The following is a 57,671-nucleotide window of genomic DNA, read 5'->3' on the forward strand; positions in this document are numbered from 1 at the left end:
CTAATAACCATTGCTCTAGGTTTTACAATTTTCAGCAAGCTCGATTCATGTGTTCAATCTTATTGTTTTTCAATGGTCACATGTTGCTCGCTAATAACCATTGCTCTAGGTTTTACAATTTTCAGCAAGCTCGATACATGTATTCAATCTTATTGTTTTTCAATGGTCACATGTTGCTGGTCGGTAATCGTTCTATTAGAACTTAAAATTTTTTTGGCCTGCCTGTACTGTGTTGTTTTGAAAAGTTTAGCAAATATAAGGATTATTGTAATTTACAAAAGTAGAAGTTGTTTATTTCCACCTTAAGGTTTCCATGATGTGCTTAATATCTTTTTTTAAATAATCAGCTGCTGGTAAAATCGAATCGAAATTTGGTTTGGCGTAAAAATAGAGTGAGCCATTCAAGAAGTGATTCACACTATCTGTAACGTAAAACTGCGATTGTGAGGCTGCATTGCCACCCACTTCGTAAAACATTCCGTAAACTTTGTGCTCCTTATTGGAGTATAAATTGCTTTCTATAACATCTGCTTTTTGAGTGTGCTCCTGAGTCAGGTTTTGAGAATCTCTAATTAGCGGGATCAGATTGTCTTCAGTCACTTTAATATAGGTCAAATAAATGGTGCCTTTTAAGGTAGGATAATTGAGGTCTATCCCGAAAGTTTCATTTTTAGAATCTACTTTGATGTTTTTGATGCGTTCCGCAAGGAGGTTTTTCTCAAATGTGAACGGCAAATTGAGATCAGTGTCTTCATATTCAGCCGGAGGATAGTCTAATCGCAAAAATCCTTTTGGTTTTGGGATAGGATCTTCTCCACAGGAAAAAAAGAGCGCAAGAAGTAGGGTAAGACTATAAAGTTTAATTTTTATCATTTTAAAATGGTAAATTTTACTTGTTTAATGCGCTTCTTGTCTAAAGTTTCAATCGTAAACAGGTAATTTTTAAAATTTATTTTACTGCCGCGCCTCGGGAAAATTCCAGAGATTTCTAAAACGAAACCTGCAATCGTTTCGGCTTCACCTTTGTGATTTTCAAAATCGGCGTCAGAATCGAGATTCACAATCTTATAAAAATCCTTTAACGGCGTTTTGCCATCAAACGAATAATTATTGTCGTCTAGTTTGGTGTAGATCAAGTCGTCATCATCAAATTCATCACTGATATCTCCAACAATTTCTTCGATGACATCTTCTAAGGATACCAATCCGGAAGTGCCGCCATATTCATCAACCACCACCGCTAAATGGACTTTTTTCTCTTGAAATTCCGCCATCAAATCATCGAGCTTTTTATTTTCAGGAACGAAAAAGGGCTCCCGTAACAATGCTGTCCAATCAAATTGCTTCCGATCAATATAAGGCAGTAAGTCTTTAACGTATAAAATACCCACCACGGTATCAATAGTGTCTTTATATACGGGGATTCTTGAATAGCCATTCTTGATAATTTCCGGGATGATCTCCGAATATTTCAAATCTGTATGCAAGGCGAAAATGTCAATACGCGGGCGCATGACCTGTTTGGTGTCCGTGTTTCCGAAAGAGACGATGCCTTGTAGTATGCGGTGTTCTTCCATGGTGGTCTCATGCTCCCCAGTTAATTCCAATGCCTGAGACAACTGATCGACACTCAAATTTGATTTCTGTTTTCCTAAACGATCGTGAATACTAATAGTAATGGAGCGCATGGGTAAACTGATTGGGGAAAAGATGATGTCTAAAAAACGCACCGGTTGGGCCATGAACATGGCAAATTTATTACGGTTTCTGTTGGCGTAAATTTTTGGGATAATCTCTCCGAAAAGTAAAATAAGGAAGGTAACCATGACCACTTCCAGCAAGAATTTTAACCAGGTGATGCCAATCTGGTGGAAAACAAATTCTCCCAGGTAGGCAAAGAGGATGACGATGGCAATGTTGATAAAATTATTGGCGACCAAAATGGTGGCTAACAATTTTTTAGGACGTTCCAGGAGTTTTGAGATGGTTTGAAATGCCGTAGCGTTTTCTTGCAATCCGTTATCAATGTCTGAACGGGTTAAGGAGAAAAAAGCGACTTCTGCACCAGAAATCATGGCTGAACACGCAAGCAAAACAAATAATAAGACCACACCAATAATTAGGGAGATGTTGTCAGAAGACTGAAGGATAAGGAGTTGTATGGGTTCAGGGTCCAAAGGAAATGAAGTTAGTTGAATTTTTAAAATGGTAAATCGTCAGTCTGTTCAGGCTCTGCCGTGTCTTTATTAGGGTTTGACGCTGGCGAAGGCTGATTGGATTGGTTTGATTGATTTGAAGAATGTTCCTGACTGTCTTTTTTAGTACTTAAAAATGTAAAGTCAGTGCATTGAATTTCAGTTGAATAGCGTTCAATGCCCTTGTCGTCATTCCATTTTCTTGTTTTAATACGGCCTTCAATATAGACCTTATCACCTTTGCTTAAATATTTTTCACATATTTCCGCCGCTTTATTGCGTACCACTATATTGTGCCACTCCGTATTACTAATACGCTCATTGGTCTGTTTACTTGTATAAGTCTCATTAGTAGCCAGAGGGAAACGTCCAACGCAGTTTTTATCATCAAAATAATGCATTTTCACATCATCACCTAAGTGACCAATCAACATGACTTTATTTAAAGTTCCAGACATAATCGTTTAAGAATTTAAATGCAAAATTAACCAATTGCACGGACTTTATTAAAAGTAATAAAAAAATGTGAGTTAATATTTATAGTGCCCACAATTTGTGACATTAGTAGGCTACTATGAAGTAACTTTTAAAAACTAAGAGATGCATATCATTATAGGTGTTGTCTAGTTTTCTACATTATATAAGTTGTATTCCGACGAACACTACCTTACGTGAGTCTTACCATCAATACAAACAAAACTTAGTTACCGAAGAATTCGTCAATAAAATTACTGATCAGAATGGGTGTCGGATGGTGTTTAATTTCCGCAACGGGCATCCCTTGCTGCGGTAATTGATCGATTTCTATTATCCAAAATTTGGTATGCAAATGTTGATGCGAAAGTTTATGAACGATGTCTATATTATTATAGAGACTAAACTCATAGGGCGCATCACCTAGATAGGTTTGGATAAACGGATGTGTTTTAAAATCGGCTATCTGAAGTTTCTGATCCGTTTCTAGTAAAGGGAATTGATATAGATTTTGCCAGATGCCTTTTTTTGCTCTTTTTTGGAATAAGGTTTTTTTATCCGTGGAGAGTAGGACTAAGAAATTGAAATATTTGGTGCTGACTTTAGTTTTTTTAAGTTTAACAGGGAGTTGATCAATTAGGTTTTTCTGCAACGCTACGCAGCTATCATTTAAAGGACAGGTTTGACAATTTGGATTTTTTGGTTTGCATTGCACGGCACCAAACTCCATTATGGCCTGATTATAATCTGACGGATGGTCATGATCCATTAAAGAGGTAGCGAGCGCTTTAAATTCTTTAATGCCTACTGTAGAATTTATTGGGGTGGCTATGCCAAAATAACGCGACAATACTCTGTAAACGTTACCGTCAACTACAGCGGTAGGTTCGCCAAAGCAGATGGATGCTATGGCGCTGGCAGTATAATCACCAACACCTTTCAGTTTTAAGAGCTCTTTATAGGTGTTAGGGAAAACGCCATTAAGCTCTGTGGCAATGTATTTTGCAGTGGTGTATAAATTGCGTGCTCTAGAGTAGTAACCCAAGCCCTGCCAAAGTTTTAAAACCTCAGTTTCTTGGGCATTAGCAAGATCAAAAACTGAAGGGTATTTGGTAACAAATGCCTCGTAATAAGGTTGTCCTTGCGCTATTTGGGTCTGTTGTAAAATTATTTCCGATAACCAGATGTAATAGGGGTTTTTAGTTCTTCGCCAAGGGAGGTCACGCTTATGTTCTGAATACCAAATAGTTAAAGTCTTGTTAAAATCCATTTAAATTTTTTAATCTGCGCAAACATAATCCTTTACAAGCTTAAATTTTAATTAATTAGGCTTGAAATATTGAAATTAAAATCCCTATATTTGCATCCCTTATAATTAATAGATAAACCCTAAAATTAATAACAATGACAAAAGCTGATATAGTAGCTAAAATTTCTGAGAAGTTAGGAATTGAAAAAGGAGATGTTCAAGCGACCGTTGAAACCTTTATGGAGGAAGTTAAAACATCTTTAGAGAGTGGAGATAATGTGTATTTAAGAGGTTTCGGTAGCTTTATCGTTAAAACAAGAGCTGAGAAAACAGGAAGAAATATTTCTAAAAACACGACAATTAAAATACCAGCACACAACATTCCAGCATTTAAGCCTGCAAAAGTTTTTGTAGAAGGCGTTAAATCTAATGTTGAAGTATAGTAAAAGATATAAAACGAAACATTAATTTAAAAAAGACTTGATTTATGCCAAGTGGTAAAAAAAGAAAAAGACATAAGGTAGCGACGCATAAGCGTAAGAAACGTAGACGCGCTAACCGTCACAAGAAAAAATAAATTGAAAAAGTAGTTTTTAACTACTTTTTCGGTTTTACAGTAACGTTCTTTGATATAAAATTTGGGTGTGACCGCTGGTTGTGGTCCGCTTTAAATTTACCGGAATTATCCCGATGTACAATCGGGAATCCTGTGTCAAAAAATTTAGTATAATCCATCTGTTCTGATGTATTTCAGGACGGATTTAAATTAACAACATGGATAAGGAATTAATTATTCGTTCAAGTTCAGACTTTGTTGATTTTGCCTTATTAAAAGATGGAAAACTTATTGAATTACATAAAGATGAAGAGGATAACAACTTTGCGGTTGGTGATGTGTTTATTGCCAAAATCCGTAAAGCCGTTCCTGGACTAAATGCTGCATTTGTAAATGTAGGTTTTGAAAAAGATGCATTTTTGCACTATCATGATTTAGGTCCAAAATTACCTTCACTTTTAAAATTCGTAAAACGTGTAAGCACAGGGAAACACACAGATTTTCTGCTCAAAAACTTTCAGTTTGAAAAAGATATTGATAAAGATGGCAGCATTGCTGACGTCTTAAAATCCAATCAATCGCTATTAGTTCAAATTGTAAAAGAACCTATTTCAACAAAAGGACCTCGCATTAGTAGCGAGTTGTCAATTGCCGGAAGGTATATTGTTTTAGTACCCTTTTCAGATCGGATTTCTATCTCTCAAAAGATAGAATCCAAAGAAGAAAAAGATCGTTTAAAACGATTGGTCAAAAGCATTACCCCTAAAGGATTTGGCGTTATTGTCCGCACCGTTGCTGAAGGTAAAAAAGTGGCTGAGTTAGACACTGATTTGCAGAACCTTTTAAGCCGTTGGACAGCAATGTGCAAGAAGCTTAATAAGGCCCCTCACCCAAGTAAAGTACTTGGAGAGATGAACAAAGCATCTTCAATTTTGAGGGACATCTTCAACGATTCTTTCTCAAGTATTGTTGTAGATGATGAAGAGTTATATATGCAAATCAAAGATTACGTGCATCAAATAGCACCGAAAAAGGAATCTATTGTAAAACATTATCAAAATGGCGTGCCCATTTTTGAGAAACATGGTATTGAGAGGCAAATAAAAACCTCTTTCGGGCGTACAGTCTCTATGGCTAAAGGTGCGTATATTGTGATAGAACACACCGAAGCACTTCATGTTATTGATGTGAACAGTGGCAATAGATCCAATAAAGAAAAAAATCAAGAGGATACTGCTTTAGAAGTTAACATGATTTCAGCTACTGAAATTGCCAGACAATTGCGTTTACGTGATATGGGTGGTATTATTGTAGTCGATTTTATTGATATGGGCAATGCAGAGAATCGAAAAAAACTGTACAATCATCTTCGTGACGAAATGAAAGATGATAAAGCAAAACATAAGATATTACCTCCTAGCAAATTCGGTCTGATACAAATTACCAGACAACGCGTGCGCCCAGAAAGGAATATTGAGACAAGAGAAGAGAACCCAAATGTTGGCGGAGAAGATATTGAAGCACCAATCAAGGTGGTACAACGCATCCAACAGGACATGGAACGAATTTTCAAAAAAGACTACAAGAAGGTGACCTTAAACACACATCCTTTTATAGCAGCCTTTTTGACCAAAGGATTCCCTTCCATCAGGTCGAAATGGTTTTTAGAACATAAAAAATGGGTAAAAGTATTACCCAGAGATGCTTACACATATCTTGAATACCATTTTTACGATAAAAATGGTGACAAAATCGATTAAATCATAAACCCCTTAGTTCTTCGGAAGTAAGGGGTTTTTTTATGGACTTATTTTAAAAGTTAAGCCAAATTGGTAATCAGTTTTCTATGGTAAGTTTATCTAACCTTGTTTGGTCTTATGATCAGATGTTGGTGAAAACACCAACAATGGCTAAAAAATAATTCTAAAGTTTCGTCTTAATTTCAATTTTTCCATTAGTTGCTTTATAAGGTTCAAATATGATAATTCTATTGCCCTCGTCATAATAGTCTGTATACCATCTTTCATCTATATCTCCTGATAATCTTAAAATGGGTTCACTATCTTGTGAATGGAGCTTTATTAATATTGTATCATTACTATAGCCCTTTATCCAAACATTCATCATGGAATATGGATAGTTTTTGTAGGGTTCTAGTACAATTTCTTTAGAAACAGTAAAGTCTTCGATGAACAAGCTTTTTTCATCCTTATTGCAGGAGGATAATAGTATTAAAAAAAACCATGTCAGAGAATTAATTTTTTTCATTTTCTAATTATTTGTAGGGGTTAACTGGGATGCATCAGTTGCTCGCCAAAAATCAAAAATTAATTCTAGATGGTTAAGTTATTGTGCCATTGTCTAATACATATAATTTCTCTCTTTTTGAATTACGATTCTTCCATAAAATTAATAAGGTAAAATCTTGGTATCTTAGCTGTCACAAGATTCTATGTCTAAAATTATAAAAAAATTTTGTGGGTCTAAAAATTTCTTTCTTATCCAAAGCCTTCCCGTCCATCAGATCTAAAAGGTTTTTAGAACATAAAAAATGGGTAAAAGTATTACCCAGAGATGCTTACACATATCTTGAATACCATTTTTATGATAAAAATGGCGACAAAATCGATTAAATCATAAACCCCTTAGTTCTTCGGAAGTAAGGGGTTTTTTTATGTCTCATCTTTTATGGGATGCATTTTAGGGTTTAGAAATCCCATAATTGATCTCTGATTGAAGCGTATCGCAACTTTTTTTTACAGATTATAGTGGTTGAGCCCTCGTATGCTACTAGTGCTCAGCTGTTCACACTGCTCTCTCGATTTCTTCAATTATTTATGCACTTTGCAAGCAACCTTTTGCAGTTTCAGACATCTTGTAAATGAACTTAAAATCTACAAAAAAATGAAAAAAATGAATGTATTGATGAAATCCTTATTAGTGTGTACGGCACTTTTTATGATGGGCTGTAATACTGATGATGGCATTTCCTGTCCTGAACCAATTACCGGCGAACTGACTGCTGAAGAAACTGATTTTACAGGGTCTTGGGTATTGACTGGCATGGAAGCTAATGACGAATTGGATATCACCGATGACAATAAAGATAATCCGAGTAAGGATGTTTTTGCGCAATATTCAGAATGTCAACGTGACTTGGTCTACGAGTTTTTGAACAGTAGAAGTTATGCTTTTAAACAAGGCACCATCTCTACAGACTGTGAGAATAAGCAAAGTGTTACCGGAACATGGAGTCTTAATGCTAAGGTTTTGACCTTAGTGTCGAGTTGTGCAACGCAAAACATCACCATCGCATTTAATGAAGAAGAGGACAAGTTTACCTATTTCGCGGTGGTGAACATCCGCGAGGTAAATGGATTGGTAAGAAGTACTAAAATTACTTTTACGTTCTCCAAAATTCAAGCCTAATCAGTCCAATTGGAATGGTATAGAAAAAGCGGATGATACATCCGCTTTTTCTATTCTATTTAACTGGTTTTACGATCAGGCCGCAGGGTTTGGAATGATCTTGTGAACATCTTCAATAGCCTCTAAAACCTCATCGGATAAATTTAAATTGATGCTTTCAATATTTTCCTTTAGCTGAGACATTGTCGTGGCTCCAATAATGTTGCTGGTTACAAAAGGTTGTTGAGTGACAAAAGCAAGCGCCATTTGAGAAAGTTTTAATTGATGTGCTTCAGCAATGGAGAGATATTTTTTGGTAGCGTCTGTACAGGATGCGCTGCTGTAACGTGCAAACCTAGTGAATAGATTTAGTCGCGAGTTTTTAGAGTCTTCACCTTTAATGTATTTCCCTGATAACACACCGCAACCCAATGGAGAGTAAGCTAAAAGCCCTATATCTTCGCGCATGGCAATTTCAGCCATATCACCTTCAAATAGCCGATTAAGTAACGAGTACGCATTTTGTACGGTCAGCATTCTTGGTAAATCATGTTTTTTAGACTCTTCCAGATACCGCATAGTGCCCCAGGCTTTTTCATTGGAAATTCCGATGTGTCTTACTTTCCCTGATTTCATAATCCCATCAAAGGTGTGTAGAATCTCGTTGAAATTATCATCCCATGCTTCGTCCTCATGTTTATAATCGCGAATGCCCAAAGTATTGGTGATGCGCTCCGGCCAATGCAGTTGATACAAGTCTATATAATCCGTTTTTAAACGCTCCAGACTCTTGTTTACCGCGTCCTTTATAGCCTCCGGACTAAAGCCGTTGGTTCTGATATGGGCCGTGTACTCTCCTGGGCCTGCAATTTTAGAGGCTAAGACTACCTTATCTCTATTGCCAGTTTTTTGAAACCATTGGCCAATGATACGTTCTGTATCGGCATAGGTTTTTGCCTCTGAAGGTACAGGATAGAGTTCTGCGGTATCAAAAAAGTTGATGCCTTGGTCTAAGGCATAATCCATTTGTTCAAAACCTTCAGCTTGGGTGTTTTGGAGGCCCCAAGTCATGGTGCCTAAGCACAATTTGCTAACTTTAATATCGGTTTGTGGTAGTGTGGTGTAGGTCATAGTGCTATGCTTTCTAATTTTGATGTGTATATGTTCAAAGATAAAAAAAACCTTTCAGCTCTTGTGGAACGGAAAGGTTTGTTGTTTACATGTATTTTGAATTAACATGAGTTTTTTTTATTGAGGTTTCGACTGCGCTCAACCTGACAACGACTGCGCTCAACCTGACATAGACAGCGCTCAACCTAACACTTTTGTTGCTTTAATTTAATATTCGAAATATTATCTAAAAGGGTTTCGACTGCGCTCAACCTGACATCGACTGCGCTCAATCTGACAATTGTTATTACTCGTTTAATAATTTAGAAATCTCATCCAATTTTGGGGTTAATATCACCTCAATGCGTCGGTTTTTTGCTTTGCCTTCATTGGTGTCATTACTCGCTATTGGGGCATATTCTCCGCGACCTGCTGCCGTCAGGTTTTCAGGATTAATTGCGGAGTTTTCTTTTAAAATCTGCACAATTGCTGTAGCGCGTTTTGTAGATAAATCCCAATTGCTGTTGATGACGCCAGTTCCGGTGTAAGGATCATTATCAGTATGACCTTCAATTAAAATGGCTATTTCAGGATTTTCTGCTAATACTGCTCCCAATTGGTTCACGGCCTGTTTCCCGTTGGCGCCCACTGCCCAACTTCCGGATTGGAATAACAATTTGTTTTCCATAGACACATAAACCTTTCCATCGCGTTGCTCTACGGTCAAACCTTTGCCTTCAAAGTTGGTCAATGCTTTCGAAATGGCATTTTTAAGTTTGTTCATGGCGGCATCTTTAGAAGCGATCATACTTTCAAGTTCCGCAATCCGTTGTGAACGCGCTTCCATATCCTCTTTTAATTTTTGTAAACGGCCATTTTCAGTTGCCAATGCCTGTTCTTTAGCCTCCAACTGCGCCAATAGCTCCCGATTCTTTTTAGAGTTTTGGGCAATAGCTGAGGAACTGTTTTGTTCTAAAGCTTCGTAAGACGTCTGTAAATTATCGAGATTTGTTTTTGCGGCATCGTAGTCTCTTTGGAGTTGGTTACGCTTGGCAGTGGTATCATCATAATCTCTCTGTAATTGGAGCAATCGGTTTTGAGAAAGCAGCAAATCTTTTTTTAGAGACCCATTTTCATCAGATAGTTTCCGATTATCTTTTCTGAGCGTGGCATATTTACTTTCTAAATCAGTGTAGATTTTTTTGGATACACAAGAGGTCGCCAACATCAGTGTCAAAACAATAAGGGACAGTTTTTTAATCATGGTTATAAAAGTTTAGTGATAGGTAAATGTGGTTTTATTATATCGTAAATCGTAAATCAAAAATCAAAGCAACAATCGTAACTCAACAATCAACAATCGCAAATCAACAATCAACAATCGAAAATCAGCAATCAACAATCAACAATCGACAATCTTCAATTCTCAATCTTCAATTTCCAGCAAGATAGGACAATGGTCACTATGCACCGCATCTGATAAGATAACGCTGCGTTTCAGTTTTTCTTGTAAAGGCGCGTTGACTAAGGCATAATCCAAACGCCAGCCCTTATTGCGGGCTCGAGAATTCGCTCTATAACTCCACCAGGTATAATGGTCGGGCTCTTTGTTAAAGTGTCTGAAAGAGTCTATAAAACCAGTGTTTATAAAATTTCCAATCCATTCACGTTCCACCGGTAGAAATCCGGAAACATTGGAAAGTCCTTTGGGATTGTGAATGTCTATTGCTTCGTGACAAATATTATAATCGCCCAAAATGATAAGATTCGGGACCGCTATTTTTAAAGTATCAATATACGCCTGAAACATGTCCATATAGTCAAACTTGTGTTGTAACCGTGCATCATTGGTGCCTGAAGGCAGGTACAAACTCATTACGGAAACCCCTTCTTGGCCAGGGGAAGTGGGCGCGAAATCGGCCCGGATATTTCGTCCTTCAAAATCCATTGACGGAATTCCTGTACCGTATTCCACATGAACGGGTTCAATTTTACTCAAAATGGCGACGCCACTGTAACCTTTTTTTTCTGCGCTAAACCAATAGTGGTACTTATATCCCGCATCCTCAAAAAGTTTAACGTCTACTTGCGCTCTCATGGCTTTAATTTCTTGCAAACAAACGACATCGGGGTTGGCGCTTTTTAACCAATCGATAAAACCTTTATTAAGTGCAGCGCGAATACCATTGACATTGTAAGAGATAATTTTCATTAGGGTAAGATTATAATTTTAGGGGCGCAAGGTTCATTAAGGTAGTGAACCGTCTTTGCGTTAATACGTATTGCTGATTTCGCGCTAAATTAAATAATACTGTACTTTTATACGGTAATTTTAAAGGCATTTTAACGATTGATTTTGGTTGCTGTCTTTAGAAGTGAAACCATCCAATGAAGATTGCTGCTGCTCTTGTGTTTTTTTTCGCTAGCTGTTGTGCGTATGCACAGCAACCTCCTTCCAATTTCCGGACGAAAACGATGGCAGTAAAAGCAGTGATCCAAATAGATTCCGTCAGTATCAACTCGAGTCTTTTTAATTTGACCACTAAAGAAGGGGTGCCAATTGATAGCACAAATTACATCATCGATTTTCCTAAAGCCCTACTGACCTTTAAAAAGCCAATTTCTTCAGATTCCGTCATCGTTAATTATTTACGGTACCCGAACTTCATTACTCGAAAATACGTTCAGCTTGATGCTAAAATAATTGTGGATAATACGGCAAATATACAGCAATTGTACCGGTTACAACAATCCACTTTGACTAGAGATTTCACGCCCTTTGAGGGCTTGACTACTTCAGGGAGTATTTCGAGAGGTGTAACCCTGGGTAACAATCAGAATTCCGTTTTAAACAGTGAGTTGGATTTGCAAATCTCCGGTAAATTAAGTGATAAAGTAGCGCTAAGGGCCTCCATTCAGGATGCTAACATTCCTTTGCAGGAAAGCGGATATTCCCAGCGATTGGATGAGTTTGATCAGGTCTTTATTGAATTGTTAAGCGACGATTGGCGAATTAGGGCGGGAGATATAGATTTGGTGAACACCAACTCTTATTTTGCCAGATTTAGCAAACGCGTTCAAGGCTTGCTTGTCGATGTCAATTTAGATGATGAGGACGCCACAACCAATCTTTTTGCAGCAGGAGCATTGGTTCGAGGTCAATTTACCACCAGCCAATTTACGGCGCAAGAAGGCAATCAGGGCCCGTATAAATTACGAGGTCCCAACAACGAATTGTACGTTCTGGTGGTTTCGGGGAGTGAAACTGTTTACGTTAATGGCACCCCGATACGACGTGGGGAATCACAAGATTACATCATCGACTATAATGCGGGAGAAATTATTTTCAATTCCACCTTTCCCATCACTTCTGAAATGCGAATTACCGTAGATTACCAATTTAGTGAACGTAACTTTTCAAGATTTACGGCCTTTGGCGGTGGCGGTTATAACACTGAGAAATTAAAAATTGGCGCTTCGGTTTATTCGGAAATCGACTCCAAAAATCAACCCTTGCAGCAAAATCTTTCTCCAGAACAGGTGCAAATATTAGCGCTTGCCGGGGATGATTCAACCGTAATGGTGGCGCCTTCAGGTGTTCGGGAAACCTATAATGAAAATCGGATTTTATATCGAAAAATCATATTGGACGGGAAGGAAGTTTTTGAGTTTTCTAACACTCCAGAGGATGAGCTGTACAGTGTAAAGTTTCGATTGGTAGCTGATAATCAAGGAGACTATGTGCTTGTCAATACTAATTCGGTTTCTAATATTTATGAGTATGTGGCGCCAATATCTGGGGTTTCACAAGGCAACTATGCGCCCATTGTGAAGTTGATTGCGCCTACAAAAGTACAAGTTGCCGTGGTGAACGGAACGTATCATCCAACTGATCGAACCGAAATCTATTTTGAAGCTGCAGGAAGCAAGAACGATTTGAATCTATTTTCTGATTTAGATGATGCCAATAATGATGGCTTTGCCGGAAAACTCCGGGTCAGACAACAGCTTATAAAATCAGACAGTTTATGGAATCTTTCTGTATTGCTAGATGCGGACATCATTCAAGAAGACTTTAAAACCATTCAACGGTTGTATCAGGCCGAATTTAGCAGAGATTGGAACTTGGATGCACCGTTAGGGAATCAAAATTTATTGACTGCAGGTGTCGAGCTGTACAATCCTAAAAACGGTTTTGCTTCTTATACATTTGAGCATTTAAAGTATTCTGAGAATTTTAATGGCCAACGGCATAAAGTCTATGCGAGTGTGAAATTTGACAACTGGCAGCTGTTTACCAATACCAGTGGGCTAACGAGTAAGAGCCATAGTTCTGAATCCACATTTTTGAGAACATTTAATAGCGCTATCTACCATTTAAAAAAGCAGTGGGTGGGTACAAAAATAGCTGCTGAGGATAATGAACAACGCGAAATCCAAAGTAATCGACTGACCAACCTGAGTCAGCGTTTTAAATCGGCAGAAGTGTTTTACGGTAGGGGCGATAGCACTAAAGTGTTCGCTGAAGTGGGCTATAAGTTTCGGGTTAATGACAGTTTAAAAAACGCTATTCTACAAAAAGTGAGCAGCTCAAATACCTATTATTTAAAATCTAAACTCATCCAAAATACCACGACTGATTTTGGGGTGTACATCAATTTTCGCAGCTTAAAACCAAAAGACAAAGGCCTTAAAGACGAACACTCCTTAAATTCAAGAGTAACCTTCAACAAGCAATGGTTTGATCAAATGGTTCAATGGAACAGCGTTTTTGAAACCAATGCCGGTACTCTGCCTCAGCAAGATTTCACATACGTAAACGTGGAGACTGGTCAAGGTGTTTACACTTGGATTGACTATAATAACAACGGCATACAGGAGCTTAATGAGTTTGAAATTGCACAATTTCAGGATGAAGGAGAATATATTCGGGTGCTCTTGCCCAATCAGATTTATGTAAAAACACACCAAAATAGATTGAGCCAGACGGTGACTATAAATCCGCATCAATGGGTGGTAAGTGAAGCTGGCGCCAAGAAATTTTGGTCGCATTTTTATAGCCAAACGTCCTATCTGATTGATCGGAAAATAAACAGAGAAGAACAACCTTTTGATCTTAACCCTTTTGATGCTGTTGCAGACAAGCAATTGGCATTGCACAAAAGCGTTAGGAATGTGTTGTTTTTTAACCGTGGCCAACAACGCTTTACCACCTCTTATACCTTTCTAAACAACACGTCAAGAACTTTGCTTTCAATAGGATTTCAGGAAAATAGGCTAAAAAGCCATCAACTCAATTTTAATCATAAATTTGAGGAGAGTTGGTTTTTAAGTATAAAAGGGAGCTTAGAGGAACATATGAGTTTAAGTGAGAATTTTACCTCTAGGAATTATCAAATTGATGAGACGCGCATAAAACCAAAGGTGTCCTATTTATTTAACGAAAATGCTCGTTTTGATGTATTTTATCAATATACGTCCAAAGATAATACCATAGGGAATAGGGAAAATTTGCTTCAAAATAATTTTGGTTTTGCATTCACCTACAACAATGCTCAAAAAGTTGCGCTGAATGGGGAGGTCAATTTTTTTAACAATGCTTTTACTGGAAAAGCAAATACCCCCGTGTCCTATCAGATTTTAGAAGGTTTGCAAACGGGTAGAAACTTCACCTGGTCCTTATTGGCCCAAAAGAAATTAACAGCATTTTTAGATTTAAATTTTAATTATTTCGGACGCAAATCGCAATCCTCCCAAACCATTCATACGGGTACGGTGCAATTAAAGGCATATTTTTAGAACCTGAGATTTATCACGGCGACCCTATTTAATTTTTTGTAGCTTTGTAGAATCATGTCTAAGCTGCTCGCCATATTTTATGCCTCCTTGATTCTTTTTCAAAGTTTGAATATCAGCTTTGAAGATGTGTCAAAGCTGAGTGCGCTATTAGAACATGCAACTTATCATCAAGAGACTTATGGCGACTCATTCGCGCAATTTATTTCTGAACATTATGGTGCTTCGTTAGTGCAACATGAAAATGAGCATTCAGAACACGACAATCTTCCTTTTAAGCATGACGGTCATAATAGCTGTCAAGTTGCTACAAATTTCACACTACTACATTTCGATATTTTAAAGTCTTACGAGACGTTTACTGAAATCCCTTTTAACTTCTTCTACAAGGAAAGCACGTCTTTATTTGAGAAACCATCTGTGTTTCAACCGCCACAAATGGCATAATTGCTATGATTTTAAGTTATTATAAATAAGCCGTTTCTCTATGGCTTAAAACACTTTACGCATACATTATGTTAGAAAACATTATTAAATTTAGTTTAAGGAATAAGCTTATTATTCTACTATTTATGGGAGTTGTAGTGGGCTTCGGAATTTACTCATTAACAAAAATCTCCATTGGTGCCGTTCCTGATATCACCAATAACCAAGTGCAGGTCATCACCACCTCGCGCAATTTATCCACTCAAGACGTTGAACAATTTATCAGTTATCCGATTGAATTAGAAATGGCGAATTTGCCCGGTGTTGTGGAGATTCGATCCATTTCAAAATTTGGACTTTCAGTGGTGACCATCGTTTTTGAAGATGATATGGGTACTTACCTACCACGACAATTGATTGCCGAAAAAATAAAAACCGCATCCGAGAAAATACCTGAAGGCTTTGGAACACCAGAAATGGGGCCGATTACTACAGGACTAGGCGAAATTTATCAATATATCTTAGATGTAAAACCAGGCTATGAAGACCGGTATAGTATTACAGAATTGCGGACAATTCAAGATTGGATTGTCAAACGGCAACTGTCTGGAATTCCGGGGGTCGTGGAGGTTAATACCTGGGGAGGCTTTTTAAAGCAATATGAAGTGGCCATCAATCCGCAGCAATTGACAGCCATGAACATTTCAATCTCCGAACTATACGAGGCGCTCGAAAAAAACAACAGTGTCGCGGGTGGCGGGTATATAGAAAAGACCAATCAGGCGTTCTTTATCCGTGGTGAAGGCTTGATCAGTTCTTTAGAAGATATCGAAAATATTGTGGTCAAAAACGATGGTGTGCCCACCTTGATAAAAGATGTAGCTACCGTTGGTTTTGGCAGTGCAACGCGCTTTGGGGCTATTACGGGAAATGGTGAAGGCGAAAAAGTTTTAGGCCAGATCATGATGATTAAGGATGGCGACTCTAAAAAAATCATTGAAGCGGTAAAGGAGCGGGTGGCGTCTATTGAAGAAACTTTACCTGAAGGCGTCTATATCAATGCGTTTCTAGAACGTACGGAACTTATTGACAAAACCACATTTACCGTAGCGGAAAACTTAATTCTAGGGTCTCTCATTGTTATTTTCGTAGTGGTCCTATTATTGGGAAATTGGCGTTCAGGTTTGGTCGTCGCCTCAGTGATTCCGTTAAGTTTGCTATTCGCCATTTCCCTAATGAACGTCTTTGGCGTTGATGCCAATTTAATGAGTCTTGGTGCCATTGATTTCGGAATTATCATTGATGGATCGGTGATTATTGTAGAATTTATTGCCTTTCAGATTGCCAGTCAAAGTGCCAAAATAAAAGGACTCACTAAAATTGATCAACAGGCCGAAATTGATAAGATCACCCTAAAAAGTGCCTCTAAAATGATGAACTCCGCCATATTTGGACAACTCATCATTCTAATCGTGTTTATCCCTATCCTGTCTTTAGATGGGGTGGAAGGTAAAATGTTTAAGCCAATGGCCATGACCTTCAGTTTTGCCTTGATAGGTGCCATGATTTTTTGTCTTACCTATGTTCCCGTAGTATCCTCAATATTTTTAAAAGCTACAAAACAGAACGAAAAGAATGTTTCTGCGCGCTTAATGCGTTTTTTAAACAGACAATATAGACCCGTAATCCATTGGGCATTGTTTAACACACGTATTGTTATAGGAGTGTCTGTGGTGTTGTTAGTGTTAAGTGGCTGGATTTTTAGTAGGATGGGAGGCGAGTTTGTACCCACCCTCGACGAAGGCGATTTTGTGATTCAACCCGTTTTAAAAACGGGAACCTCGTTGAGTAAAACGATTGAGATTACCACAAAAATCGAACAAATATTACTGAAAAAATTTCCTGAAGTGGAGCAGGTGGTCACGCGTATTGGTGCAGCCGAAGTCCCTACTGACCCAATGTCTATGGAAGAAAGTGATGTGATCATCAAATTAAAACCAAAAAGCGAATGGGTATCGGCGAGTTCTAAAAATGAATTGGCCGATAAATTCAAGGAAGCCCTTCTGGTTATCCCAGGAATGGACGTTGAGTTTACCCAGCCTATAGAAATGCGTTTTAATGAGTTGATTACGGGAGTGCGAGCAGATGTGGCGATTAAGATTTTTGGTGAAGACCTATCAGTTTTAGCGCGCAAGGCCGAGGAAATTAGTGGGCTGATTCAAGACGTGGAAGGTGCTTCAGATATCATTGTAGAAAAAGTAGAAGGTTTACCTCAAATGAGTGTCAACTTTAATCGGGCCAAAATTGCACGTTATGGACTCAATATTGCCGATCTCAATCAACTTATTTCTGCTGGGTTTGCTGGCGGCATTGTGGGCAGTGTGTTTGAAGGCGAAAAACGATTTGATTTGGTGGTAAGGCTCGAAGCCTCCAAACGGAAAAATTTGGAAAGTCTTCAGAATCTGTATGTAGATACGCCTAATGGCGGGAAGATTCCGTTGAGTGAATTGGCCGAAATTAGTTACACCACTGGTCCTGCTAAAATATCGAGAGATGATACCAAGCGTCGTATTGTGGTTGGTGTCAATGTGAGAAACAGAGATTTACAGTCCGTTGTTGATGAGGTTCAAACGCTTATTGACACCAATATCAAACTCCCTTCTGGGTACAGCATCACCTATGGAGGGCAGTTTGAGAACTTACAAAGTGCCAAGGCCAGGTTATTAATAGCGGTTCCAGTTGCCTTGCTATTAATTTTTATTCTGTTGTATTTTGCCTTCCATTCCGTTAAAGATGCCTTATTGATTTATACTGCAATTCCACTGTCAGCAGTTGGGGGCATTTTGTTTTTATGGCTGCGCGATTTACCGTTTAGTATTTCAGCAGGTGTCGGGTTTATTGCGCTTTTCGGAATTGCAGTACTTAACGGCATTGTGTTAATAGAACATTTTAAAGAACTCAAAAGTGAAGGCATGACCAATATTGAAGAACGGATCAAAAGAGGGACGCAAGAACGGTTAAGACCGGTATTGTTGACCGCGTCAGCGGCGGCACTGGGGTTTTTGCCTATGGCTATTTCTACCAATGCTGGGGCCGAGGTGCAACGTCCGTTAGCAACCGTCGTAATTGGTGGTTTGATTAGTGCAACCATTCTAACTCTAGTTGTATTGCCGGTACTGTACGCTTGGGTGGAGAAGAAAAAAGATCTGAAAATGAAAAAATCAGGATTGCTAACCCTAATGGTGCTGATGTTGACTTTCAATATGAACGCTCAAGAACAACCGATGACTATTGAAGAAACGATGAGTATCGCCATTGTAAATAACGCCGGCCTCAAAGCCTCCGCCTTGCAAATTGAGGAAACTGATGCTTTGGTTGGAAGTGCTTTCAGCTTCGATAAAACTGAAATATTTTATAAAAATGAAAATGATGGTGGCGCCATTGAAACTTTAAAAGTGTTCGGGGTTTCTCAATATTTTAAGTTTCCTACCGTCTATTTTGCCGATCGAAACGTTAACAGGTCTAGGGTTGGCTTGCAAGAATCAGCACACGCTCTCAAGCTTCAAAGTTTGAAAAAAGAAGTGTATGCGGCCTATTATAATCTGAGTTACGCTAAAAACAAATCAGAATCTTACCGGTTTTTAGACAGTTTATACCAAAATTTTGCCAAGGCTGCCAAGCGCCGATTTGAATTGGGAGAAACTAATTATTTAGAAATGATCACCGCGCAGTCCAAACAAAAACAATTGGAAACGCTATATAAGCAAGCACAGCAATTGGAAGTCATTTACAATGCACGATTGCGGAAAATTGTTCAAGTGGAGGACATTACCGTCAATGACGATGCCTTAGAAAAATTGGAGCTCGACCCACGAGCGCTCAATGACAATGTTGGTCTACTGTATTATGAGGCCTCCAAAACATTTTATGAGGCCAAATTGCAACAGGAGAAGCAAAGTTTACTCCCGGATATAACCCTGGAATATCAACAAGGAGCCAATGACGGTTTTAATAATAACTTTTTGAGTTACCAAGTGGGATTAAAGATTCCGGTATTATTTTCTGGTCATGCTTCAAAAATAAAAGCGTCAAAACTTGCTCAAGAAATTGTTGCAGAACAACAACAGGATTATCAAACCAAATGGGAGGCTGAAAAAGAGGCCTTATACGCCCAATTGCAGCAGTATCGTGACGCCGTCTTGTACTATGAAACCCAAGGCAAAAGGTTGTCAGAAGAAATTATAAAAACAGCAGAACGCACACTTAAAGAGGGTGAGATTGATTTCTTCCAATACATTCAAAGTATAGAGACTTCAATGGATATTGAAATGTCCTATTTGGACAATCTTAATGCCTATAATCAAACCATAATTGCAATCAATCATCTAATTTTAAACTAATGAAACAACTATATATCTTGTTTGTGTTCACGCTTGTCATGGCTTGTGGAACCGATAAAAACGAACAAAAAACAGAAGAATCAAAAATGGCGACCAATGCATTAGTCATCACCAAAGCCCAATTTGAGGGTGAAAAAATGACTTTTGGCACTATTGCCGATTATGATTTCAATACGACTATTAAGGTAAACGGAATGATTGATGTGCCCACTCAAAACAAATCGAGCGTGAGTACTTTTATCGGTGGGTATGTGACCAAAAACCCGCTATTGGTGGGTGATGAGGTTAAGAAAGGGCAATATTTGCTCACTTTAGAAAACACGGAGATTGTGGAGATTCAGCAGGAGTATGCCGAAGTAGCGGAACAACTCAATTTTTTAAAGTCGGAGTTCACCCGTCAAAAGACGCTTTATGATGAAAACATCACCTCACAAAAAAACTTTTTAAAAGCCGAAAGCACTTATAAAAGCAGCTTAGCACATTACAATGGCTTAAAAAAGAAGTTGCAAATGATGCATATTAATCCGGCTTCAGTAGAGAAAGGAACTATTGGCTCCAGCATAAATCTATACGCTCCTATTGACGGATTTGTGACTAAGGTTAATATCAGTAATGGGACCTACGTGTCGCCGTCAGATGTCATACTGGAAATCATCGATACAGAGCATATTCATTTGGAATTATCAGTGTTTGAAAAAGATATTCTCAAAATTAAGAAGGGTCAGCCCATCGGCTTTCGAATTCCAGAAGCGTCTGATAGCATTTACAAAGCAGAAGTGCATTTGGTGGGAACCACAATTGATCCTGAAAACAGACGTGTGGTGGTGCATGGTCATATTGAAAATGACCACACCGCATTTATCGTAGGCATGTTTGCTGAAGCTTACATTGTTGTGGGTTCTTCTAAAGGCATGGCGTTGCCCAAAACCGCAGTGATTCAGCAAGACGATGATTTTTATGCACTCGTTTTAGAGCGCGAAACCGCGCAGGGCTATGAGTTTAAACAAGTAAAATTAGACTTAGGGAATGAAACTGAAGATATGGTGGAAGTGTTAAATTCAGTATCTTTAAACAATAAAAAAATTGTTACGGATGGTACCTACATGTTGCTCAATGAGTCAGATGGCGGCGGACATTCGCATTAAAATATAGTTATGGCAGAACATTCTAATGACCCCCATGATCATGCTCATGATCACGACGGTATTTTTGGCAAACGAACGGAATTGTATTTCTCACTTCTTTGCGGCGTCTTTCTCTTAATTGGCTTTTTAATTCAAACCTTCGGATCAGAAACGCAATCCATATGGTTGTATTTGATACCTTATTTTATTTCTTACGCTTCTGGTGGCTACTACATCACTATTGAAGCCTACGAGAAAATTAAAAGTGGCGGATTCGAAATTGACTTTCTAATGATTGCGGCGGCCCTCGGGGCAGCTTATATTGGGAGTTGGGCTGAAGGTGCGTTGCTGCTATTTTTATTCAGTTTAGGACATGCTTTGGAAAGCTATGCCATGAACAAGGCCAAAAAATCTATCGAAGCTTTAGGCGATTTAAGTCCGAAGACTGCTTTGGTAAAGCGTGGTGATAAAATTGAAGAAGTTCCTGTTGAAGAATTGAAAATTAACGACATTATTGTAGTTAGGCCAAATTCCAAAATTTCGGCGGACGGCGTGATTATTCAGGGCAGTAGTGCTATTAACCAGGCTGCCATTACTGGCGAAAGTATGCCTATTGACAAAACAGCTATAGCATCAATAGACAACCTTCCTAAGTTCTCAGACCTTGATGAGTCTAACGTTGTCTTTACCGGAACCATAAATGGCGATGGCAGTATTGAAGTGCTTGTTCTGAAGTTGAGCAAAGATTCCACCGTAGCGCGTCTGATTAAAATGGTTAGTGAGGTAGAAACCCAGAAGTCGCCTACCCAACGCATGACCAAAAAATTTGAAAAGTGGTATGTGCCAATTGTAATTCTGGTGGTAATTCTCTTGTGTTTTGCCTATCTAGTAGTCGATGAGCTTTTTAATGACAGTTTGTACCGCGCCATTACGGTATTGGTAGCGGCCAGTCCTTGTGCTTTGGCTATTTCAACTCCGAGTGCTGTATTGAGCGGTATTGCCAGGGCAGCTCAAAAAGGAGTATTGATAAAGGGAGGGAAAGCTTTGGAGGATTTGGGATCTATTACCACCATTGCCTTTGATAAAACAGGAACGCTGACTGAAGGCAAACCAAAACTAACCAACTTAGTGCCTTATAAATATACGGAAACGGGATTGGCGCGACTGGTCTTTGAGGTGGAGAGTATGAGTAATCATCCCTTGGCAAAGGCCATTGCTAACGATTTGAGCGCACTTTACGTAATCGATCATGATCATATGGCTACTGACGTTAATGCAATTCAAGGGAAGGGTATTAGTGCTACATTTCAAGAAAAGACGGTGTATATAGGAAATGAAAAATTAATGACGGATGAAGGGATGACCATCGCTCCCGAATTAAAGTCCGAAATGGAAAGCATGTTACAGGGCGGCCATACCGCAATGTTAGTAGCTTATGCTGGTGAGGTTATTGGTCTAGTTAGCGTGATGGATGTACCTCGAAAAACAGCTGTGGCCACCTTAAAAAGGTTAAAGGAAATTGGCATACAACGGATGGTGATGCTTACGGGCGATCATCAAAATGTAGGTAATGCCATAGCGCAACAAATAGGATTGACTGAGGCAAAAGGCGGCTTATTGCCTGAAGATAAAGTAGAAGCCATTAAAACTTTAATGCAACGTGACGGAAAGATTGCGATGGTGGGAGACGGTGTAAATGATGCGCCAGCCATGGCCTATAGCACGGTGAGTGTAGCCATGGGTGCTGCCGGTAGTGACGTAGCCTTAGAAACTGCAGATGTTGCACTGATGTCCGATAAAATTGAGATGCTGCCGTTCGTCATCGGTTTAAGTAGAGCTTCTAAACGAATCATTAAACAAAACATCTGGATCAGTATGGGCGTAGTCGCCTTATTAGTACCTGCCACAATTTTAGGTTTAACCAACATTGGTTTGGCGGTTGCTTTTCATGAAGGTTCTACTTTAGTGGTAGTGATTAATGCGTTGCGATTATTGGCCTATTCTGAAAAATAATCGGGTAAAATAGGATGTCGAGGTTTAAAAAAGTTTTTTTTGACCTACCTTTTCATATACATTGCGCTTTTAAATGATTACCCCTACCAATTAAACCGCTACTTATGAAAAATTATGTTGTTGCATTTTTAATGCTTTTTACGATTATGGATGCTCAAGCTCAAAATGACACGATCAAGAAAAATAATCTTGGTCAAAACGAAGTAAAGTTAAATGCAGTGTTTTTGCTATTTGGCAGCTTTGAACCAAGCTACGAACGCAATTTGTCCGAGCAATCTTCTGTTGGTATTTCAGCTTTTATTCCTTTTGATAATAAGAATTTTGATATGGATCTTAACTATTACATATCACCTTATTACCGAATTTTCTTCGGAAAAAAATATGCTGCAGGATTTTTTCTTGAAGGTTTCGGAATGTTAAATTCAATGGAACAGAAGTATTACACAACTTCTGTAGAGGGGCATTATAGTTATTGGGATGAAGACGTTTCTGATTTTGCTTTGGGCTTTGGTTTGGGCGGAAAATGGGTAACCTCCGGAGGTTTCGTGTTTGAAGTGAATGGCGGCATTGGTAGAAATTTCTTTAACACCAATAATGATGACTACTATGATTATTCGCCCATTGTTGGTAAATTTGGATTTAACGTCGGCTACCGATTTTAAGCGTAAAATAAAACTTAAAAGTCCAAATTCTAATAATAACCTATTAGTATTTGGACCTTTATAGTAGTGACTGTTTTATGTCAAAGCAGAATAATTATATTTTCTGCAACCAAGATTTCATATCCACTTCTTTTTTGATAATCTCGCGTAAGTCTTCTATTTTAACACGGGTTTGTTCCATTGTATCTCTATGACGAATGGTTACCGTTTGGTCTTCTAAAGTATCGTGATCAACAGTAATGCAAAACGGCGTCCCGTTGGCATCCTGACGTCTATAACGTCTACCTACCGCATCTTTTTCATCGTAAGTCACATTAAAATCCCACTTCAAATCCTCTAAAATTTGACGTGCAACTTCAGGTAAACCATCTTTTTTAACCAATGGTAAAATGGCCGCCTTAACGGGAGCCAATACGGATGGTAATTTCAATACGGTTCTTGTCGTGTTGTTTTCAAGTTCTTCTTCAACTAAAGCATTTGAAAACACGGCTAAAAACATACGGTCTAACCCAATAGAAGTTTCTAATACATATGGTGTATAGCTTTCATTGGTTTCATGATCAAAATACTGAAGTTTTTTCCCAGAAAAGGCTTCGTGTTGTTTTAAATCGAAATCGGTTCTAGAATGGATGCCTTCCAATTCCTTAAACCCGAATGGGAATTTGAATTCGATATCTGTAGCCGCGTCAGCATAGTGAGCCAATTTCTCATGATCATGAAAACGGTAATTTTCAGTACCCATGCCCAATGATAAGTGCCATTTCATGCGCGCTTCTTTCCAATGTTCAAACCATTCTTTTTGTGTACCTGGCTTAATAAAGAATTGCATTTCCATTTGTTCAAACTCGCGCATTCTGAAAATAAACTGCCTTGCTACAATTTCATTTCTAAAAGCTTTTCCAGTTTGAGCAATCCCAAACGGAATCTTCATACGACCTGTTTTTTGAACGTTCAGGAAGTTGACAAAAATACCTTGCGCTGTTTCAGGACGAAGGTATAAATCCATAGCACTTTCAGCTGAAGCACCTAATTTGGTGCCAAACATTAGGTTAAACTGTTTTACTTCCGTCCAATTGCGACTTCCCGTTAAGGGATCAGCAATTTCTAACTCCTCAATAAGCGCTTTCACGTCCGCTAAATCTTCAGATTCTAAAGATTTTGCCATACGCGAGAGAATGGTTTTAATTTTATCGTAGTAACCAACAACTCTCGGGTTGGTAGTTATAAATTCTTCTTTATTAAAAGCGTCTCCAAAGCGTTTGGCTGCTTTATCAACTTCCTTGTCAATTTTACCTTCAATTTTGGCGCAATAGTCTTCAATTAAAACATCAGCTCGGTAGCGTTTTTTGGAATCTTTATTATCTATTAAAGGATCATTAAAGGCATCAACGTGGCCTGAAGCTTTCCAAGTAGTTGGGTGCATAAAAATTGAGGAATCAATGCCCACAATATTATCGTGCATTTGTACCATGGCTTTCCACCAGTAGTCCCGTATATTTTTCTTTAATTCAGCCCCGTTTTGTGCGTAGTCATACACTGCACTTAGGCCATCGTATATTTCACTACTTTGAAATACATATCCGTATTCCTTGGCGTGAGATACAACTTTCTTAAATTGATCGTCCTGATTTGTCATAACTGCAAAAATAGAAAACCGTACCAATTAAAGGAACGGTTTCAGCAAATATATTTTAGGGTTTTAGTTTAAAACGACTTGTGTAGCACCAAGTTTTCGGTCTTTATGGAAAACGTTTACAAAATATACGCCTTTAGCAAAAGGTTTGTCATTTTCTTTAGCTACAATACTGGTGCATACCTGAATGCTTTTATTGTTGTAAGTAATGAGTTGCTTGTCGCTATAAAGGAGTAGGGATTCTCCAAATGTTATGGCGCCTTTATCGGCAATCACATTATTGAGAGGATTTAAAATTTGAATGTAAATTTCTTTGCTGCCTGGCTCAGTCAATGCGTTTTCTGCCAAAGTAAAACAGACATCTATGCGGTTGGCTTGGGAAGCTTTGCTGGTTTCAACTGAAGGTATTCCAATCTTAAAAACTGTTGCCTGAATTGAATTCGCGGTTAACTTGGATCCCGACTCAATTTTTTTGTTGAGTGTTGCATTCGTTTCTAGAAGCGATGCATTGCTTTTCTTCTCTTGATTAAGGGAAGATACGGTATTTTGATGGTCAAGTTTTAAATTATTGTGGGCCGAAGCTAAGGAGTCTATAGTTTTGAAGAGCACATTGTTACGCGATTTAAGTTCTGAAAAATCGGATTTAAAGCGTGAAAACACTGAGAAATCTCCTTCCAAAAGTCGTAGCTTTTCTAAGGCGGACTTTGTGCTGTTTTTCGCCACCATAAGTTGTTGGGAAAGGAGGTCGCTACTATCACTGATGGCATCGTACTTGTCGAGCATTTCGGACAGCTCATGTTCCACCAATTGTTGCTCTTGCTTCAAAAAGTGTTGTTGGGCTTTTTCAGATTCGTAAGTTGTAAAACTAAATACGCTTAGAGCCACAAGTGCAACAATCAATGAACCAATAATGAGTTTGTAGTTAAATAACTGAGGGTTAACTATCATTATTAATAATTAAGGGAAATAAGGATTGATTAATTAACGAAATTATATATTAAGTTTGTAGTGGTTGCTTTTATTCGATTAAATGGTCAAAAATTTGTTAAACCTATTCTTTCCGAAGATTTGTCTGACGTGCGATTGCCCTTTGGAAGATAATGAACTGCATTTGTGTACATTTTGTAGACATGAATTGCCGTTGACTGAAATTAAAAATATCGCCCAAAATGAAGTCACTAAGATTCTCTACGGAAGAGTGCAATTAAAATACGCCACCTCACTCTTATGGTTTTCAAAAAAAGGAATTGTACAACATTTGCTGCATAACCTGAAATACAAAGGTCATGAGGAAATTGGCGAATTTTTAGGAGCCTGGCTAGGTGAAGACTTACGTGCCCATGAAGGATTTAGGACTGTTGATGTTGTCGTACCGGTGCCATTGCACTCTAAAAAATTACGACAACGCGGCTACAATCAAGTGGACAAATTCGGACGGGAACTTGCAAAAGCTCTAAACTGCGAATATAATACGCGAGTGCTCCAAAAGACAAAAGCCACTACTACCCAAGTTTTTAAAGATCGATTGCGACGTTGGACCAATGATGAGACTGTTTTTACGATTACAGAATTGGAAAGTTTAAAAGGTAAACACGTTTTATTGGTAGACGATATCATTACCACAGGCGCCACTCTAGAGATTTGCGCCAATGCCTTACTGAAAATTGAAGGCCTTACAATAAGTGTGGCTACCATGGCAATTGCAGAGTAATTTTTTCGTTTCAGCTAAATATGTCGTTAATTTGCTAAAATTTGTGTCTGCTGATGTTTAAAATCTCTTATAAACTATTTCTATTTGTCGGAATTCTTGTAACCCTTGTCAATTGCGCCAATAGAGGTACACCTTCGGGAGGTGAGAAGGATACGCAGCCACCACAAATAGTACGGTCTTTACCAGAAAATTATACGACAAACTTTAAGGGCAACGAAATCAAGATTTATTTTGATGAATATATCAAGATAAAAAATGTCCAAAAGCAGCTTATTATTTCTCCTCCAATGGATCCGCAGCCCGATGTCATGCCACTCGGGAGTGCGAGCAAATACATCAGCATAAAAATTAATGACACCTTACAGGTCAACACCACTTATGCTTTTAATTTTGGGCAAAGCATCGTTGATAACAATGAAGAAAACCCATATTCCTATTACAAATACGTTTTTTCGACTGGAAGTTATATCGACTCTCTTTCTGTAAAAGGAATTATTCTTGATGCGGAAAAGCGCGAACCGGAAAAATTTGTCACGGTCATGCTTTATGAAGTTGATTCTACCTACTCAGATTCCACAATTTTTAAGAAACAACCTAAATATGTAACCAATACTTTAGATAGTGTGAGCACCTTTAGTATTGATAATATTAAAGCTGGCAAGTACCGAATAGTCGCTTTAAAAGATGAGAACAGTAATTATACCTACCAACAAAAATCGGACAAAATAGGGTTTTATGATCGTGAAATTACGGTGCCCTCAGATGACTTTTATGAATTAAAATTGTTTAAGGAAATTCCTGATTTTAGTTCAGAACGTCCGTTACAAGTGGCCAAGCAAAAAATAGAATTCGGGTTTCGCGGCGATTATAAAAATACCACTATAGAAATGATGGGCGATAAGCCGGAAGGTTTTGAATATCGGATTCTTAAAGATGTTCAGAAAGATACGCTTTACTATTGGTATAAACCAAAGGTAGAAATGGATACAACGTATTTTGTGGTCAAAAATAAAACCTATACAGATACTTTAAAACATCGGTTTAGGGATTTAAAAATTGACTCTTTAAATATCAAGCCGTCTGCTGGCAATGCGGTCAGTTTTGATAGTGATTTTGCAATCGAGGCTAATGTGCCCCTTGAGCGGTTAGACGAAAGCAAAGTGACTATCATCGATAAAGATTCGGTGAATATTACCTTTACAACAGAATTTGATACGCTCCAAAATAGATTCCGATTTAAATTTAATAAAACAGAAGCTAATGTTTATAAAATTAGGCTGTTGCCTGAAGCTGTCACTGACTTTTTTGGAAAGGTCAATGATACCTTGCGGTATGAATTAAAAACCAAGAAGTTCTCTGAGCTGTCGGATGTACGGGTATCGTTGATAGATGCGGTGTACCCGGTAATCGTGCAACTGACGGATGATAAAGGGAACGTCAAATACGAGCAGTATGCAGAGGAACCGCGCCCGTTTGATTTTAGACACATCAATCCCGGCAATTATTTTTTGAGAGTTGTTTATGATGCCAATGGCAATCGAAAATGGGATACAGGAAGTTATCTCAAGAAAATACAACCAGAACGAGTTAGTTATTACTCAGAGCCTGTAGAGGCCAGAACCGGATGGGATACTGTATATACGTTTACGTTATTGAAAATTGATCCTGATCCGATAGAAAACTAAGTTTGCTTCTATGGGTGGCGATGTCTTTTTTATGTAACGCTACCACTTCAATAGCCACTTCATTTTCGGGAATCTGGTCTAACCTGTTTCCTAACACGTCGTAAGCCACTGAATGACCTGAATAGTCGTTGTTATTAGCGTCCGTACCCACGCGGTTAACACCCACGCAATAGGTCATGTTTTCAATAGCACGCGCTCTTAATAAGGTGTCCCACGCTGTAATGCGGGATGTTGGCCAGTTGGCCACATAAATTAAAAGGTCATAATGTTCTGCGTTTCGAGACCATACCGGAAATCTTAAATCGTAGCAAATTAACGGACAAATGTTCCATCCTTTAAATTTCACGATAAGTTTTTTACTGCCTGCAGTATAGACTTTGTCTTCGCCGGCTAGGGTGAAGGTGTGGCGCTTGTCGTAATGCTCAATAGTGCCATTAGGATGGACAAACACCATGCGGTTGTAAAAATTTCCATCTTCCGTGATGACTAAACTACCGGTAATGGCAACTTGCTTTTTACTGGCTAGCGTTTTAAGCCAAAGGATGGTGTCGCCCAACATGGTCTCTGCCACCCGAGCAGGATTCATCGTAAACCCAGATGTGAACATTTCAGGGAGCACCACAAGATCTACATTATCCGATAAGCCTTCAATTTTTTTTGTAAAATCACGGCGATTTTGTGCTGGGTTTTCCCACGCAAGCTCGGATTGAATTAAAGCAATATTTAAAACCTCAGCCATTAGGTGCGCTTAAGATTTCTGGTAGCTTTCTCTAAGGTTTTAGTGTACCCGTCAAGCTTTTTAATCCATTTCACGTCGGCATTTGGAGAAAGTTTTCCTGCTGCCTTAAGCTTTTCATATTTCGCTTTGTTTTGGTCCAATCTTTTCTTGGCCTTATTAAATCTACTTTGGGCTTTTTGCTTCTCTTTTAATTGCTTCTGAGCTTTTTTATGGGATTTTTCCAGACGTTTCTGAGCTTTCTCGGCACGTTTGGCGTCTCTGGTTTGAGTCTTTAAAGTTTTAAAGATTTGGTCTTTTTCAGTTTTAAGCAACGACGTTGTAATTTCTTCGCCATCCATAAAAATTGCTTTTCCCTTAACTTCATAAACCTTACCGTTACTGATGACTTGCTGGGCATTCATGAAAGATCCCAAGCTTAAAAACAATACAATTATCCAAATTTTCATAATACAAGATTTAGGTTATTATAAATCACATCAATCGTCAAAAAAATCATCCTTTGTATGCAATTTATATCCTTGTAAAAATAGCAAATTTTAAGGTCAATTTCGAATTTTTAGCAAGTCAATGTCCAGTAGTACACAGAGCTGTGTTTTTTGTTTACAAAACCATGAAACTTCGTTTTATTAGGTGGTTAAAGGGGTTATATATATAGTGCAAAAGTCAGATTTTATTTAGGATATCCGCAGCTTGTTTTAAAGTGTCATCCGTTTTTGCCAAACAGAATCGCAGAACTTTATTATCCAAATGATGTGTGTTGAACACAGATAATGGAATAGAGGCGATTTTGTGTTCTTTGGTGAGTCGTTTTGCAAAGTCGAGATCATTTTCAGAAGTTATGGCCGAGTAATCCAAAACCTGAAAATAGGTGCCTTGAGCAGGCGTGAATTTAAATCGTGACGTTTCAATTAGGCTTAAAAATAAATCGCGCTTTTTTTGATAAAAAGAGGAAAGTCCGAGATAATGATCAGGCTCTTTTAGGTATTCGGCCAAGGCCTTTTGGATGGGATGATTCACACAAAACACATTAAACTGATGCACTTTTTGAAATTCGGCCATCAAGGCTTTCGGAGCACAGCAATAGCCCATTTTCCAACCTGTGTTATGAAATGTTTTTCCAAAAGAGGCTACCACGAAACTTCTTGCTTTTAGGTCGGGGTATAAGCAAGCACTTTGGTGCTGTTCACCATCAAAAATGATATGTTCATATACCTCATCACTTAACAAAATAATAGATGTACCTCTGAGCAAATCCTCTAATGTAGACATGTCTTCTTTAGAAAATACGGTGCCGCTAGGATTTTGCGGGGTATTAATGATAATCATTTTTGTTTTATAGGTGATGATTCTTTTTACCTCATCCCAATTTACTTTATAAGTTGGCGCTTCCAATTGTACGGAGATGACTTTACCACCGTTGAGCTCTACAGCTGGTTCATAACAATCATAAGCCGGTCTGAAAATTATCACTTCATCATCTTGCTTTATAAAAGCGGAGATGATGGTAAAAATAGCTTGGGTGGCGCCGGCGGTTACGGTAATTTCTGATTCTGGATGATAGGAGGTATTGTAGAGCTGCTCAAATTTATGGGCAATGGCCACTCGCAGCTCCATAATTCCGGCCATGGGGGCATATTGATTGTGGCCTGAATTCATGGCGCTATTCACCAAATCAATGAGCTTTTGATCACTCTCAAAATTTGGAAATCCTTGTGATAAATTCAAAGCGTGCTGGTCTTGGGCTAAGCTACTCATGACAGAAAATATTGTAGGACCCACATCTGGGAGTTTGGAGCGGTGTTGCATTTTGGTATGATTTTGAAATAAGGAGATAATATAAACAAAAAAACTTACAATCAGGAGGACGATCTGTTAGCGGTTGAATTTGGAGGTAAGCAGCAATTCATGTGTAAATAGTTTAATTTTAGTAGCGTCTTGCTTATATTTGGCTTCTTTTAAAAACCATTGTGAGATATGAAACTTTTTAAATTTTTAGTTCTTTTTATTACCCTTCAAGTTTCTGCCCAACAAGGAGGAATGTGGATTCCGTCCTTACTTCAAGGCATGAATGAAACTGAAATGCAAAGTCTAGGCAGTAAATTGTCAGCAAAAGACATTTATGATGTCAATAATTCTAGTTTAAAAGATGCGATTGGGCATTTTAATGGCGGGTGTACCAGTGAGGTTATTTCGCCAAAAGGTCTGATTTTGACCAACCATCACTGTGGTTTCGGTCAAATCCAATCACATTCATCTTTAGAGAATGACTATCTAAAAAACGGATTTTGGGCAAAAACACTCAGTGAAGAATTGCCTAATGAAGGCTTATATGTTGAGTTTATTGTCAGAATAGAAGACGTGACCAAACAAGTTTTAGAAGGGGTTACTGCGGAGATGTCAGACAGAGAGCAACAATCAAAAAGAGGCAGCAATAGCACTGCAATTGAAAAGGCAGCGAAAAAGGAAGCTTGGCAAGACACTAAAATAAAGGCGTTTTACAAAGGCAATCAATACTTCCTTTTTGTTACTGAACGTTATGAAGATGTCAGATTGGTAGGTACACCACCGTCAAGTATTGGAAAATTTGGATCTGATACTGACAATTGGGTATGGCCGCGTCATACCGGCGATTTCTCAATGTTTAGAATCTATGCTGACAAAAACAATCGTCCTGCAAAATATTCGAAAGATAACGTACCGTTTACACCAAAACACTTCTTGCCAGTTTCTTTAGACGGCATCAGTGAAGATGATTTCACCATGGTATTCGGATTTCCAGGAACTACGGACGAATATTTGCCTGCCGTTGCCGTGGCGCAAATTGTAGAAAAAATCAATCCTAATACCATTGCCATCAGAGAAGCTGCGTTAAAGGTAATTGATGCCAATATGAAAGCGGATGACCAAATCAGAATTCAGTATGCTTCTAAACAAGCACGAATTGCAAATGCTTGGAAGAAATGGATTGGTGAAAATTTAGGAATTGAAAAAAGTGGCGCCATTGCGATTAAAAAAGCGCAAGAAGCGGAATTCACAAAGCAATTAAAGGCGAAAGGACTTGAAAGTAAATACGGAACTGTTTTACCAGAACTTGAGCGTTTATATAACGAGATTGAAGAGGTTACTGTGAAGCGTCGCAGTTTTATTGAAGTCTTTTTAAGAACCAATGAGTTGACGCCAGTGTTATTTAATCTAGCACAACTAGAGGCTGCAGCGGCCAATGGCGAAGAGACGTTCGAAAAACAAAGAGATGCCAATGTTGGACGTTTGAAAGGTATCTATAAAGATTACAATGCTACTGTAGATAGAGGTGTTTTTGAAGCAGTCATGCCTTTGTATACGGTTAATGTGGATGCTACTATTTATGATAGAACAGCCTTTACCAATTTAGATAGTGCTTTGAAGGTGTTGGAAGGGACATCTACAGAGGTGTTAGAAAAATTGAATAACGATGCGGCTTTTCAATACTTAAAACCTTTTATTATGGAATTTTACACGGTGATAGAACCAAAATTCCAAGAGCTCAACCCACAAATCAATGCACTTGAGCAACAGTATATGACGGCATTAATGGAAGTGTTGCCAGAGCAGCGTTATTTCCCAGATGCTAACGGAACTTTACGCGTTACCTACGGAAAGGTTAAAGGCTATGAGCCTAGAGATGCGGTATATTATGAGCCTGTAACCTATTTAGATGGCGTTATGGAGAAATATGTTCCTGGCGATTATGAGTTTGATGTGCCTGAAAAATTACAGCAATTATATGCAGATAAAGATTTCGGTCAGTATGCAGATGCTACAGGGAAAGTACCAGTAAACTTTATAGGCACGAACCACACCACAGGAGGTAATTCTGGAAGTCCAGCTATTGATGCCCATGGCAACTTGGTCGGATTAAATTTTGACCGCGTTTGGGAAGGTACGATGAGTGATATTTATTACGATCCAGAAATTTGTAGAAACATTATGGTCGATTTACGCTATGTGTTGTTTATCGTTGATAAATATGCTGGTGCGACACATTTAATTGACGAAATGACTTTGGTGCATCCAAAGACCAATCGAAAGGCTAGCAACAGTAAAAAAGCTAAGAAGAGCAACTAAATTATGTTCTTAAATTAGGAGAAGCCCTTTCATTTTTTTGAAAGGGCTTTTTTTGTTGTCAGTTTGAGTGTGCTGAAAGCTTTGGGAATGTTTTTTTGATTGAGAATGATTATGTTGAAGCTTTCAGGATGTATCGAGAACATTTCACTAATCCATATTAGGTTTTTGCACGCTTCTCGATACTATTTTCAATCACTGCCGTGCTTGAAAATCACTCGTAGTGACAGTGAATAACGATTGTCAGTTCGAGTGTCCTGAAAGCTTTTGGGGATTTTTTTGTTTGAGAATGATTAAGTTGAAGCTTTCAGGATGTATCGAGAACCTTCGCTAATACCTATTGGGATTTTGCACGCTTCTCGATACTATTTTCAATCACTGCCGTGCTTGAAAATCACTCGAAGTGACAGTGAATAACGTTTGTCAGTTCGAGTGTCCTGAAAGCTTTTGGGGATTTTTTTGTTTGAGAATAATTAAGTTGAAGCTTTCAGGATGTATCGAGAACCTTTCGCTAATACATATTGAGTTTTTGCACGCTTCTCGATACTATTTCCAATCACTGCCTTGCTTGACAATCACTCGAAGTGACAGTGAATAACGTTTGTCAGTTCGAGTGTCCTGAAAGCTTTTGGGGATTTTTTTGTTTCAGAATGATTATGTTAAAGCTTTCAGGATGTATCGAGAACCTTTCGCTAATACATATTGAGTTTTTAACACGCTTCTCGATACTATTTCCAATCACTACCGTGCTTGAAAATCACTCGAAGTGACAGTGAATAACGTTTGTCAGTTCGAGTGTCCTGAAAGCTTGGAGAATGGTTTTTTGATTGAGAACGATTATGTTGAAGCTTTCAGGATATATCGAGAACCTTTCGCTAATACATATGTTTTTGCACGCTTCTCAATACTATTTTTAATCACTACCGTGCTTGAAAATCACTCGTAGTGACAGTGAATAACGATTGTCAGTTCGAGTGTCCTGAAAGCTTTTGGGGATTTTTTTGTTTCAGAATGATTATGTTAAAGCTTTCAGGATGTATCGAGAACCTTCGATAATACCTATTGGGATTTTGCACGCTTCTCGATACTATTTTCAATCACTGCCGTGCTTGAAAATCACTCGAAGTGACAGTGAATAACGTTTGTCAGTTCGAGTGTCCTGAAAGCTTTTATGAACTGTTTTTGTTTCAGAATGATTATGTTAAAGCTTTCAGGATGTATCGAGAACCTTTAGAATTTCCAAAGTAACTCAAAGCATTATGAGTTTTATTTGAATTTCTTCTTAGCCAGATTAGGCAACTTCTCAAATTCATTATTGATCAAAGCTTCTTTTTTAGCCTTTGACCATTTTTTGATTTGCTTTTCAATCATAATTGCTTGATTTGGATCTACAAATTCTTGGTAAAATTCAAGTAGTAAGGGTCTTCGATTGTATGTATAGCTTTCTTTATACTTGCCCGATTGATGCTCCATAAACCGTTGCTCAAGATTTGACGTAAAACCAGTGTAATAGGTTTCATCAGAGCATTTGAGAATATAGACATAATAAAATTTCATACTTAAATATACGCTTCTCGATACTATTTCCAATCACTACCGTGCTTGACAATCACTCGAAGTGACAGTGAATAACGTTTGTCAGTTCGAGTGTCCAGAAAGCTTGGAGAATGGTTTTTTGATTGAGAACGATTATGTTGAAGCTTTCAGGATATATCGAGAACCTTTCGCTAATACATATTGAGTTTTTGCACGCTTCTCGATACTATTTTCAATCACTGCCGTGCTTGACAATCACTCGAAGTGACAGTGAATAACGTTTGTCAGTTCGAGTGTCCTGAAAGCTTTTATGAATTGTTTTTGTTTTAGAATGATTATGTTGAAGCTTTCAGGATGTATCGAGAACCTTCGCTAATACCTATTGAGTTTTTGCACGCTTCTCGATACTATTTTCAATCACTACTGTGCTTGAAAATCACTCGAAGTGACAGTGAATAACGTTTGTCAGTTCGAGTGTCCTGAAAGCTTTTGGGGATTTTTTTGTTTCAGAATGATTATGTTAAAGCTTTCAGGATGTATCGAGAACCTTCGATAATACCTATTGGGATTTTGCACGCTTCTCGATACTATTTTCAATCACTGCCGTGCTTGAAAATCACTCGAAGTGACAGTGAATAACGTTTGTCAGTTCGAGTGTCCTGAAAGCTTTTATGAACTGTTTTTGTTTCAGAATGATTATGTTAAAGCTTTCAGGATGTATCGAGAACCTTTAGAATTTCCAAAGTAACTCAAAGCATTATGAGTTTTATTTGAATTTCTTCTTAGCCAGATTAGGCAACTTCTCAAATTCATTATTGATCAAAGCTTCTTTTTTAGCCTTTGACCATTTTTTGATTTGCTTTTCAATCATAATTGCTTGATTTGGATCTACAAATTCTTGGTAAAATTCAAGTAGTAAGGGTCTTCGATTGTATGTATAGCTTTCTTTATACTTGCCCGATTGATGCTCCATAAACCGTTGCTCAAGATTTGACGTAAAACCAGTGTAATAGGTTTCATCAGAGCATTTGAGAATATAGACATAATAAAATTTCATACTTAAATATACGCTTCTCGATACTATTTCCAATCACTACCGTGCTTGAAAATCACTCGAAGTGACAGTGAATAACGTTTGTCAGTTCGAGTGTCCAGAAAGCTTGAAGAATGGTTTTTTGATTGAGAATGATTATGTTGAAGCTTTCAGGATGTATCGAGAACCTTTCGCTAATCCATATTAGGTTTTAACACGCTTCTCGATACTATTTCCAATCCCTCTGGGGCTTGAAAATCACTCGAAGTGACAGTGATTACGGTTGTCAGTTCGAGTGTCCTGAAAGCTTTGGAAATCGTTTTTTGATTGAGAACGATTATGTTGAAGCTTTCAGGATATATCGAGAACCTTTCGCTAATACATATTGAGTTTTTAACACGCTTCTCGATACTATTTTCAATCACTGCCTTGCTTGACAATCACTCGAAGTGACGGTGAATAACGATTGTCAGTTCGAGTGTCCTGAAAGCTTTTGGGGATTTTTTTGTTTGAGAATAATTAAGTTGAAGCTTTCAGGATATATCGAGAACCTTTCGCTAATAACTATTGAGTTTTTGCACGCTTCTCGATACTATTTCCAATCACTGCCTTGCTTGACAATCACTCGAAGTGACAGTGAATAACGTTTGTCAGTTCGAGTGTCCTGAAAGCTTTTGGGAATTTTTTTGTTTCAGAATGATTATGTTAAAGCTTTCAGGATGTATCGAGAACCTTTCGCTAATACATATGTTTTTGCACGCTTCTCAATACTATTTTTAATCACTACCGTGCTTGAAAATCACTCGAAGTGACAAAAGTGTATCGCTTGTCAGTTCGAGTGTCCTGAAAGCTTTGGAAATCGTTTTTGTTTTAGAATGATTAAGTTGGAGCTTTCTGGATGTATCGAGAACATTCAGATAGTTCATTTTAAGACGCTTCTCGATACTATTTCCAATCACTACCGTGCTTGAAAATCACTCGAAGTGACAGTGATTATAAGTGGTATGAAAACAAAAAAAATCCCAAACATTACTGCTTGGGATTTTTAACTTATGTTTTTTGAATATTAGTATCTGTAATATTCCGGTTTGTAAGGACCTTCAACGGCAACACCAATATACTCAGCTTGCTCGTCACGTAATTCTGTCAATTCTACACCAATTTTTTCTAAATGTAATTTGGCTACTTTTTCATCCAAATGCTTCGGCAACATATATACTTTGTTTTCGTAAGCATCTCTGTTGGTCCACAATTCTAATTGTGCCAAAGTTTGGTTTGTAAATGAGTTACTCATTACAAAACTTGGGTGACCCGTAGCACAGCCCAAATTCACCAATCGGCCTTCAGCCAAAATGATGATGTCTTTTCCGTGTACGGTATATTTATCAACCTGTGGTTTGATTTCTACTTTCGTATCGCCGTAGTTTTTGTTCAACCATGACATTTCAATTTCATTGTCAAAGTGACCAATGTTACAAACAACAGTTTTGTCTTTCATCATTTCAAAATGCTTCCCTTGAACGATGTCTTTATTTCCAGTAGTTGTTATTACGATATCAGCATTGGCGACAACAGTTTCAAGTTTCTTAACTTCAAAACCATCCATAGCTGCTTGTAAAGCGCAAATTGGGTCAATTTCAGTAACCGTTACTATACTTCCAGCACCTTTAAAGGACGCTGCTGTACCTTTACCAACATCACCATATCCACAAACTACAACCCGTCTTCCGGCCAACATTAAATCAGTTGCACGACGTACAGCATCAACTGCACTTTCACGACACCCGTATTTATTGTCAAATTTAGATTTTGTTACAGAATCATTAACGTTGATTGCAGGCATTGATAACGTGCCATTTTTCATACGCTCATAAAGTCTGTGAACACCTGTAGTCGTTTCTTCCGAAAGTCCGTTAATGCCTTCCATCAACTCAGGATATTTATCGAAAACCATATTGGTTAAATCGCCACCATCATCTAAAATCATATTTAATGGTTTTCTGTCTTCACCAAAAAATAAGGTTTGTTCTATACACCAGTTAAATTCCTCTTCGTTCATGCCTTTCCAAGCATATACCGGAATTCCAGCCTCAGCCATTGCAGCAGCAGCTTGATTTTGTGTAGAGAAAATATTACATGAACTCCACGTAACTTCTGCGCCAAGAGCAGTTAAGGTTTCAATCAAAACCGCCGTTTGGATGGTCATGTGCAAACATCCTGCAATACGTGCGCCCTTAAGTGGTTGTGAGTCGCCATATTCTTCACGGAGGCTCATTAACCCTGGCATTTCAGCTTCAGCTAGTTCAATTTCTTTTCTTCCCCAAGCCGCAAGTGACATGTCTTTGACTTTGTAAGGTACGTAAGGCACTGTTTTCGTATTCATATGTACTATTTTTTTTGATTTAACAAATACAATTCTTTATTACTCACATTTCTAAACCAGCGTGGTTGTTTAGAGAATTACATAATTGTATATTTGTTTCTATTATTCGTTTTGCGACTGCAAAGATAATTAATAACTTCGAGAAACATAAATGCCTTTATATAAAACCATTACTCCAAATTCACAAACTACTGTTAAAATCTGGAAGATTACGGAGCGCTATGAGGCACTCCTTCAGCCACTCACGCTAAGAGCCGAAAGTATGAAACGTGTGGTGGGCATGAAAAGTGAGCTGCACCAACGCGGATTTTTAAGTGTGCGACACCTTTTAGCCGAATTTGGATATACGGATGCGGACTTGTACTACGACGAAAACGGAAAACCGCATTTAAAAGATGGTAAATTTATTTCTATTACCCATTCATTCACATTTTCTGGTGTTATTGTAAGTGATTCTGTGGTTGGCATAGATATCGAAAAACAACGCCAAAAAATAGCTGTCATCGCTCATAAGTTTATTGGATATGAATTTGATTATTTAGTGACTACAGCTGAAGATTATATCAATAAATTAACGGTGATTTGGTGCATTAAGGAATCACTTTATAAATTGTTTGCTACCCCGGGAATGTTGTTTAGAGAACATTTTTTGGTCATTCCTTTTATGTTAAAAGATGAAGAAACCATTGCGTGGATTGATTATGAAGATAGAAAACACAGGTATGAAACTCGATTTTTCGAATTCGAAGGGTTTACCTGTGCCTATGTTTGCTAACATAAAGTAGAGATAAATCCAACAACCCTAAACATTTGTTTGCTTCTGTTTAGATATTTTTAGAGCATAAGATTTCCCTGAATCAAGATTAAGATGAAAGCCATACATGAAGATATGTTAAGTTCCATTACTAAAGGCGAACAGCTTTTGGCCATCTTGATTGATCCTGATAAAATGGAATTTGAAGGGTTGTCGACTTTCATGGTCAAATTAAATGCATCTAAAGCTACCCATATTTTCGTAGGCGGGAGTACTGTTGAAGCTTTTAAGACCGACGAATTGATTCGGATTTTGAAAGGAGTGACCGATTTGCCTATCGTCATTTTCCCTGGAGATGTCTCGCAAATATCGTCACACGCAGATGCCTTGCTGTTTTTGTCATTGGTATCCGGAAGAAATCCTGACTATTTAATTGGAAAACAGATTGAAGCGGTATCGGTATTAAGGACCATGGCGCTTGAAGTTATTCCCACAGGTTATCTTCTAATAGAAAACGGTAAGGAAACCGCTGTAGAACGTGTCACCCAGACCTCGCCACTATCAAGACATAACATTCAGGACATTGTAGATACTGCTGTAGCGTCGCAATTGTTAGGCATGAAATGCATTTATTTGGAAGCGGGAAGTGGCGCGATGAACCCCATAGATGTAGAAATCATTCACGCCGTAAAAAAGGAAGTGCGCATTCCGTTAATTATTGGTGGCGGAATTACATCGAAACAACAACTCGACAACGCTTACACTGCTGGAGCAGATATGGTAGTGATTGGAACAGCATTTGAAGAGAATGCATCCTTTTTTGAAGAATTAAACAAATAACTTTGTACTAAATTAGAGTCTAATGAAAATATCAGTGGAATTAACTTTAACGCCTTTACATGATGACTATGAACCTAGCATCATTCACTTTATAAAAAAACTGCGAGCATCAGGACTTACAGTTTTGGAGAATCCGTTAAGTACCCAGGTGTATGGCGATTATGATACTGTCATGCCACTTTTAACTACTGAGATAAAGGAAGCCTTTTCTTTCATGGAACGTGGCTTGCTGTATATGAAAATCGTTAAATCTGACCGACACGAATATGAGCCTCATTTTTGATTTTCTATTCGGGCAATATACTGGCTATGACACCAGCGATATTATTTTAGAAATTGTGGCAGTCATATTCGGTTTTCTATCGGTTTGGTATTCCAAACAAAACAATATTTTAGTGTTTCCCACCGGAATGATCAGTACCAGCATTTTTGTGTACTTGCTGCTAAAATGGGAGTTATTGGGCGATATGATGATTAATGCTTATTACTTTATAATGAGTGTGTACGGCTGGTATATTTGGACCAGAAAAGTGGATGCAGAACATGTTACTCCAATTTCAAGAACGACTGCATGGGAAAATAAAATGAGCATTATTATTTTTTTGGCAACCCTCGGTTTTGTGTTTGTCGTTTACAATACTTTTGATAAATGGACCAGTTGGGTGGCCTACGTAGATACGTTGACAACAGCGATCTTTTTTGTGGGGATGTGGCTCATGGCGAGACGTAAAGTTGAAAACTGGATTTACTGGATTGTGGGCGATCTCATTTCAATCCCGCTCTATTTTTTCAAAGGGTTTACATTTACGAGTATACAGTATTTCGGATTTACAATCATTGCAATTTATGGATATTTAGCATGGAAGAAAAGCTTAGACAAGACCCCTCAGATTGCCTAAAAGTAGTTCTGTTTGGGCCGGAATCAACCGGTAAGAGCACATTGGCGATGGAATTGGCCGGCTTTTACAAAACTGTTTACGTGCCTGAATATTCCCGAATTTACGCTGCTGCCAAGTTGTTGCAAAATAAAGCGCTCACCAAGGCGGATGTAATGCCCATTGCTGAAGGTCAAATGCGACTCGAGAATGAAACGGCGCCAAAAGCCAATAAAGTGCTTATTTGCGACACGGATTTGTTAGAAACTAAGGTGTATTCAGAAGCGTATTACACAGGAAGTGTTGACACAAATTTGGAGAAATATGCCCGTGAAAATGTTTATGATCTCTATTTTTTAACTTATATTGATATCCCATGGGAAGCAGATAATCTGAGAGATCGGCCCAATGATCGGGAGGAAATGTTTGAGGCTTTTGAAAGCGCTTTAAAAAGTCATAATAAACCATATGTGATGTTAAAAGGAACTTTAGAGAACCGTCTTAATAGTGCTAAAGCTCACATTGATAAACTATTAAAATTGAAACCGTGAAATTTACAGACAAAGATATTTTACAGATGGAACATAAAGGCCTAAGCTTAGCCAAGGTCGAATCGCAAATTGCCTTATTTACAACCGGAATGCCCTTTGCAAATCTTACCGCTGCCGCAACTATTGGCAATGGGATTGTGCGCTGTTCTGACAGTGACAAAAAACATTATATCAATTTTTACGATGCCCAAAGAGACAAAGTTTCAATTGCGAAGTTTGTGCCTGCATCTGGGGCCGCAACACGTATGTTTAAATCTTTATTCCGCTTCATTGATGAATATAGTCCTGAACAAGAAACTATAAATTCCTATATCAATAGGACTAAAGACGCGGATTTATCGTTGTTTTTTGTAGGACTTGAAAAGCTTCCTTTTTATGGTCACGTCCTCGAACACGTTAAAAAGTTTTATCCAAATTATGAATCGTGGTCAGACGACAAGCAAAAATTACTGTTTGCCAAAACCATGTTGGATGAAGATAAAATGAATTATGGTTTCTATCCCAAAGGGTTATTGCCATTTCATAAATATAAAGACCATTTATCCACAGCCTTTGAAGAGCATCTGTTTGAAGCGGCATTATATGCTTCAACCAACAATGCTGCAGACCTGCATTTTACAATTTCTGAACGACACAATCATATTTTTGACGCAGAGTTTAAACGTGTGCAAAAAATTGTCGAAGCCAAGACAAATACCAAATTTAAAATTTCGTTTTCTTATCAAAAAGAAGCTACGGATACCATTGCAGTAACGCCAAAAAATGAACCTTTTAGAGAGGAAAATGGCGAATTGACTTTTAGACCATCCGGTCATGGGGCACTTTTAGAAAACTTAAATCAATTGGACGCCGATGTCATTTTTATCAAGAATATTGACAATGTCGTGGTGTATAAGTATGAAGATGAAGTGGCGGAATATAAAAAGATGTTGGCTGGAATGTTGTTGGAGAAACAACAACAGATTTTTAAGTATCTCAATGTTTTGGAAGATGGTGATCTTTCAGAAAGCGACTTAATTGAAATTGCTGAATTTTTAATAAATGAATTAAACATTGTTATTAGTACTGAGTTTGAAAAATATTCTAAAAAATATCAAATAGAATATCTCTTTAGTAAGTTAAATCGGCCAATTCGCATTTGCGGAATGGTGAAAAATGAAGGCGAGCCCGGTGGTGGGCCATTTTGGGTGAAAAGTGAAAATGGCGAAATTTCGCTTCAAATTATTGAGTCTGCTCAAATTGATAAAGACAATAAATCCCAAATTAAAATCCTTGATAGTGCAACCCATTTTAATCCGGTAGATTTAGTATGTGGCACAAATAATTACAAAGGAGAAATTTTTGATCTACAAAAATACATCGATCCTAAAGCTGCGTTTATTACCGCGAAGACTAGTGCTGGTAAAGATTTAAAAGCTTTGGAGCTACCAGGGTTATGGAATGGGAGCATGGCGTATTGGAATACTATTTTTGTTGAGGTACCGTTGATTACCTTCAACCCAGTAAAAACGGTCACTGATTTATTGAAGCCTACGCACCAGATCCATTAGGAACATGAATAAAGACGTGTTACAATCTGAACTGGATTTTAAAGCGGTCAGAAGTTCTGGTGCTGGGGGTCAAAATGTGAATAAGGTAGCCTCAAAAGTGGAGCTTACATTTGATTTGGAGAATTCTGCGGGCTTAACGGAAGATGAGAAAACACTGTTAGTCAAAACCATTGCTAACCGCCTTACTAAGGAAAACATCTTGCTCCTTCAGTGTGAAGAAAGTAGAAGCCAACATAAAAATAAGGAATTGGTCATTCAGCGTTTTTTTGAAGTGTTAAAGGAAGGTTTAGTCGTTCCTAAAAAAAGGATTCGCACAAAAACCCCTAGATCCGTGGTCAAAAAACGATTGAAATTGAAACGCAAAGTTGCCGATAAGAAATCTAATCGAAAACCACCGGAAATCGAATAAAATCAATTTATTGCGTGTTTTAAGTCAGATTTGTTTGACCTTCATAAGGTTAAAATAATTTTCTGAAATAGATTGAAATATTCGTAGTTTTTAATTTTTAATTCTCAATTCATTTCTATCTTTGCAGCGTTCTCAAAAAAGGGGTGCCTATTAACGGCTGAGATCATACCCAATGAACCTAGAACAGGTAATGCTGTTTAGGGAATGGCGATAATCGCCAAGTAGTTTTACGAAGTGACTTTTAATTAGGAGTGCTTCTTAAAACTGAAAACAAATAAATATTAACAAGAATAATGACCTCTTTTTATTCGATTATAACCTAATCGTATGAAAAATTTATTCCATTTCCGAAAAGTCCTATTCAGGCAAAAATTTCCACTTACTATTTTATGCTCATTAGCGCTAGGTGTCGCCGTACAGGCGCAGGAGAAACCTAAAGATTCCACTGTGGTGGAAAAACTAGATGAAGTTCTGGTAAAGGCTGTTCGTGTAGAAGCGACCTCACCAATTACCCATTCCAATATCTCGAAAGTAGAGCTCTCAAAACGTAATTTAGGACAGGATCTTCCTGTGTTGTTAGGGTATTTACCATCGGTAGTAACCACTACGGATGCCGGTGCGGGCGTGGGTTACACTTACATCAGAGTGCGTGGTATTAATGCCCAATCTACCAACGTGACTATCAACGGGATTCCGTATAACGATGCAGAATCACTCGGGACCTTTTGGGTGAATCTTAATGATTTTGCTTCCTCTGTAGAAAGTTTGCAACTGCAACGTGGCGTAGGCACGTCTTCAAACGGTTCAGGGGCCTTTGGCGCCAGTATTAATGTACTTACGGATGCCGTTTCCGACCAAGCCAATGGAGAAATTTCTAACAGTTTTGGCAGTTTTAATACGCGGAAGCACACAGTCAAATTCAGTACGGGCAAATTGAATGATCATTTTGAAATTGCTGGGCGTTTGTCCAATATTAAATCTGACGGTTATATTGATCGGGCCTCATCAGATTTAAAATCCTATTTTTTACAAGGGGCATATGTGGATGACAATACTTTATTAAAGGCAATCACCTTTGGCGGCAAAGAGGTAACCTATCAATCATGGAATGGATTAGAAGATCAAGATCTATTAGAAAACGACCGGACCTTCAACACTGCGGGTATGTACACCGATCAAAACGGAGTGACCCAATTTTATGACAATGAAGTGGATAATTACCGTCAAGACCATTACCAATTGCATTGGAATGAGCGCTATTCTAACCAGTGGTCTACCAACATTGCCTTCAACTACACTAAAGGCAGCGGTTACTTTGAGCAATATAAACAAGATCAAGATTTTGAAGACTATGATCTTATTCCTATTACTGTTGATGGTGAAGCCATAACTTCTACAGATTTAATCAGACGCCGCTGGTTAGATAATGACTTTTATGTGCTGAATGCGAATGCCAATTATAAGAATGACCAGATCAATATGACCTTTGGAGGTTCATATAGTACGTATGATGGGGATCATTTTGGCGAAATTATCTGGGCGCAGTATCCGAGTAGCAGCACTATCAGAGATCGTTATTATGATGGCAACGGCAAAAAGGACGACTTCAGTCTGATTTCCAAAGCTACCTATCGCTTAAATGAACAATTGAGCATTTATGGCGATTTACAATTGCGTTTGGTCGATTATAGAACGACGGGTTTAAATTCAGATCGATTGCCGTTTAATATTGATGAGCACTACACTTTCTTTAATCCAAAGGCTGGGATTACTTATAGAATAAACGATGCCAATAATCTCTATTTTTCTTATGCCAGAGCCAACAGAGAGCCAAATAGGGATGACTTTGAAAATAACGATGTTGTAAAGCCAGAACAACTTAACGATTTTGAATTGGGATGGAGACATACAGATAAAGCGTTCAGATTTAATGTGAATGCCTATTATATGTTGTATAACGAGCAATTGGTATTAACCGGAAATATTGACAAATCTGGAAACCCCATTCGTACGAACAGTGGCGATAGCTACCGTTTAGGCTTAGAAATAGAGGCAGCTATCATGTTAAGCAAAGCTTTTTCTTTACAACCTAATCTAACATTAAGCTCCAATAAAAATAAGGAAACCAACGCGTCTCTTGATGGGCAATTGGTTAATCTTGGTAAAACCAACATTTCTTTTTCTCCAGAGGTTGTCGCTGCAAATGCCTTTGTTTTTCAGCCCAATGACAATTTTCAGATGTCATTATTGAGTAAATATGTGGGCGATCAGTATATGGGAAATACGGATGCTGAGGGGTCTAAGTTGAAGAGTTATTTCGTCAATGATTTCAATATCACTTATGAAATCGCTATGAACAGCGTTTTTAAAAGCATTGTGTTATCCGGATTGGTAAACAACCTCTTTAATGAGAAGTATGTATCTAATGGGTACTATTACACCTATGATGACGATTTTTCGGTTCCGGGAGAGATTTCAACTATTGAAGGTGCAGGGTATTACCCACAAGCCACGACAAATTTTTTGGCGGGAATTACCCTGAAATTTTAATTACTGATGATCAGTGTATTTCCAGAAACGTTTACGCGGTATTCCTTTAATCCGCAAGCTAATTGCTGACCAACGGAACCACCGGTAAACAAACTATAAGTATTGGCGTCATCGCAACCACAAACTGCGTTGGCGCCATTAATTTTTAATAAGGAACATGTTGATTGTTCATGATTTGGGTCTGCAGCATCCCAAGCGCGATAACCACTACCAACATTAGTGACAATGACGCCTTTGTTGCCCTGATTGGCCAAATAGACGGAGTTACTGGTAAACTGCAACTGACTGTATTGTGGCAAATTCATATTAACCGAAGCATTTACTTGAGCATTGACCAAAAATTTACAATTCTCATCGCTGTTGTTTCTACTACAAGCGGTTAAGAACATCAAGCTCACCAATAAAAAAAAGTGTTTCATCTGATAAAAATTGTGACGCAATTTACAACAATCTCAAAGTTGAAGTAAATATTTTGTATATTTGTTTAATATCTCGTGTAAGCGGGATTTTTTTTATGCTGTTTCCCATAACGGGGTTTCAGCATATTTTATATACAGTAAAACGAAGGAATTATGAGTAAAGTATCTTATTATACCCCAGAAGGTTTAAAGAAATTGAGGGAAGAACTCAGTCATTTAAAAGATGTGGAGCGCCCAAAAGCATCTCAAGCTATTGGCGAAGCACGGGATAAAGGCGATTTGAGTGAAAATGCCGAATATGATGCTGCCAAAGAAGCCCAAGGCATGCTAGAGATGAAAATTTCTAAGCTTGAAGAGCAATTGTCTAATGCGCGTATTATTGACGAATCGCAATTGGACAGCTCAAAAGTACTGGTCCTATCTAAAGTCAAAATTAAAAATCAATCCAACGGGATGGAAATGAACTATACCTTGGTGGCTGATGGCGAAGCCGATTTAGCATCAGGTAAAATTTCTGTAAATTCTCCGATCGGTAAAGGTCTTTTAGGAAAATCAGTAGGTGAGGTGGCAGATATACAAGTGCCAAACGGAATTCTTAAATTTGAAATTTTAGAAATTTCCAGATAGATTACGTTGTTTTATAGAGTTTTTGAAGTGTTAAATCTTCTTCAAATCTTTAGAAGACTCAAAATATAACATTCCTGTTAAGATGCAATCTGACAGGAATTTTCTTTTTATATTTATAGAATTAGAAAATAGAAAATAGAAAATAGAAAATAGAAAAGAGAATAAAGAATAAAGAAGAAACGATGGCATCAATATTTACAAAAATAGTTAATGGTGAAATTCCATGTTATAAAGTGGCGGAGACTAAAGATTTCTTGGCGTTTTTAGACGTTAACCCAAACTCGAAAGGCCATACACTCTGTATTCCCAAAATAGAAGTGGACCAATTATTTGATTTGGATGAGCCTACCTATACGGGATTGATGGAGTTTTCTAGAAATGTTGCAATCGCTATAAAAAAGGCAGTGCCTTGTAAACGTGTAGGAATGGCAGTGGTAGGATTGGAAGTGCCGCATGTACACGTGCATTTAATTCCACTACATTCTATGGAAGATATGCGTTTTTCCAATAAAGTCAGTTTGGCTAAGGAAGAATTTGAAACAATCGCAAAATCAATTTCTGACCGCTTATAAGGTCAGGTCTTCAAATATTCCTAAGAAAAACAATGTAGCTAAAATCAAAATAATAGCTAGTATTATGACCAGGAACCAAGACAAGGTTTTTAATTTAAGTGATGTAGGCTTTGGAACCGACGCCTTTTGTTGATATTCAAAAACCCGTTCAATATCATCCGTCCAACGTGCAGGAAAAATTGCGGTGTCGCAAACTCTACAAAACAAACTGTGAGCCGTATCTTTAGAAATGGCTTTGTACAATGGAGTTTCAATAAAGCGTTGCTTAAATGTTAATTGCAGTCCTTCTTTAGAATAACATTCGGGACAATTGTTGTTTAAATCGACCTCTCTTAGCGTGAAAAACTTGTCCTCCATGGGTCAAATCTACGGAATTAATTTTAATGATATTTCCATGGTGGTCCCTTTATTAACTTCGGAATGCAGCACTCTTATCTTACCCTCATGATAATCTTCAACTATCCGTTTGGCCAAGGAAAGTCCCAATCCCCAACCGCGTTTTTTACTCGTATACCCAGGTTCAAAAATCTTAGAATACAAGCTTTTAGGCAATCCTTTACCAGCATCTGTAACGGTAATTTTTACCTGTTTGTCGTGTTCAATAACTGAAACTCTTAACTTGCCTTTGCCTCGCATCGCATCAATCGCATTTTTTACTAAATTTTCTATGGTCCAGCTGTATAACTGCTGATTGAGAGCGACATAAATAGGATGTTCTGGCGCCACAATTTCAAAGGTGATCAAATTGCTAGACCGTGCTTTTAAATACTCGTAAGAGTCCACGGTTTCCTTAACTATATCCACCCGTATTAGCGTTGGTATTGAGCCTATCTTGCTGAATCGTTCTGTAATGGTTTGTAAGCGAGAAATGTCTTTTTCTATTTCTAAGAGATAAGACGGATTTACGTCTTCAGATCGTAAGATTTCCGTCCAACCCACTAGGGATGATAAGGGCGTGCCAATTTGGTGTGCGGTTTCCTTCGCCATACCCGTCCATAGCTTGTTTTGTTCTGCAATTTTCGAACTTCGATAAAAGAAATATACCACGGCAGCAAACAATACAATAATCAGTAATAAGGCTAAAGGATAGTATTTGAGCTTATTGATTAAGGGCGAGTTGCCATAATAAATAGTGTAATAGATTTCTTTGTCAAAATATACATCAATGGGTTTGTTTTCACTCTCAAATTCTTCGATGAGGTTTTTAACTGAAATAGAATCGTTTACTTTCTTTTTATCAATGTTTTTAAAAGTGCCTAAACTGCCATCTTTATTGATTGCCAACATCGGCGTAGTATGGTTACTTTCTAAAATTTTAAGGGTAAGCTCCACATTTTCATCAGTGTCTGATTTTAAGAGCTCTGACTGTGCAAAGGACCAGTTTTGCATTTTGATGCGTTCTTCAGCTTTGAAGTTTTGAAAGAAGATATAGGTGTTCCACAAAATTAAAGAAATGATGATAAAAGAAGAAGCTATAATAATCCACCGTAAAATATTTCGGTTCATAGTGTGAGACATCAATGCATTAATAGTTTTAAATATAGGTAAAGAAATTAGCAAATAATAAATCTTTCCAGCTATAATTTTAGTGTGCTAGTTATGTAATGCAATTATGTTGATATTATTGTTTGATTCTCTTTCTAATTCATTTTTATAGGTTTAACAATATGGTTACATTTGCATTTCAAAACAGTTTTTAAATGATAACATTTGATCCTAAAGACCTCTCTACAGGCAAGCTACATGGGTATTTGTTGAGTGCAGTGGCACCAAGACCTATAGCATTTGCAAGTACGGTTGATGAGGATGGGAATCCAAATTTGTCACCATTCAGTTTCTTTAATGTGTTTAGTGCCAATCCGCCAATTCTTATTTTTTCGCCGGCAAGACGGGTTAGGGATAACAGTGTAAAGCATACTTTAGAGAATGTGGAGGCAACACGGGAGGTGGTCATTAATGTAGTTAATTATGATTTGGTACACCAAGCCTCATTGAGTAGTACGGAGTACGAAAAGGATGTTAACGAATTTGAAAAGGCAGGTTTGACTATGCTGAAATCAGATGTGGTGAAACCATTTAGAGTGGCAGAATCTCCAATACAAATGGAGTGTAAAGTCAACGATATCATAAAATTGGGAACTGAAGCTGGTGCGGGTAATTTAGTGATTTGCGAGGTTGTTAAACTTCATATTTCTAAAGATGTTTTGGATGAAAATGATCTCATCAATCAGGAAAAATTAGATTTGGTAGCGAGAGCTGGAGGTAATTATTACAACCGTGCTAAAAATGGTTTTTTTGAAATACCAAAACCATTGAGAACATTAGGGATTGGCATTGATGCCATGCCCGATGAGATTAAAAATAGTATGATTTTTACGGGTAATGATTTGGGCATGCTGGGTAATGTGGAAACATTTCCGACGCCTGAAGAAATTAACGATTTTGTAGAAAATATTGAAGAGCATCACAGTAATATTAAAAATATGACGCATCGTGAAAAGCACAAAATGGCTCAGAATTATCTGAGTTATGGCGATGTTGACAGTGCGTGGAAATTGTTGTTATCTTAAGTTGGATACTAACAATAAGTTGTATAAATTAGAGTAGCGAATAGTAATTAGAATAGAAATAAAAAATAGTCAAATGGAAGTACAAGGAAAAATCAAAATGGTCGGAGAAACCCAAACTTTTGGAAGCAATGGGTTCAGAAAAAGAGAAGTGGTAGTGACTACAGAAGAACAATATCCTCAGCATATCATGGTAGAGTTCGTACAAGATAAGACAGATTTATTAAACAACTACCAAGTAGGTCAGAACGTAAAGGTGAGCATCAACTTGAGAGGTAGAGAATGGGTGAATCCACAAGGTGAAACCAAATATTTTAACTCTATCCAAGGATGGCGTATAGAAGGTGTGGTAGAAAGTGCTTCTGGTGGTGGTATGCCTCCGGCAGCTCCAGCTGAAGCATTTCAACCAGCTAACGATTTAAACGAGGATGATCACGACGATCTTCCGTTTTAAGTCAAACGAATAGCACACACTCAATTTTTAGCGTGACTAAATTGCGGTAAGTGAGCTTCATAAAAAACCTCAATGTTTCTAGCATTGAGGTTTTTTTGTAATATATTAGTTTTGATGCGATGATATGGTAGTACTTTCAAATACACTCGAGTTCCCAGACGTTTCCAAGGCAACTTCAGAAGGTCTTCTTGCCGTGGGTGGCGATCTTTCCATAGAGCGGCTTCTATTGGCCTATAAGAGCGGAATTTTTCCTTGGTTTGATGATGATGAGGTTATTTTATGGTGGTCGCCAAATCCTCGATTTGTCCTTTTTCCTGAGCACTTGAAAGTCTCCAAAAGCATGCGCCAATTTTTGCGCAACACTGATTTTAGCATCACCATAAACAAAGCTTTCCGGGAGGTGATTACAGAATGCTCTAACGCTTATAGAGTAGGGCAAGCTGGCACGTGGATTACGGAGGAGATGATTGTATCGTACACCAAACTGCACCAATTAGGCTATGCGACCTCTGTAGAAGTTTGGCAAAATGATCAATTGGTAGGCGGTTTGTATGGCATCGATTTGGGCAATGGCGTTTTTTGCGGCGAAAGTATGTTTGCTAAAGTGAGCAATGCCAGTAAGGCTGCATTCATCACTTTTATTCATAATACAAATTATAAGCTGATTGATTGCCAAGTGTACACCCAGCACCTGGAAAGTTTAGGGGCCGAAGAAATTGAACGAGATGCGTTTTTGAAGTATCTGTGAGATTACCTTAAAAACCATCTTGAAATTTCGGAGAACCCGAGTCACATTACTTCCTCATATCTAAAACATTTCACCTCATGATCATTGACCATTCCTATAGCCTGCATATAAGCGTACACTACTGTAGAGCCTACAAATTTGAAGCCGTGTTTTTTTAAATCCTTGCTGATAGTGTCACTTAGTACTGTAGTTGGAGGCGCTTCTTTATAATTATCAACGGCGTTTTTAAGGGGTTTTCCATCTAGAAATCCCCATAAATAATTAGAAAACGACCCATACTGTTCCTGAAGCTTCATAAAAGCTTGCGCATTGCTGATTGCAGAATGCACTTTCAACTTGTTTCTAATGATGCCGGCATCTTGCAGCAAATCATCAATTTTGTCCTGATTGTAGCGGGCAATTTTAGTATAATCGAAATTATCAAATGCAGTCCTAAAATGTTCACGCTTTTTCAAAATGGTTATCCAACTTAAACCTGCTTGAAAAGTTTCCAGAATCAAAAACTCAAAAAGAATGGCGTCATCTTTTACCGGAACCCCCCATTCTGTATCGTGATACTGTTCGTAAAGCGCATCCCCTTGACACCAGCCACACCTGTGTTTCTCCATTTTGTAAGGTATTAGGTTTAATACTACTAATGTAACAACAGTTACTTAAAATTAATCTTAAATACATTAAATTCGTATAAAATTATACTATGGATACACTTACACAGAATCTCTCGACACTACTAGAATTCGGAATTACCAATAGTATGCCTTACCCAGCGTATCGGGCCTTGATGGCTGAAATGGTTGCAACACATTCCACCACAGGATTGGATAAAAGCGAGAGTATGGTGGGCTACACAATTTTAAATGAGCAGCGTATGAAACGCTGGGATAAAACCTTAAAAGTGTCAGCGGACGCTCAGGAAAAGATTGCAAATTTCAAAGGAGATGTCACTTGGTTAGTGCTTACGGAGAGCTGGTGCGGCGATGCAGCCCACGTGATTCCGGTGATCAATAAAGTGGCAGAATTACATCCCAATATTGATTTAAAATTGGTATTGCGTGATGATAATGATGATTTGATGCAGCAGTTTTTGACCAACGGCGGGAAATCTATTCCTAAGTTAATCATGATAGATAATGTATCAGGAACTGTGATTGATACCTTTGGACCACGTCCAACCGGTGCAACCCAAATGATAGAAGATTATATGAAGGCACATGGCGCTATTACTGATGAGATTAAAGAAAATTTACAGGGATGGTACAATAAAGATAAAGGTCAGAATACAATTCAGGATTTATTAACCTTATTAGGTGTCGCCTAATTTCTGAATTTTTAATTTCTAGAATTATAAATAATGGAGTTTTTATTCTTTTGAAGGATGGAAACTCCTTTTTTAATGTTTAGAAACATTAGTGTCCGATAAAAATAAATAATAAATTAACAAACTCATTTAAAGCAAGGGACATTAGAAGATTTCCGAAATGAGACCTTGCATTTTAGAAACTGTTTCTACCGAGAGGGAATGTGCGATTTTAATTTAAATGATCGTTGTTTGTCAGTTAGTTGTAAACAAGTCTTAATTCTTTATTCTAACAGCGCAGCGGTCTTGATTCTTTATCGGACAACAATGGTTTAATAACTAATTCTTTCCTTTAAAATAATAAGTAATAGACCCTATTTGTTTGGTTTTAGAAGCATCTGGACTAAAGCGCGCCTCATTTGCATATTGTAAGGCACTATCAATTAAACATGCATTTTTGGATGTAGAGGAATTGTTGACGTAAGCGTCAGTGACTTCGCCAGAAGCATTTACAGTAATATTAATCACTACTTTGCCACTGTCTTCACATAAATATACAGGAGGTGGTAAATGTTTGTCCTTCCTATTTACTAAACTATAGGATACACTGCTATTTCTGTTTACAGAAGCATTATCCGCTATAGCGTTGCTAGCATTATTTCCGTTTGATTTAGCTGCAGCACGTTTTTTCGCAGACCGCAAAGCAATCACATTATTAATTTTACTGTAGGAGGAAAGTTCATTTTCGCTGACGGAATTGTCTTCAGTAGATGGTGTGTTATCTACATCGGTGACTTCTTCTGGCACCTCGGTATCTTCAGTTTCAGTTTGTTTGGAATTTTCATTGTGCTCATTAGAATTCATTGATCTGAAATTCTTCATCACCTCTTTAAAATCATTGGCCGAGTTGTAAGCCTTATTGGTTTCTGAACTATTGGCATCATTTAGAGCGATCTCTTCAAGAAGTTTTTGTTCTTCGGGCGTTGGAGGTGGCGGTAGTTCGTAATAGCTTTCAGCCATAACATTAGCTTGCTTTTTAATGCCAATGGCAAACATAGCCAGCACAAGTGTGCCACTAATGAGCGCGGTAATCAATAAAGCTTTATGTCGTTCTATAAGTTCCAAAAAAGAATAATTTTAATAATAAAGTTGCAGTGCACCAATATATACGTCAAAATAGGAAAAAAAGATCAAATATTAGAGTGTCTTCCTTAGCAAATGGTGCAACATAAGGCTTTCGTAATTGAAATCGACTGGTGATTCCTGCTTGACCCACATTCCTATTACTCGTCCATTCATAGATAACGTTCAATGGGGCGATACTATTTGACTGCAAAAATTATTCCGAAGGTAAAGCTTTGATAAAGTCTTCAACACTTACCGCTTGGGAAACCTCAAAATCGCCAATCTTGGTACGGCGTAAAGCCGACAAATGAGCACCAGAATTGAGCGCTTTTCCAAAATCGTTGGCCAAGGATCTGATGTAGGTGCCTTTGCTGCACACCGCTCTAAAATGTACTTCTAAATTATCTATATGCGTAATTTCGAACTCAGAAATATGCACTTGCCGCGATGGAATATCGACAGCTTCTCCCGCGCGTGCAAATTCGTAAAGCCGCTTGCCATCTTTTTTAAGGGCCGAGAATACTGGAGGAAATTGAGAAATTTCACCGATAAATTGTTGTGTAGCATCGTGGATTAATGATTCCGTGATGTGCGCTGTAGGATAGTTTTGATCGACTTCGGTTTCTAAATCATAAGAAGGCGTGGTGCTTCCTAAAACAATTGTTCCCGTATATTCTTTTATCTGGGCTTGAAAACTGTCAATGTTTTTGGTCATTTTGCCCGTGCAAATCACCAGTAGACCTGTTGCAAGCGGATCTAAAGTTCCCGCATGTCCTACTTTAATCTTTTTGATGTTAAACGCGCGACGTATCTCCCAGCGCAATTTGTTAACCACCTGAAAAGAGGTCCAATGTAAAGGTTTGTCAATGAGTAAAACTTGACCTATAAGATAGTCTTCGGCTGTCAAAATTAGTTGTTATAAAGTGAAAAGATAATCGCAATCAAACCAACTACGACACAGTAAATGGCAAAATAGGTTAATTTACTTTTCTTAACCAATTTAATCATCCAAGTACAAGCAAACAGTCCAGATACAAACGCCGCGATAAACCCGACTAAAAGTGGTAATGAACCTGAGCTCTCGTAAGAAATATCACCACTCAACGCATCCTTGGCCATCTTCCCTAATATTAAGGGTACCACCATCAAAAATGAAAAGCGTGCTGCCTTACTTTTATCGTTCCCTAAAATAACTGAGGTTGAAATGGTAGCACCAGAACGTGAAATCCCCGGTAGCATGGCAATAGCCTGTGAGATGCCAATAATAAATGCATTGCTGAAGGTTACTTTTTTGTCCGTGTCTTTCGCTTTATCGGCTAAAAATAAAAGCACTGCAGTAACTAATAACATGCAACCCACAAATAGAATATTATTTCCAAAAAGCGATTCTAATTCTTCTTCAAATAATAATCCAATCACAACTGCAGGAATCATGGAGAGGGCAATTTTAGCGGCAAATTGCATATCGTCATTCCATTCAAATTTCAGCATCCCTTGTAAGATGCTCCAAATATCTTTTCTAAAAACAACGATGGTACTTAAAGCTGTCGCGAAATGAAGTACTACTGTAAAAAGCAAACTTTCTTTAGGTTCAAAATTATCACCTAAAATAGCCTTTCCAATTTCTAAATGACCACTGGAAGATACGGGTAGAAATTCCGTAAGACCTTGTATAATGCCTAAAATTATAGCTTCTAATAAATCCATGATGTATTCGGGTTATATGTAAGGAAAATCCAAAATAGAGACTTCGGAATATGAAAAATTGTAGGGTTTAGGTATTTGGTGTGCTGTTCTTGTCCGGATTTAATAAAATGGCGTATATCTGAATACCAAAACCAATGAGGACTAACGTGGGTGCTAATCTGATGCGTCTCCAATTAAAAATTTCGGGATTGAAAACATTGGGATCGTCACTTCCACCACCTGACATCAATATGAAACCAAGAGCGATGATTCCCAAGCCAATCAGCATGAATTTATAATTCTTTCTTCCAAAAATAAAATTGTTGTTGGCGCTTTCTTTGCGTTTTTTTTCTCCCATGACAGTTGCAATACTAGTAAGGTGCAAATTAACGGTTTTATTTAAAACTTTTCGTTAATAGTATCTAAATACTTAGCTATTGCTCAGGCGTTACAAATTCATAAAACTGCCATGCCCGTCAGTTCGAGTGTTTTTAAAGAACGTGCCAGAGCACGTTTTTTAAAAATGTATCGAGAACCGAGTGCGTTCATAATTTTCTTGAGCACGTTTTTTAAAAATGTATCGAGAACCGAGTGCGTTCATAATTTTCTTGAGCACGTTTTTTAAAAATGTATCAAGAACCGAGTGCGTTCATAATTTTCTTGAGCACGTTTTTTAAAAATGTATAATGAGAACCTCGCGTTTTAATAAAGCCTACCTAAAAGATTCCATAAAGTCAGTCCAATCGCTGAAACATTGTAGAGGCGGCGATCACTATATTATTTGAAAAATGAAACAATCGTTTTTAATAATACAAAGCATCCGTTTTCAAGTTCAAGAAACGTTGCGTTGCAATAAAGGTGCTGATCCAGGTGATAAGAATTCCCAAAATGAAAATTGCCGCAAAGAATCCTCCAAGAAGGATGGGGTTAGATAATAATTGGAGTTCGGCAAAAGTTTGGTTGAGATAATACAAAACAATGCCCATTCCGATTAGAGCAATGATAGCACCTATAATTCCGAGTTGAACGCTTTTATAGATGAAAGGTCGGCGAATAAAAGATTTTGTCGCGCCTACCATTTGCATCGTTTTAATGATGAATCGCTTAGAATACACTGCAAGTCGGATGGAACTATTAATCAATAAAACGGCAATAAGTGTAAAAATCGCACTAATGACCAAAACCCAAAAAGTGATTTTTTTAACGTTGTCATTCATCAACTCTACCAAATCATTGTCATATCGAATTTCTTCAATAAATTTTTTTGTGGACAAGTCTTCGATGATTGAGGTTAAGGTTTCTGTCGTGACATAATCGGCTTTTAAATGCACATCAATAGAATTTTGCAGCGGATTATAGCCCACAAAATCCATAAAATCTTCACCAGTTTCAGCTTTCATTGATTCGGCAGCGGCTTCCTTCGAGACATATTCTGTACTTTTGGTGTATTCGGCCATGGCCAAACTTTTTTCGAGCTGATTGACTTCTACTTCTTTTGCAGAATCGTTTAAATAGATAGTCACAACCACTTGTTCTTTAAAATGATCCGCAACTTTTTTGGCGTTCAGGACCAAAAGTCCTAAACAGCCCAGTAAGAATAAAACCAAGGCAATACTAATTACCACAGAAAAGTAAGATGATATTAACTTGCGTTTCTGATACCTATCAAAAGATGTGCTCATACAATTTTTTAGTTGAAGTTGTAAAAATATAAAAGAATTCTGTTACCTTAAGGTTTACGGCATTTAAAATTTTAAAAGGACTCTGAATAGCTGATACTAAATGTCAATATCATCTTTTTAGAATCTTAACGCACCAATTCAGCACAATTAAAGATATCGAATAGCGTAAAATATTTATTTTTGCCGTTTTGTAATTTGAAAAAAACAATAAACGGTGATACTTTCAGTTACTAGATAAACACTTTTTTAACCAATTTAGTATGAAGAAAATAATGATTGTTGCGGTTATAGTGGTATTGAGTTGTTCACAATATGGCCATGCACAGGATATAAATTTTGGGGCAAAAGGTGGTTTGAATCTGGCTAACCTAAATGGCGCTATGGATAACAGAGGCAACATGGTAAATTTTCATGTAGGTGTTATGACGGAATTTGTCTTTAGAAGAGGTCTTTTTGGTATTCAACCTGAACTTTTGTATTCTAGACAAGGCGCGAATAGCGGTAGCGTTTACATCACAAGTTTAGATTATATTTCAGCACCCATAATGTTTAAGTTTTTTATTCTTGAAAAACTTAGTTTGGATATTGGTCCACAAACCTCTTTTCTTATCTACGATAAACACGAACATTCCGAGAAGCCTAATTTTAAAAAGGAAACTGGTGCCAATCCTATTGATTTTGGACTGAATATCGGAATTGGGTATAACCTCGATCGCTATTTATTTGCTCAT

At 37.9% G+C, this 57,671-nt stretch carries 52 protein-coding genes (1 of these 52 running past the window's edge); 27 read left to right on the forward strand and 25 right to left on the reverse strand.

The annotated features are described in order from the left end of the window. Positions 1 to 291: 291 nt before the first annotated feature. The 4 genes from gldD to mutY all read right to left on the reverse strand — a co-directional run bounded on the left by gldD (position 292) and on the right by mutY (position 3,939). Complete coding sequence (gene gldD, locus ES711_RS03235; RefSeq protein ID WP_146889938.1) at positions 292 to 873, reverse strand: gliding motility lipoprotein GldD; 582 nt, start codon at positions 871 to 873, stop codon at positions 292 to 294. Further along, on the reverse strand, positions 870 to 2,177 hold the full coding sequence (locus ES711_RS03240; RefSeq protein ID WP_146889941.1) for a gliding motility-associated protein GldE: 1,308 nt from the start codon (positions 2,175 to 2,177) through the stop codon (positions 870 to 872). The genes gldD and ES711_RS03240 overlap by 4 nt, the downstream gene beginning before the upstream one ends. 23 nt (positions 2,178 to 2,200) lie before the next feature. Beyond that, the gene (locus tag ES711_RS03245; protein WP_146889944.1) at positions 2,201 to 2,653 is read right to left on the reverse strand and encodes a single-stranded DNA-binding protein; all 453 of its coding nucleotides are present in this window, start codon (positions 2,651 to 2,653) and stop codon (positions 2,201 to 2,203) included. 242 nt (positions 2,654 to 2,895) lie between these two features. Continuing rightward, positions 2,896 to 3,939 (reverse strand): A/G-specific adenine glycosylase, encoded by a 1,044-nt coding sequence (mutY, locus tag ES711_RS03250; protein WP_146889947.1) that lies wholly within the window; start codon positions 3,937 to 3,939, stop codon positions 2,896 to 2,898. Between the two features lie 134 nt (positions 3,940 to 4,073). Between mutY and ES711_RS03255 the strand changes: the two genes are divergently transcribed. Beyond that, positions 4,074 to 4,361 (forward strand): HU family DNA-binding protein, encoded by a 288-nt coding sequence (locus ES711_RS03255; RefSeq protein WP_066431871.1) that lies wholly within the window; start codon positions 4,074 to 4,076, stop codon positions 4,359 to 4,361. 331 nt (positions 4,362 to 4,692) lie between these two features. Further along, positions 4,693 to 6,234 carry an Rne/Rng family ribonuclease gene (locus ES711_RS03260; protein ID WP_146889950.1) on the forward strand — a complete coding sequence of 514 codons (1,542 nt, stop codon included), beginning with the start codon at positions 4,693 to 4,695 and terminating at the stop codon, positions 6,232 to 6,234. Between the two features lie 163 nt (positions 6,235 to 6,397). On the opposite strand, the gene ES711_RS03265 is transcribed toward ES711_RS03260, so the two are convergent. Beyond that, the gene (locus ES711_RS03265; protein ID WP_146889953.1) at positions 6,398 to 6,742 is read right to left on the reverse strand and encodes a hypothetical protein; all 345 of its coding nucleotides are present in this window, start codon (positions 6,740 to 6,742) and stop codon (positions 6,398 to 6,400) included. 636 nt (positions 6,743 to 7,378) lie between these two features. Between ES711_RS03265 and ES711_RS03270 the strand changes: the two genes are divergently transcribed. Continuing rightward, positions 7,379 to 7,903: a DUF5004 domain-containing protein gene (locus tag ES711_RS03270; RefSeq protein WP_170245229.1), complete on the forward strand. Its 525-nt coding sequence runs from the start codon at positions 7,379 to 7,381 to the stop codon at positions 7,901 to 7,903. A 75-nt stretch (positions 7,904 to 7,978) separates the two neighbouring features. Here the strand turns inward: ES711_RS03270 and ES711_RS03275 are convergent, their stop codons facing one another. The 3 genes from ES711_RS03275 to ES711_RS03285 all read right to left on the reverse strand — a co-directional run bounded on the left by ES711_RS03275 (position 7,979) and on the right by ES711_RS03285 (position 11,204). After that, entirely contained in the window at positions 7,979 to 9,013 is a 1,035-nt protein-coding gene (locus ES711_RS03275) for an aldo/keto reductase (RefSeq protein WP_146889959.1), read from the reverse strand. A 286-nt stretch (positions 9,014 to 9,299) separates the two neighbouring features. Beyond that, a complete protein-coding gene (locus tag ES711_RS03280) occupies positions 9,300 to 10,256 on the reverse strand; it encodes an OmpA/MotB family protein (RefSeq protein WP_146889962.1) in 957 nt (318 codons plus the stop codon). 162 nt (positions 10,257 to 10,418) lie between these two features. Next, entirely contained in the window at positions 10,419 to 11,204 is a 786-nt protein-coding gene (locus ES711_RS03285; protein WP_146889964.1) for an exodeoxyribonuclease III, read from the reverse strand. A 263-nt stretch (positions 11,205 to 11,467) separates the two neighbouring features. On the opposite strand from ES711_RS03285, the gene ES711_RS03290 reads away from it, so the two are divergent. From ES711_RS03290 to ES711_RS03315, 6 genes are all read left to right on the forward strand, one after another. Beyond that, the gene (locus ES711_RS03290) at positions 11,468 to 14,791 is read left to right on the forward strand and encodes a hypothetical protein (RefSeq protein WP_246139110.1); all 3,324 of its coding nucleotides are present in this window, start codon (positions 11,468 to 11,470) and stop codon (positions 14,789 to 14,791) included. Between the two features lie 54 nt (positions 14,792 to 14,845). Further along, positions 14,846 to 15,235 (forward strand): hypothetical protein, encoded by a 390-nt coding sequence (locus tag ES711_RS03295; RefSeq protein ID WP_146889970.1) that lies wholly within the window; start codon positions 14,846 to 14,848, stop codon positions 15,233 to 15,235. Between the two features lie 68 nt (positions 15,236 to 15,303). Next, positions 15,304 to 19,614 carry a CusA/CzcA family heavy metal efflux RND transporter gene (locus ES711_RS03300; protein ID WP_146889973.1) on the forward strand — a complete coding sequence of 1,437 codons (4,311 nt, stop codon included), beginning with the start codon at positions 15,304 to 15,306 and terminating at the stop codon, positions 19,612 to 19,614. Then, positions 19,614 to 20,759 (forward strand): efflux RND transporter periplasmic adaptor subunit, encoded by a 1,146-nt coding sequence (locus tag ES711_RS03305; RefSeq protein ID WP_170245230.1) that lies wholly within the window; start codon positions 19,614 to 19,616, stop codon positions 20,757 to 20,759. The genes ES711_RS03300 and ES711_RS03305 overlap by 1 nt, the downstream gene beginning before the upstream one ends. 9 nt (positions 20,760 to 20,768) lie before the next feature. After that, positions 20,769 to 22,751: a heavy metal translocating P-type ATPase gene (locus tag ES711_RS03310; protein ID WP_146889976.1), complete on the forward strand. Its 1,983-nt coding sequence runs from the start codon at positions 20,769 to 20,771 to the stop codon at positions 22,749 to 22,751. A gap of 104 nt (positions 22,752 to 22,855) precedes the next feature. Then, positions 22,856 to 23,413, forward strand: coding sequence for a DUF3575 domain-containing protein (locus ES711_RS03315; protein WP_146889979.1), 558 nt, complete (start codon positions 22,856 to 22,858; stop codon positions 23,411 to 23,413). Between the two features lie 94 nt (positions 23,414 to 23,507). Here ES711_RS03315 and ES711_RS03320 read toward each other — a convergent pair whose 3' ends face one another. Next, positions 23,508 to 25,049 (reverse strand): glycine--tRNA ligase, encoded by a 1,542-nt coding sequence (locus ES711_RS03320; protein WP_146889981.1) that lies wholly within the window; start codon positions 25,047 to 25,049, stop codon positions 23,508 to 23,510. A 63-nt stretch (positions 25,050 to 25,112) separates the two neighbouring features. Continuing rightward, positions 25,113 to 25,994 carry a hypothetical protein gene (locus ES711_RS03325; RefSeq protein ID WP_146889984.1) on the reverse strand — a complete coding sequence of 294 codons (882 nt, stop codon included), beginning with the start codon at positions 25,992 to 25,994 and terminating at the stop codon, positions 25,113 to 25,115. A 193-nt stretch (positions 25,995 to 26,187) separates the two neighbouring features. Between ES711_RS03325 and ES711_RS03330 the strand changes: the two genes are divergently transcribed. Further along, a complete protein-coding gene (locus ES711_RS03330) occupies positions 26,188 to 26,757 on the forward strand; it encodes a ComF family protein (protein ID WP_317129854.1) in 570 nt (189 codons plus the stop codon). A gap of 53 nt (positions 26,758 to 26,810) precedes the next feature. Beyond that, entirely contained in the window at positions 26,811 to 28,442 is a 1,632-nt protein-coding gene (locus ES711_RS03335) for an Ig-like domain-containing domain (RefSeq protein ID WP_146889990.1), read from the forward strand. Here the strand turns inward: ES711_RS03335 and ES711_RS03340 are convergent. The 3 genes from ES711_RS03340 to ES711_RS03350 form a co-directional block, all read right to left on the reverse strand. After that, entirely contained in the window at positions 28,402 to 29,181 is a 780-nt protein-coding gene (locus ES711_RS03340; RefSeq protein WP_146889993.1) for an amidohydrolase, read from the reverse strand. The two genes, ES711_RS03335 and ES711_RS03340, sit on opposite strands and share 41 nt — an antisense overlap. Beyond that, positions 29,181 to 29,627 carry a hypothetical protein gene (locus tag ES711_RS03345; protein WP_146889995.1) on the reverse strand — a complete coding sequence of 149 codons (447 nt, stop codon included), beginning with the start codon at positions 29,625 to 29,627 and terminating at the stop codon, positions 29,181 to 29,183. Before ES711_RS03345 ends, ES711_RS03340 begins: the two co-directional genes overlap by 1 nt. 217 nt (positions 29,628 to 29,844) lie before the next feature. Further along, positions 29,845 to 30,987 carry a methionine aminotransferase gene (locus tag ES711_RS03350; protein ID WP_146889998.1) on the reverse strand — a complete coding sequence of 381 codons (1,143 nt, stop codon included), beginning with the start codon at positions 30,985 to 30,987 and terminating at the stop codon, positions 29,845 to 29,847. Positions 30,988 to 31,155: 168 nt separating this feature from the next. Between ES711_RS03350 and ES711_RS03355 the strand changes: the two genes are divergently transcribed. Beyond that, the gene (locus ES711_RS03355; RefSeq protein WP_146890001.1) at positions 31,156 to 33,285 is read left to right on the forward strand and encodes a S46 family peptidase; all 2,130 of its coding nucleotides are present in this window, start codon (positions 31,156 to 31,158) and stop codon (positions 33,283 to 33,285) included. A gap of 1,263 nt (positions 33,286 to 34,548) precedes the next feature. Here the strand turns inward: ES711_RS03355 and ES711_RS03360 are convergent. The 3 genes from ES711_RS03360 to ahcY form a co-directional block, all read right to left on the reverse strand. Further along, positions 34,549 to 34,839 (reverse strand): GIY-YIG nuclease family protein, encoded by a 291-nt coding sequence (locus ES711_RS03360; RefSeq protein ID WP_146890004.1) that lies wholly within the window; start codon positions 34,837 to 34,839, stop codon positions 34,549 to 34,551. 745 nt (positions 34,840 to 35,584) lie between these two features. Then, the gene (locus tag ES711_RS03365; RefSeq protein ID WP_146890004.1) at positions 35,585 to 35,875 is read right to left on the reverse strand and encodes a GIY-YIG nuclease family protein; all 291 of its coding nucleotides are present in this window, start codon (positions 35,873 to 35,875) and stop codon (positions 35,585 to 35,587) included. 1,042 nt (positions 35,876 to 36,917) lie between these two features. Beyond that, positions 36,918 to 38,234 carry an adenosylhomocysteinase gene (gene ahcY, locus ES711_RS03370; RefSeq protein ID WP_146890007.1) on the reverse strand — a complete coding sequence of 439 codons (1,317 nt, stop codon included), beginning with the start codon at positions 38,232 to 38,234 and terminating at the stop codon, positions 36,918 to 36,920. A gap of 151 nt (positions 38,235 to 38,385) precedes the next feature. Here ahcY and ES711_RS03375 point away from each other — a divergent pair, with 151 nt between their 5' ends. The 8 genes from ES711_RS03375 (at position 38,386) to ES711_RS03410 (ending at position 45,763) form a co-directional block, all read left to right on the forward strand. Continuing rightward, positions 38,386 to 39,009 carry a 4'-phosphopantetheinyl transferase family protein gene (locus ES711_RS03375; protein ID WP_146890010.1) on the forward strand — a complete coding sequence of 208 codons (624 nt, stop codon included), beginning with the start codon at positions 38,386 to 38,388 and terminating at the stop codon, positions 39,007 to 39,009. Positions 39,010 to 39,102: 93 nt separating this feature from the next. Further along, on the forward strand, positions 39,103 to 39,828 hold the full coding sequence (locus ES711_RS03380; protein WP_146890012.1) for a geranylgeranylglyceryl/heptaprenylglyceryl phosphate synthase: 726 nt from the start codon (positions 39,103 to 39,105) through the stop codon (positions 39,826 to 39,828). Between the two features lie 22 nt (positions 39,829 to 39,850). Continuing rightward, on the forward strand, positions 39,851 to 40,111 hold the full coding sequence (locus ES711_RS03385) for a thiamine-binding protein (RefSeq protein WP_146890015.1): 261 nt from the start codon (positions 39,851 to 39,853) through the stop codon (positions 40,109 to 40,111). Next, the gene (pnuC, locus tag ES711_RS03390; RefSeq protein ID WP_146890018.1) at positions 40,095 to 40,727 is read left to right on the forward strand and encodes a nicotinamide riboside transporter PnuC; all 633 of its coding nucleotides are present in this window, start codon (positions 40,095 to 40,097) and stop codon (positions 40,725 to 40,727) included. Before ES711_RS03385 ends, pnuC begins: the two co-directional genes overlap by 17 nt. Beyond that, positions 40,688 to 41,254, forward strand: a complete 567-nt coding sequence (locus ES711_RS03395; protein ID WP_146890021.1) for an AAA family ATPase — start codon at positions 40,688 to 40,690, stop codon at positions 41,252 to 41,254. The genes pnuC and ES711_RS03395 overlap by 40 nt, the downstream gene beginning before the upstream one ends. Beyond that, a complete protein-coding gene (locus ES711_RS03400; RefSeq protein WP_146890023.1) occupies positions 41,251 to 42,804 on the forward strand; it encodes a DUF4301 family protein in 1,554 nt (517 codons plus the stop codon). The genes ES711_RS03395 and ES711_RS03400 overlap by 4 nt, the downstream gene beginning before the upstream one ends. 4 nt (positions 42,805 to 42,808) lie before the next feature. Beyond that, positions 42,809 to 43,213 carry an alternative ribosome rescue aminoacyl-tRNA hydrolase ArfB gene (gene arfB, locus ES711_RS03405; RefSeq protein ID WP_146890026.1) on the forward strand — a complete coding sequence of 135 codons (405 nt, stop codon included), beginning with the start codon at positions 42,809 to 42,811 and terminating at the stop codon, positions 43,211 to 43,213. A 327-nt stretch (positions 43,214 to 43,540) separates the two neighbouring features. Next, a complete protein-coding gene (locus ES711_RS03410) occupies positions 43,541 to 45,763 on the forward strand; it encodes a TonB-dependent receptor (RefSeq protein WP_146890029.1) in 2,223 nt (740 codons plus the stop codon). Here the strand turns inward: ES711_RS03410 and ES711_RS03415 are convergent. Next, entirely contained in the window at positions 45,760 to 46,182 is a 423-nt protein-coding gene (locus tag ES711_RS03415) for a Rieske (2Fe-2S) protein (protein ID WP_146890032.1), read from the reverse strand. The two genes, ES711_RS03410 and ES711_RS03415, sit on opposite strands and share 4 nt — an antisense overlap. Before the next feature lie 153 nt (positions 46,183 to 46,335). On the opposite strand from ES711_RS03415, the gene greA reads away from it, so the two are divergent. Both greA and ES711_RS03425 read left to right on the forward strand, forming a co-directional pair. Then, on the forward strand, positions 46,336 to 46,809 hold the full coding sequence (greA, locus tag ES711_RS03420) for a transcription elongation factor GreA (RefSeq protein ID WP_146890035.1): 474 nt from the start codon (positions 46,336 to 46,338) through the stop codon (positions 46,807 to 46,809). A 182-nt stretch (positions 46,810 to 46,991) separates the two neighbouring features. Further along, entirely contained in the window at positions 46,992 to 47,381 is a 390-nt protein-coding gene (locus tag ES711_RS03425) for an HIT family protein (protein WP_146890038.1), read from the forward strand. Here the strand turns inward: ES711_RS03425 and ES711_RS03430 are convergent. Further along, positions 47,376 to 47,738 (reverse strand): hypothetical protein, encoded by a 363-nt coding sequence (locus tag ES711_RS03430; protein WP_146890041.1) that lies wholly within the window; start codon positions 47,736 to 47,738, stop codon positions 47,376 to 47,378. The genes ES711_RS03425 and ES711_RS03430 overlap by 6 nt on opposite strands. A 9-nt stretch (positions 47,739 to 47,747) precedes the next feature. Further along, positions 47,748 to 48,899 (reverse strand): sensor histidine kinase, encoded by a 1,152-nt coding sequence (locus tag ES711_RS03435; RefSeq protein ID WP_146890044.1) that lies wholly within the window; start codon positions 48,897 to 48,899, stop codon positions 47,748 to 47,750. A gap of 182 nt (positions 48,900 to 49,081) precedes the next feature. Between ES711_RS03435 and ES711_RS03440 the strand changes: the two genes are divergently transcribed. From ES711_RS03440 to aat, 3 genes are all read left to right on the forward strand, one after another. Then, positions 49,082 to 49,951 carry a flavin reductase family protein gene (locus ES711_RS03440; RefSeq protein ID WP_146890047.1) on the forward strand — a complete coding sequence of 290 codons (870 nt, stop codon included), beginning with the start codon at positions 49,082 to 49,084 and terminating at the stop codon, positions 49,949 to 49,951. Positions 49,952 to 50,024: 73 nt separating this feature from the next. Continuing rightward, positions 50,025 to 50,402 carry a DUF3127 domain-containing protein gene (locus ES711_RS03445; RefSeq protein WP_146890050.1) on the forward strand — a complete coding sequence of 126 codons (378 nt, stop codon included), beginning with the start codon at positions 50,025 to 50,027 and terminating at the stop codon, positions 50,400 to 50,402. A 124-nt stretch (positions 50,403 to 50,526) separates the two neighbouring features. Beyond that, a complete protein-coding gene (gene aat, locus ES711_RS03450) occupies positions 50,527 to 51,150 on the forward strand; it encodes a leucyl/phenylalanyl-tRNA--protein transferase (protein WP_146890053.1) in 624 nt (207 codons plus the stop codon). 41 nt (positions 51,151 to 51,191) lie between these two features. Here the strand turns inward: aat and ES711_RS03455 are convergent, their stop codons facing one another. After that, entirely contained in the window at positions 51,192 to 51,758 is a 567-nt protein-coding gene (locus ES711_RS03455) for a DNA-3-methyladenine glycosylase I (protein ID WP_146890056.1), read from the reverse strand. A gap of 89 nt (positions 51,759 to 51,847) precedes the next feature. On the opposite strand from ES711_RS03455, the gene ES711_RS03460 reads away from it, so the two are divergent. Continuing rightward, a complete protein-coding gene (locus tag ES711_RS03460) occupies positions 51,848 to 52,468 on the forward strand; it encodes a thioredoxin family protein (RefSeq protein WP_146890059.1) in 621 nt (206 codons plus the stop codon). 318 nt (positions 52,469 to 52,786) lie between these two features. Here ES711_RS03460 and ES711_RS03465 read toward each other — a convergent pair whose 3' ends face one another. The 5 genes from ES711_RS03465 to ES711_RS03485 form a co-directional block, all read right to left on the reverse strand. Further along, positions 52,787 to 53,572 carry an energy transducer TonB family protein gene (locus ES711_RS03465; protein ID WP_246139111.1) on the reverse strand — a complete coding sequence of 262 codons (786 nt, stop codon included), beginning with the start codon at positions 53,570 to 53,572 and terminating at the stop codon, positions 52,787 to 52,789. Between the two features lie 214 nt (positions 53,573 to 53,786). Further along, on the reverse strand, positions 53,787 to 54,479 hold the full coding sequence (gene truB, locus ES711_RS03470) for a tRNA pseudouridine(55) synthase TruB (protein ID WP_146890062.1): 693 nt from the start codon (positions 54,477 to 54,479) through the stop codon (positions 53,787 to 53,789). 2 nt (positions 54,480 to 54,481) lie between these two features. Continuing rightward, the gene (uppP, locus tag ES711_RS03475; protein ID WP_146890066.1) at positions 54,482 to 55,279 is read right to left on the reverse strand and encodes an undecaprenyl-diphosphatase UppP; all 798 of its coding nucleotides are present in this window, start codon (positions 55,277 to 55,279) and stop codon (positions 54,482 to 54,484) included. A 67-nt stretch (positions 55,280 to 55,346) separates the two neighbouring features. Continuing rightward, entirely contained in the window at positions 55,347 to 55,616 is a 270-nt protein-coding gene (locus ES711_RS03480) for a DUF3098 domain-containing protein (RefSeq protein ID WP_146890069.1), read from the reverse strand. 445 nt (positions 55,617 to 56,061) lie between these two features. Continuing rightward, positions 56,062 to 56,940 (reverse strand): cell division protein FtsX, encoded by an 879-nt coding sequence (locus tag ES711_RS03485; protein ID WP_146890072.1) that lies wholly within the window; start codon positions 56,938 to 56,940, stop codon positions 56,062 to 56,064. A 260-nt stretch (positions 56,941 to 57,200) separates the two neighbouring features. Between ES711_RS03485 and ES711_RS03490 the strand changes: the two genes are divergently transcribed. Next, on the forward strand, positions 57,201 to 57,671 hold the 5' portion of the coding sequence (locus ES711_RS03490) for a porin family protein (RefSeq protein ID WP_146890075.1). Its footprint extends 84 nt past the window's final position; 471 of the gene's 555 nt are visible here — the first part of the coding sequence; it begins with the start codon at positions 57,201 to 57,203; its stop codon lies beyond the right edge, outside the window.

Source organism: Gelidibacter salicanalis, from assembly GCF_007997285.1.
GTDB lineage: Bacteria > Bacteroidota > Bacteroidia > Flavobacteriales > Flavobacteriaceae > Gelidibacter > Gelidibacter salicanalis.

Coding starts and splice junctions, on each gene's coding strand:
- ES711_RS03345 (WP_146889995.1), bottom strand. CDS start 29,627: ATGAAAATTTGGATAATTGTATTGTTTTTAAGCTTGGGATCTTTCATG.
- ES711_RS03275 (WP_146889959.1), bottom strand. CDS start 9,013: ATGACCTACACCACACTACCACAAACCGATATTAAAGTTAGCAAATTG.
- ES711_RS03255 (WP_066431871.1), top strand. CDS start 4,074: ATGACAAAAGCTGATATAGTAGCTAAAATTTCTGAGAAGTTAGGAATT.
- ES711_RS03430 (WP_146890041.1), bottom strand. CDS start 47,738: ATGGAGGACAAGTTTTTCACGCTAAGAGAGGTCGATTTAAACAACAAT.
- ES711_RS03360 (WP_146890004.1), bottom strand. CDS start 34,839: ATGAAATTTTATTATGTCTATATTCTCAAATGCTCTGATGAAACCTAT.
- mutY (WP_146889947.1), bottom strand. CDS start 3,939: ATGGATTTTAACAAGACTTTAACTATTTGGTATTCAGAACATAAGCGT.
- ES711_RS03295 (WP_146889970.1), top strand. CDS start 14,846: ATGTCTAAGCTGCTCGCCATATTTTATGCCTCCTTGATTCTTTTTCAA.
- ES711_RS03415 (WP_146890032.1), bottom strand. CDS start 46,182: ATGAAACACTTTTTTTTATTGGTGAGCTTGATGTTCTTAACCGCTTGT.
- ES711_RS03425 (WP_146890038.1), top strand. CDS start 46,992: ATGGCATCAATATTTACAAAAATAGTTAATGGTGAAATTCCATGTTAT.
- ES711_RS03485 (WP_146890072.1), bottom strand. CDS start 56,940: ATGAGCACATCTTTTGATAGGTATCAGAAACGCAAGTTAATATCATCT.
- pnuC (WP_146890018.1), top strand. CDS start 40,095: ATGAGCCTCATTTTTGATTTTCTATTCGGGCAATATACTGGCTATGAC.
- ES711_RS03285 (WP_146889964.1), bottom strand. CDS start 11,204: ATGAAAATTATCTCTTACAATGTCAATGGTATTCGCGCTGCACTTAAT.
- ES711_RS03460 (WP_146890059.1), top strand. CDS start 51,848: ATGGATACACTTACACAGAATCTCTCGACACTACTAGAATTCGGAATT.
- ES711_RS03245 (WP_146889944.1), bottom strand. CDS start 2,653: ATGTCTGGAACTTTAAATAAAGTCATGTTGATTGGTCACTTAGGTGAT.
- gldD (WP_146889938.1), bottom strand. CDS start 873: ATGATAAAAATTAAACTTTATAGTCTTACCCTACTTCTTGCGCTCTTT.
- ES711_RS03260 (WP_146889950.1), top strand. CDS start 4,693: ATGGATAAGGAATTAATTATTCGTTCAAGTTCAGACTTTGTTGATTTT.
- ES711_RS03435 (WP_146890044.1), bottom strand. CDS start 48,899: ATGTCTCACACTATGAACCGAAATATTTTACGGTGGATTATTATAGCT.
- ES711_RS03395 (WP_146890021.1), top strand. CDS start 40,688: ATGGAAGAAAAGCTTAGACAAGACCCCTCAGATTGCCTAAAAGTAGTT.
- greA (WP_146890035.1), top strand. CDS start 46,336: ATGAGTAAAGTATCTTATTATACCCCAGAAGGTTTAAAGAAATTGAGG.
- ES711_RS03290 (WP_246139110.1), top strand. CDS start 11,468: ATGGCAGTAAAAGCAGTGATCCAAATAGATTCCGTCAGTATCAACTCG.
- ES711_RS03310 (WP_146889976.1), top strand. CDS start 20,769: ATGGCAGAACATTCTAATGACCCCCATGATCATGCTCATGATCACGAC.
- ES711_RS03280 (WP_146889962.1), bottom strand. CDS start 10,256: ATGATTAAAAAACTGTCCCTTATTGTTTTGACACTGATGTTGGCGACC.
- aat (WP_146890053.1), top strand. CDS start 50,527: ATGGTAGTACTTTCAAATACACTCGAGTTCCCAGACGTTTCCAAGGCA.
- ES711_RS03300 (WP_146889973.1), top strand. CDS start 15,304: ATGTTAGAAAACATTATTAAATTTAGTTTAAGGAATAAGCTTATTATT.
- ES711_RS03305 (WP_170245230.1), top strand. CDS start 19,614: ATGAAACAACTATATATCTTGTTTGTGTTCACGCTTGTCATGGCTTGT.
- ES711_RS03320 (WP_146889981.1), bottom strand. CDS start 25,049: ATGACAAATCAGGACGATCAATTTAAGAAAGTTGTATCTCACGCCAAG.
- arfB (WP_146890026.1), top strand. CDS start 42,809: ATGAATAAAGACGTGTTACAATCTGAACTGGATTTTAAAGCGGTCAGA.
- ES711_RS03440 (WP_146890047.1), top strand. CDS start 49,082: ATGATAACATTTGATCCTAAAGACCTCTCTACAGGCAAGCTACATGGG.
- ES711_RS03410 (WP_146890029.1), top strand. CDS start 43,541: ATGAAAAATTTATTCCATTTCCGAAAAGTCCTATTCAGGCAAAAATTT.
- ES711_RS03480 (WP_146890069.1), bottom strand. CDS start 55,616: ATGGGAGAAAAAAAACGCAAAGAAAGCGCCAACAACAATTTTATTTTT.
- ES711_RS03375 (WP_146890010.1), top strand. CDS start 38,386: ATGCCTTTATATAAAACCATTACTCCAAATTCACAAACTACTGTTAAA.
- ES711_RS03455 (WP_146890056.1), bottom strand. CDS start 51,758: ATGGAGAAACACAGGTGTGGCTGGTGTCAAGGGGATGCGCTTTACGAA.
- ES711_RS03355 (WP_146890001.1), top strand. CDS start 31,156: ATGAAACTTTTTAAATTTTTAGTTCTTTTTATTACCCTTCAAGTTTCT.
- ES711_RS03335 (WP_146889990.1), top strand. CDS start 26,811: ATGTTTAAAATCTCTTATAAACTATTTCTATTTGTCGGAATTCTTGTA.
- ahcY (WP_146890007.1), bottom strand. CDS start 38,234: ATGAATACGAAAACAGTGCCTTACGTACCTTACAAAGTCAAAGACATG.
- ES711_RS03325 (WP_146889984.1), bottom strand. CDS start 25,994: ATGATAGTTAACCCTCAGTTATTTAACTACAAACTCATTATTGGTTCA.
- ES711_RS03385 (WP_146890015.1), top strand. CDS start 39,851: ATGAAAATATCAGTGGAATTAACTTTAACGCCTTTACATGATGACTAT.
- ES711_RS03340 (WP_146889993.1), bottom strand. CDS start 29,181: ATGGCTGAGGTTTTAAATATTGCTTTAATTCAATCCGAGCTTGCGTGG.
- ES711_RS03350 (WP_146889998.1), bottom strand. CDS start 30,987: ATGCAACACCGCTCCAAACTCCCAGATGTGGGTCCTACAATATTTTCT.
- ES711_RS03265 (WP_146889953.1), bottom strand. CDS start 6,742: ATGAAAAAAATTAATTCTCTGACATGGTTTTTTTTAATACTATTATCC.
- uppP (WP_146890066.1), bottom strand. CDS start 55,279: ATGGATTTATTAGAAGCTATAATTTTAGGCATTATACAAGGTCTTACG.
- ES711_RS03315 (WP_146889979.1), top strand. CDS start 22,856: ATGAAAAATTATGTTGTTGCATTTTTAATGCTTTTTACGATTATGGAT.
- ES711_RS03380 (WP_146890012.1), top strand. CDS start 39,103: ATGAAAGCCATACATGAAGATATGTTAAGTTCCATTACTAAAGGCGAA.
- ES711_RS03365 (WP_146890004.1), bottom strand. CDS start 35,875: ATGAAATTTTATTATGTCTATATTCTCAAATGCTCTGATGAAACCTAT.
- ES711_RS03445 (WP_146890050.1), top strand. CDS start 50,025: ATGGAAGTACAAGGAAAAATCAAAATGGTCGGAGAAACCCAAACTTTT.
- ES711_RS03270 (WP_170245229.1), top strand. CDS start 7,379: ATGAAAAAAATGAATGTATTGATGAAATCCTTATTAGTGTGTACGGCA.